This is a genomic window from Paractinoplanes pyxinae, from assembly GCF_026626335.1.
Classification (GTDB): domain Bacteria; phylum Actinomycetota; class Actinomycetes; order Mycobacteriales; family Micromonosporaceae; genus Actinoplanes; species Actinoplanes pyxinae.
The window spans coordinates 452,896-507,337 of sequence record NZ_JAPNTZ010000007.1; the positions used below are offsets into that span (position 1 = coordinate 452,896).

Sequence of the window (54,442 nt, forward strand, 5' to 3'; positions counted from 1 at the left end):
ACGTCGTCTGACAACGCACCGAGGGTACTGACCGTTGTCGACATGTCAACGCCGTCAGCGACGACATGATCACCTACGGTCAGGCGAGACGGGCGACGGCCGCGGCCACTCTTTCGTCGGTCGCGGTCAGGGCGATGCGGACGTGCTGTTCGGCGGCCGGGCCGTAGAAGGCGCCCGGAGCAGCCAGGATGCCGCGGTCGGCGAGCCAGTCGACGGTCTTCCAGCTGTCCTCGCCGCGGGTCGACCACAGATAGAGGCCGGCCTCGGAGTGGCTGATCTCGAAGCCGGCGCCGGTCAGTGCGGCCCGCAGTTGATCGCGCCGGGCCGAGTAACGCGCACGCTGGGCCGTCACGTGGTCTTCGTCGCCGAGCGCGGCGATCATCGCGGCCTGCACGGGCGCGGGCACGATCATGCCGGCGTGCTTGCGGACGGCCAGCAATTCCCGCACCAGGGCCGGGTCGCCGCCGACGAACCCCGCGCGGTAGCCGGCCAGGTTCGACCGCTTCGAGAGCGAGTGCACGGCCAGCACGCCGGTGTAGTCGCCGCCGGTGACCTCGTCGTCGAGCACCGAGACGGGCTGCTTCTCCCACCCCAGCGAGAGGTAGCACTCGTCGCTGACCACGATCACGCCACGCTCGCGGGCCCACGAGACCACCTTGCGCAGGTGCTCGACCGGGAGCACCTTGCCGGTGGGGTTCGACGGCGAGTTGATCCAGATCATGCGTACGCGGGAATCGGGACCCACGGCCGTCAGCGAATCCGACCGTACGGCCGTGGCCCCGGCCAGCCGCACCCCGACCTCATAGGTCGGGTAGCAGACCAGCGGGATCACAACTTTGTCGCCAGCACCGACGCCGAGCAGCGTGGGCAGCCAGGCCACCATCTCTTTGGAGCCGATGGTCGGCAGCACGCCCAGCTCACCCGTGGCGTTGCCGGCCCGGGCCATCCAGCCGGCGATTGCCGCCCGCAGCGCCGGCGTACCCGCGGTGAGCGGGTAGCCGGGCGCGTCGGAAGCGTCGGCCAGCGCCTGCCGGATCACCGGCGGCACCGGATCGACCGGGGTGCCGACCGAAAGGTCGACGATGCCGTCCGGGTGGGCGGCGGCCCGGGCCTTGGCCGGTTCCAGCAGGTCCCACGGGAAGTCCGGCAGAGCCGCGGAGAGCACGCTCAGCTCTCGCCCCGGGGCGGCTGGCCCGCGACGAACGGCGTGTCCTTGTCGATCTTGCCGACCTTGGCCGCGCCACCGGGCGAACCGAGATCTTCGAAGAACTCGTAGTTCGCGGTGGTGTAGTCCTTCCACTGGTCGGGGACGTCGTCCTCGTAGAAGATCGCCTCGACCGGGCACACCGGCTCGCACGCCCCGCAGTCGACGCACTCATCGGGGTGGATGTAGAGCATCCGGTTGCCTTCGTAGATGCAGTCGACGGGGCATTCCTCGATGCATGCCTTGTCGAGCACATCGACGCATGGCTCAGCGATGATGTAGGTCACGGGTCTTTCCCTCCAAAGCCACGCCTGCGGGGACCGCCGGCGACAATTGCAGAGCCTAGTATCTCCGCCGGAGGAGGTGACACGTGCTCCGTCGGCAGGATGTGGGACACCGGGTGGTGGTACGCCGAATTGTAGGCGTTTCCCAGAACCGGACGCTCTACACGGATGCGCTCGGTGAGCTGGTCGACCTCACCGAGACCGATCTCACCATCGCCACCACCAAGGGCACCGTACGGGTGCCGTTGACCGAGGTGCACCGGGCCAAGCGGGTGCCGCCCGCGCGCCGCCCGCCCGCGGCCGACGTGATCGCGCTCGAACTGGCCGCCAACGACGCCTGGCCCGCCCCGACCCAGGGCCGTCTGGGCAGCTGGATCCTGCGGGCCGCCGGGAACTGGACGGGACGGGCGAATTCGGCCCTGGCCGTCGGCGACCCCGACCGCCCGCTCGAGGCAGCCGTCGACGCCGTCGTGGAGTGGTATTCCGCACACGGTCAGCCGGCGCTGATCAACGCGCCCATGCCGTTGGCGGCCCCGGTCAACGCCGCCCTCGACGCGCGCGGCTGGGGCGCCCGGCCGCTCACGCTGGTGCAGACGGCCGCCGTGCCCGCGCTGCTGACCGCCGTACCGAAAAAAGATCTGCCGGCGGTCGAGCTGGCCGACGACCCCGGCGACGACTGGTATGCCATGGTCGCCGAGCACAAGGGCGCCCTGCCGGCCACCGCGATCGGCATTCTCACCGGCCCGGCCGAGGTCGCCTTCGCCCAGGTACGCGATGCCGGCGGCCGGCTGCTGGCGGTGGGCCGGGGCGCGGTGACCGGCCCGGATCGCTGGCTCGGCATCTCTCTGCTGCAGACGGCGCCGACGGCCCGCCGCCAGGGCCTGGCCCAGCACGTGCTGCGCGCGCTCGTGCAGTGGGGCGCCCAGCACGGCAGCAGCCGCGCCTATCTGCAGGTCGAGGAGCGCAACACCGGCGCGGTCGCGCTCTACGGCCGGGTGGGCTTCACGACCCACCACACCTATCTGACCCGCGAGGCCCCGGCGGGCTAGCGGCGCACGATCCTGCGTGGCTTGGCCTGCCGCTGCTGCGAGTACGCCTTCAGCGAGCGCGAACGGTAGTCGTGGGCCATGGCCACCGAGATCCAGTAGCCGACCAGGGTGCCGCCGCCGGCGAAGCCCAGGTACAGCGCGAGCTGGGCGAAGAAGCTGTCCGAGCCGTTGCCGAACGGCTGGTCGCCGCTGATGAACGGTCCCACCAGGAGGGTCAGCAGCATGGCGCCGCCCACGCCGAGCACCCAGTCCGGAACCAGCCACTCCGACGGGCGGCGGTTGTGCGAGGCGCGGAACGCGTACACGGCCAGCACCACGCCGATCACCGAGAACATGACGATCGTGGTGCGGGTCTCGGCCGCGTCGTCGTCGGGGAAGGCGAACCGGGTGATCAGCCGAGCCACCACGTTGACCAGGAACAGGCCGATCGCGAGGGCCGCGATCGGGAACCAGCGCTGTTGCCTCATGCGCCCTCCCCGGGGACAAGCGCGACGGGATCACTCACCGCCGCAGACGAACCTGGCTCGGGATCGTAACGCCAAGTGAGGCTTTACGGCAGCGTGCGCTTCAGGATCAGGCGATAGGAGAAGACCGCGAAGGCCAGGCTGCCGACCAGGATCGTGACCAGCGCGACCCAGTTCTCGCCGCCCAGCAGATAGTCGCCCTCGCTGGTGCGCACGCCCGCCGCGAACAGCATGAGCAGCGTCCACAGGGCCCACGGCGGGGCCAGCGACCAGCGCCGGCGGGTGGTGGTGACCGCGAACCAGGCGATGGCCCAGTTGCCCACCGCGGCCAGCGGCACGGCCAGCCAGAGCAGCGGGCCGCCGCCCGAGCCGATCGCGTCGCCGCCCCAGATCGACACCACGTCACCGGCCCGCAGCGTGCTCAGGATGATCTCGAGAAAGCCGGTGACCAGGGCGGCCACGATCGCGACGACGACGCCGGCGACCCGGATCAGCGGCTCCCAGCCGGCCCACGGCTGGCGCGCCTTCTCCTCGTACGTCTCGGGCTGCACGTCGACCGTCATCGCAGGGCCGCGTCGGATATCGCCGGTTCTTCCAGCTTCAGCCCGCCGAACAGGTCGCTCTCCCAGTTGTGCGGGCCCTCGCCCGGACCGCGCGAACCCTTGGCGATGGTGAAGTACTCGACGCCCATGAACTCGCCGCCGAAATCGCCCGCGATGCCGTAGAGCCACGAGTCGTCGGGGATCTGGGTGGCGTGCGCCTTCATGGCGGCCACCTTCTGCTGGTAGTGGTCGGTGCCGTCGATCCGGGCGGCGATCTCGTCGTCGGGGTGGCCGAAGGGCAGATCCTCGACCTTCTCGACGTCGGCGAACGGGTTGTCGGAGAGCTCGCGGAACGCCTCCATGCCGTCGCGCAGCACGCTCAGCGGCATCGCCGTCCAGTAGATCTTCTGCGGGCCCTCGTCGCCGGCCAGCTCGGCCGCGCGCATGGCCACCCGGTGGGCCTGGATGTGGTCGGGGTGGCCGTAGAAGCCGTTCGGGTCGTACGTGATCATGACCTGCGGGCGGACCTCGCGGATCACCTCGAGCAGGAGGGCCGCGGCCGCGTCGACGTCGGCCCGCCAGAAGGCGCGCTCGTGGTCGTTGGTGGGCAGGCCCATCATGCCGGAGTCGCGGAACCGGCCGGGGCCGCCGAGAAACCGGTGGTCGGTGACGCCCAGCGCGGCGCACGCGCGGGACAGCTCGACCAGGCGGTAGCCGCCGAGCTGGTCGGCCTGGGCCGCCTCGAGCTGGGCCAGCTCGGGGACGTGGATCTCGCCCTCCTCACCGAGCGTGCAGGTCACGAGCGTCACGTGGGCGCCCGAGGCGGCGTAGTGGGCCATGGTGGCCCCGGTGCCGGTGACCTCGTCGTCGGGGTGAGCGTGCACCAGCAGCAGCCGGCGGGCGGGCAAAGCGTCATTCACGCGGCAACTGTACGCGGGAGCCGGTTTGGGGCGCGGGAACCGGCCTTGATCAGCGATGCTGTCCGGGTGGACTTCCCTGGGCTCGTGGAACGCACAGGTCACTTCGGCCACGGCGCGCCGCACGCGGTGACGGTCGGGGCCGACGGCCGGCGTGTGGTGTTCCTGCGCTCGGCCGGCCCGGAGGACCCGGCCGCCTCGTTGTGGGTGCTCAACGTGGCCACGGCGACCGAGTCACTGGTCGCGGCGGGGCCCCTGGACTCGTACGCCGTCGACCGTGACGCCTGCGTGGCCGCCTTCACCCGCGACGGCCGGCTGTTCCGGGCCGACCTGCCCCGCAACACGGTGACCGAGGTGGCGACCGACGAGCCGGCCGAGGACCCGCGACCCGACCCGAACGGCGTGAACATCGGCTACGTGAGCCGGGTCGGTGGCTCGCCCTCGCTGCGGGTGGTCGGGCCGGACGGGGACAGGTTGCTGGCCGGCGAGTCGGGCAACGCGTGGCGCGAGCGCGGCGGCACGATCGGCTGGGGAATGGCCGACGAGTCGGCCCGCCGGTTCGGGCGCGACCGGGGCTGGTGGTGGGCGCCCGACGGCGGTCAGATCCTGGCCGCGCGTACGGCCTCGTCGACCAGCCTGCACCTGCTCGACCTGGACTTCGGGTGGGTCGACGTGCACTGGGACCGCGAGACGTATCCGCACGTGGTCGGCGTGCGCTGGGCCGACGGCGGCGGTCCGCTGATCACCGTGCTGCGCCGGATGCAGCAACACGGCCTCGTCCTGGCGGTCGATCCGCGTACGGGGGAAACGCAGGTGCACGCCGAACTGGCCGACGCCCGCTGGGTGGAACCGGTGGCCGGCACGCCGCGGCACCTGCCCGACGGGCGCGTGCTGGTCGGTGGCGAACTGGCCCACGACGGCTTCGACGCCCGCTGCCTGTTCGCCGACGGCAGCCTGCTGACACCGCCCAGCCTCTATGTGCGGCGCGTGGTCGGCACGGTTCCGCGGCCCGGCGGTCCCAGCGGCTCCCCCGACCTGATCGTGGAGGGCACCGACGACGACCCGGCCGGTCAGGACGTCTTCCGGGTACGCACGTCGCTGGGCGGTGGCGGCGCCGAAGCTCGCAAGATCACCGACACGCCGGGCTGGCACCGCGCCGTGGCCGGCGGCGACGTGCTGGTCGTCGACGGTGTGGTGTGGCGGGGTGAGGCCCGGGTGACCGCCCTGGGCAACCAGTCGGCGCCCCTGCCGTACGCGCCGAAGCCGGTCTTCGAACGGGTCACCGATCGGCGGTTGCCGGCGGCGGTGCTCTATCCGGACGGCTTCGTCGCGGGCGCGAAGCTGCCGGTGCTCGTGACGCTCGGCGACGGCCCGGGCAGTCAGCAGGTGGTGAACGACCGCGCCGCCTGGCAGGAGAGGCAGTGGTGGGCCGACGCCGGCTTCGCGGTCGTCTCGATCGACGGTCGCGGCACGCCCGGGGTGGCCCCCAGCTTCGAAAAGGTGGTGCACCGGCGCCTGGTCGATGTGGCCCTGTCGGATCAGGCCGACGCTTTGCAGGCCCTGGTCGGCAAGCACCCCGATCTGGATCTGACTGCGGTTTCCGTACGCGGAACAGGCGTCGGCGGCTGGCTGGCCGCGATGGCCGTCCTGCGCCGGCCCGACGTCTTCCACCGGGCCGTCGCCCGCCACCCCGTCGTCGACTGGCACGACGCCCCACCCGCCCTGGCCGAGCGCTATCTCGGCGACCCCCGCGACTCGGCCGACGTCTACACCCACCACAGCCTCCACGACGCCGACCCCACCGACGCGGTCCTGCTGGTCGGCGCCACCGTCCCGGGCCTCGGCTCGGTCGAGACGGCCACCCTGGACGAAGAGCTGGGCTTCCTCCGCGAACGCTGATCACGCGGTCAGCGGATTGTCGTACCCGTCGCCTAGGGTCGGGCCATGAGTCACTTCGATGAGGCCTCGGCGGCGGTGCAGGCGGCGCTCGAGGCCGGGGCGCGCTATGCCGACTGCCGCGTCATGATTCGGCGCAGCGAGTCGATGACCGCGCGCGACGGCGATGTCGAAGAGCTCGTCTCGGGCGAGAGCGCCGGGCTCGGGGTGCGGGCCCTGGTCGGGTCGAGCTGGGGCTTCTACGCGATTCCCGACCTCTCCGATGCGGCCGCCCGGGCGGCCGGCCGCCGGGCCGCTCAGATCGCCACGGCCAGCGCCACCGTGCCGGGGCCGCCGATCGAGCTGACGCCCAGCGCGGCCGTCGAGGCGAGCTGGGCCAGCGAGTGCGCGGTCGACCCGCTCGGCCTGTCCCAGTCGGTCAAGGGCGACCTGATCGTCGGGGCCACCGCCGCGGCCAAGGCGGCCGGGGCCGATCTGGCCGAGGGCATCTACCAGATCTGGGATACGACGAAGTGGTTCGTCTCGAGCGACGGCCACCGCATCGACCAGCACATCCGCGAGTGCGGCGCCGGCGTCACGGCCAGCGCGTACGGCGACGGCGAGATCCAGCGCCGGTCCTGGCCCTCGCACCGCGGGCAGTACGGCACCAGCGGCTGGGAACTGGTCGACAGCCTCGACCTGATCGAGCACGCGCCGCGCATGGCCGAAGAGGCGCGGGCCCTGCTCACCGCCCCGCTCTGCCCCACCGGCGAGACGACCCTGGTGCTCGGCGGCGAGCAGCTTGCCCTGCAGATCCACGAGTCGGTCGGCCACGCCATCGAGCTCGACCGCATTCTGGGGTGGGAGGCAGCTTTCGCCGGCACCAGCTGGCTCGACCTGAAACAGCTGGGCTCGCTGCGCTACGGCTCCGAGCTGATGAACATCACCATCGACCCCGGCCTGCCGGGCGCGCTGGGCAGCTTCGGCTTCGACGACGAGGGCACCCCGGCCACCAAGCGGGACGCGGTGCGCGACGGCATCTGGGTCGGCGTGCTGGCCGGGCGCGACTCGGCCGCCGTGGCCGGGCTCGACTACGCGGGCAGCGTGCGCTCCGACGGCTGGGCCCGGCTGCCGATGGTCCGCATGACCAATGTGGGCCTCGAACCCGGCCCGCACACGCTCGACGAGATCATCGCGGCCACCGACGACGGCGTGTTCATGGACGTCAACCGCTCCTGGTCGATCGACGACCGGCGGCTCAACTTCCAGTTCGGCTGCGAGATCGGCTACGAGATCAAGAACGGCAAGCTCGGCCGCATGCTGCGCAATCCCACCTACACCGGCATCGGCCCCAAGTTCTGGCAGTCGATGGACATGCTCTCGTCCGAGAGCATCGCCTGGGGCACGCCCAACTGCGGCAAGGGCCAGCCCGGCCAGGTGGGCCATACCGGGCATCCGGCCGCGCCGGCCCGGTTCACCGACGTACGCGTGGGGGTGCGGGGATGAGTGCCGAGAGCATCCGGGCCGGGGTCGAGCTCGAGCTGGCCGCCCGGGTCGTCGAGCTGGTGCGGCAGGCGGCCGGCCCGTCGGCCGAGGCCGAGGTCGTGGTGCGGCACGACGCCGAGGCGCTGACCCGGTTCGCCGTGTCGATGATCCACCAGAACGTGGCCGAGGCGGTGACGACGGTCGGCCTGCGGCTGCACCTCGACGGGCGTACGGCGTCGGGCGCCACCACGGTCGTCGGGGCCGACGGGCTGCGCGGGCTGGTCGAGCGTACGGTCGCGGCGGCCCGGCTGAGCCCGCCCGACACGACGTGGCCCGGCCTCGCGCCGCCCAGCCCGCTGCACCACTCGGCCGGCTACCACGGCTCGGGCGAGCATTCCCGGCTCGACTTCGGCTTCGACGAGGCGACCGCGCGGGCCACTCCGGCCGAGCGGGCCGAGCTCGTCCGCGATTTCGTCAGCGCCGCCGACGGCCTCGAGACGGCCGGCTTCTGCCGCACGGTCTACACGTCGGCCGCGTTCGTCAACAGCGCCGGCCAGTCCGTCGAGGGACGCACGGCCGAGGCGGCGATGGACGGCATCGCCCGCGCCGGCGGGGCCGACGGGGTGGCCCGGCTGGCCAGTGGCCGCCTGTCCGACCTCGATGGCGCGCTGCTCGGCGCTCGCGCGGCGGCCAAGGCGCGGGCGGCACGCAATCCGGTCGAGCTGCCGCCCGGGCGGTACGAGGTGGTGCTCGAACCCGAGGCGGTGTCCGACCTGCTGGCCAACCTCTCGGTCTTCGGGTTCAACGGCAAGTCGTACGCCCAGAAACAGTCGTTCGCCGAGCTCGAGGCCGATCAGTTCGACCCGTCGGTGACCCTGGTCGACGAGCCGCTGGGCAGCCGCGACGAGCACGCGCCGGGCCTGCCGTTCGACGACGAGGGCACGCCCCGCGAATCGCTGGTGCTGGTGCGTGAGGGCGTCACCAAGGCGGTGGCCCACGATCGTACGTCGGCCGCCGAGGCGGGCGCGGTGTCCACCGGCCACGCCTCCGGCATGTCCCGCACGTGGGGTCCTTTCCCCAATCACGTACGGCTGGAGGCCTCCCCCGCGGCCACGCTTCCGCCCGTCGACGAGTCGATCGGCGCCGTGGCCGCGTCGGCCCGCCCGCTGGTGGCCCGCATGGAGCGCGGCCTGCTGATCACCGACCTCTGGTACACGCGGGTGCTCGACCAGAAGACGCTGGTGATCACCGGCCTGACCCGCAACGGCGTCTGGCTCGTCGAGAACGGCGAGGTGACCGCCGCGGTCGGCAACATGCGCTTCACCCAGTCGTACCCGCAGGCTCTCGCCTCCGGCATGGTGCTGGGCATCGGCGGCGAGTCGGTGCTGCTGCCCGACCGCTGGTCCGGCACCCGCTACGCGGCTCCCGCCCTGCACCTGGCCAGCTGGAACCTCACCGGCAACGCCTCCGGCTGACCGCGCGGTTATCCACAGCCGCCACTTATCCACAGCAGACCAACCCGATCAAGCCCACTTCCTCGATAATGACCAGCGGGGGATCCCCCGGTGGAGGGTGGGCTCGACGCTGTGGGTGATCATGGCGCGTCCTGTCGCATTGACCGGCGTGCTTCACTGAGGCCGTGAGCGACACGCCGCGCGACCCTGACCAGGACGACGCCGCCACCACGCGCCTGCCCAGAACCGATCGCGGCGGCGCTCCCGTGTTCCAACCGGCCGGCACCTCCCCGCAGCCGGCCGACGCGCCGGCGAGCAGCGCGGACCCCGCCGACGCTCCGGCGAGCAGTGCGGACCCGGCCGGTGCGGAGTCGTTCGCGCCCGGACGCGCGACGTCGACCACAACCGGCAGCCCGTCCGCAGCCGGCAGCCCCTCCGCAGCCGGCGGCGGACCGGCGAGCGGCAGCGGACCGGCGAGCGGCAGCCGCTCCCGGGTGACGGTCCGGGCGCGGCCGGCGTGGTGGCGGCGGCTGGCCGGATCCGGCACCTCCGACCCTCGGCAGCGACGTCGCCGGCAGTGGTTCGTGGCGGGCATCTCGATCGGTGCGGCGCTGATTGTGATCGCCCTCTGCGCGGGCGCACTCGCCGTCGTCGACGCCGTCTCGGACGTGCGCGACTCGGCCTCCGACGCCCGCGAGAACCGGGCCCTGCGCGATCAGAACTGCCTCGAACTCGAGCGCCGCCTCAACCGCCTGATCCCGCCCGGCTCCACCTCGACCCCGGCCGGCCGGGCCACGACGATCCGCGACGAGAACTCGGCCGTCCGCATCTATGTCGACGAGATCAGCGACGCCCGCAGCCAGGACGCCTGGCGGCAGATCCTCGACGCCCGGGCCGTCTTTGCCGACGCCCTCGACCGGCAGGCCAAATCGCGGACGCCGGCCTTCTACGTGCCGCCCCGCAACGCCGGTGACGCGCCCCTGGCCGACGACCTCATCGAGTGGTCGCCCGCCGCCTGCGCCGGCCCCATCCGCCGCCTGGCCGTTCCGGACCTCTGACCGACGTCCGTTTTGGATCACTCACACCAAGATCCATTAGCGTGTGCGAGCGTATCGATGCGATGAGGGTCGACTTTTGTGATCCATAACCCATCCCTGAGCGCGAAACTGTCCGACCCCCGGCGTAACGTGTGCCCCACATCACGCAAGCATGGCGGCTGCCGGGCTCCCCCTCGCTCGCCGGCCGGGTCACTGGGACAGGCACGTCAGGAGATCGAATGACGACCACGGCAACGAGGCCGGGCGTGGGACCCAACGGTCCGCAACGGCCCCGCGCGGCGATCACAGCCAAGACGCTACGCACCGACCGGTGGTGGCTCGCCCCACTCATCACTTTCGTCGGGCTCGGGGCCTGGGTCGCCTACGCGACCGTCCGCGTCTTCATGCACAAGTGGTATTTCGTCGAGCAATACCACTACCTCACGCCGTTCTACTCGCCCTGTCTCACCGACCGGTGCGTCGAGGGTTCAGCACTGTTCGGCACTCCCCTGCCGAGCTGGTGGATCCTGCCCGAGGCCGCCTTCACGCTGCCGTTCCTGCTGCTTTTCCGGCTGACCTGCTACTACTACCGCAAGGCGTACTACCGGGCGTTCTGGCTCTCGCCGCCGGCCTGTGCGGTGCCCGACGGTCACGCGAAGTACACGGGTGAGACCCGGTTCCCGCTGATCTTCCAGAACGCCCACCGCTACGCGTTCTACGCCGCGATGATCATCTCGCTGATCAACACGTACGACGCGATCATCGCGTTCCGCAGCGGCGACTCATTCGGCTTCGGGCTGGGCAACATCATCCTGGTCGGCAACGTGGTCATGCTCTGGCTCTACACGTTGTCGTGCCACTCGTGCCGCCACATCACCGGCGGCCGGCTCAAGCACTTCTCGAAGCACCCGGTGCGCTACCGCGTGTGGACCTTCGTGTCCAAGCTGAACGTCCGCCACATGCAACTGGCCTGGATCACGCTGGGCACCCTGGCCCTGACCGACTTCTACGTCATGGCCGTGTCCGCCGGCTGGTTCTCCGATCTTCGGTTCGTCGGCTAGGGGGAGGCGCACACATGACCACTGCACGAATCGAACGACACCACTACGACGTCGTCGTGATCGGGGCCGGCGGCGCCGGTCTGCGCGCGGCCATCGAGGCCCGGCTGGCCGGCAAGCGTACGGCGATCATCTCGAAGTCCCTGTTCGGCAAGGCCCACACGGTGATGGCCGAGGGCGGCGCGGCCGCGGCCATGGGCAACGTCAACTCGCGTGACAACTGGATGGTCCACTTCCGCGACACGATGCGCGGCGGCAAGTTCCTGAACAACTTCCGCATGGCTGAGCTGCACGCCAAGGAAGCGCCGGAACGCATCTGGGAACTCGAGACGTACGGTGCGCTCTTCGACCGTACGAAGGACGGAAAGATCTCGCAGCGCAACTTCGGCGGGCACGAATACCCCCGGCTCGCGCACGTCGGCGACCGCACCGGCCTCGAGCTGATCCGCACCCTGCAGCAGAAGATCGTCTCGCTGCAGCAGGAGGATTTCGCCGAAACCGGCAACTACGACTCCCGCATCCGGGTCTTCTCCGAGACCACGATCACCGAACTGCTGCTCGACGGGAACAAGGTGGCCGGCGCCTTCGGCTACTACCGCGAATCGGGCGAATTCCTCCTGCTCGAGGCGCCGGCCGTGATCCTGGCGACCGGCGGCGTCGGCCGCAGCTACAAGGTCACCTCGAACAGCTGGGAGTACACGGGCGACGGCCACGCCCTGGCCCTGCGGGCGGGCGCGACGCTGATCAACATGGAGTTCCTGCAGTTCCATCCGACCGGCATGGTGTGGCCGCCCAGCGTCAAGGGCATCCTGGTCACCGAGTCGGTCCGGGGCGACGGCGGCGTGCTGCGCAACAGCGACGGCAAGCGCTTCATGTTCGACTACGTGCCCGACGTGTTCCGCAAGCAATACGCGGATACGGAAGAAGAGGCCGACCGCTGGTACAACGACCCCGACAACAACCGCCGCCCACCCGAGCTGCTGCCCCGCGACGAGGTCGCCCGGGCCATCAACTCCGAGGTCAAGGCGGGCCGGGGCACCAAGGCGGGCGGCGTCCTGCTCGACGTCTCGACCCGCATGCCGGCCGAGACGATCACCAAGCGCCTCCCGTCGATGTACCACCAGTTCAAAGAGCTGGCCGACGTCGACATCACGAAAGAGCCGATGGAGGTCGGCCCCACCTGCCACTACGTGATGGGCGGGGTCGAGGTCGAACCGGACAGCGCGGCCGCCATGGGCACGGTCGAGGGGCTGTTCGCCGCGGGCGAGGTGTCCGGCGGCATGCACGGCTCCAACCGCCTGGGCGGCAACTCGCTGTCCGACCTGCTGGTCTTCGGCAAGCGGGCCGGTGAGCACGCCGCGGCGTACACCGACTCGCTGGCCAAGCGGCCCAAGGTGGCCACGTCCGATGTGGAATCGGCGGTGGTCACCGCCCTCGCACCCCTGGAGAGGCAGGGCGGCGAGAACCCGTACACGCTGCAGCAAGATCTTCAAGCGGTGATGGGCGACCTGGTCGGCATCATCCGGCGGGCGGGGGAACTGACCGACGCGCTCAAGCGGATCCAGGAGCTCAAGCTGCGCGTGGCCCAGGTCGGCGCGGCCGGCGGCCGGCGCTACAACCCGGGCTGGCACCTCGCGCTCGACCTGCGCAACATGCTGATCGTCTCGGAGTGCACGGCCAAGGCGGCGCTCGAGCGTGAGGAGTCCCGCGGCGGTCACACCCGCGAGGACTTCCCGGCCATGAACCCGGACTGGCGCCTGGTCAACCTGGTCTGCTCGCTCGACAATTCGGGCGACGTGCACCTCGAGCGCAAGCCGCTGCCCCGCATGCGCGACGAGCTGATCCAGCTGTTCGAGCGCACCGAGCTGTCGAAATACCTGACCGAGGACGAACTGACCCAGTTCGACGCGATCGAGGGTCCCAAGGGCGACGCCCGCGTCCCCGGCGTGCGTACCGACCCCAGCAAGACGGAGGCGAAGTAATGGGCACCAAGCGTCACTTCCGCGTCTGGCGGGGCGATTCGGCCGGCGGCGACATCGAGGACTTCGACGTCGAGGTCAACGAGGGTGAGGTCGTGCTCGACATCATCCACCGGCTGCAGGCGACCCAGACGCCCGACCTGGCCTGCCGGTGGAACTGCAAGGCCGGCAAGTGCGGCTCGTGCTCGATGGAGATCAACGGCAAGCCGCGGCTGGGCTGCATGACCCGCATGTCGACGTTCGAAGAGGACGAGACGGTCACGATCACGCCGCTGCGCACCTTCCCGGTCATCCGCGACCTGGTCACCGACGTGTCCTTCAACTACGAGAAGGCGCGCGAGACCCCGGCCTTCGCGCCGCCGCCCGGGGTGGCTCCGGGCGACTACCGCATGCAGCAGGTCGACGTCGAGCGCAGCCAAGAGTTCCGCAAGTGCATCGAGTGCTTCCTCTGCCAGAACACGTGCCACGTCGTCCGCGACCACGAAGAGAACAAGGCCGCCTTCTCGGGGCCGCGTTACTTCATCCGGGCCGCCGAGCTCGACATGCACCCGCTCGACGACCGTGAGGACCGCAAGGAGTACGCCCAGGCCAACCAGGGCATGGGCTACTGCAACATCACCAAGTGCTGCACCGAGGTCTGCCCCGAGCACATCAAGATCACCGACAACGCGATCATCCCGATGAAGGAACGCGTGGTCGACCGCCGCTACGACCCGTTGGTCTGGCTCGGCCGCAAGATCTTCCGGCGAGACGAGCTCGACGGCTCCAACGGCTCGCGGGGCGAGAACATGGCGCCGAGCACCTCGGTCGGTGTCACCGACCTGGCCCAGGGTGGGGCGTTCCCGACCCACCGCGGTCCCGAGGGTCCCGAGGTGCGTGAGGACGGCAAGATGGACGTCACCGAGGTCACGCTGCCCACCCAGGGTGGTCCGTCACCGTTCGGCGACCAGCAGTTCCCGTTGCCGTCCGACCGGGTGTCCTATCAGCAGCCCGCACAGCCGCCGGACAACGACCACTGATCAGCCGCGCCGGTCGTCGATGTCACCGTCGGCGGCCGGCGCGCCGTCGTTCCGCAACCACATCTCCAGCCCGTCGAGCAGGCGTTCCAGGCCGAAGGCGTACGTCTCCTCGAGCACCTGGTCCGGGTCGTTGCGCATGGGCCCGGTCTCTTTGCGCCACTTCTCGTAGTTCGGGTTGTCGGGCGCGAGCCGTTCCAGATAGGGCTCGACGTCCTCGGCCACCTCTTCCCACGTCTTGCCCGTCCGCTTCATGGCCGACTTGATCGCCGCCTCGGACGTCGCCGAACCGATCGCGTGCGCATTCAGCAACGCGGTGGCGTGCGACAACGGCATCCCGCTGAAGCCCGCCGCAGTGAACAGCGTGACGAGCCGCTCGCCCATACGCATCGCGTTGGGCCCCAGCGTCGGATGCAGGCCGAGCAGGCCGATCACCCAGGGGTGCCGCAGCAGCGCCGACCGCATGCCGTTGGCGCTAATCGAGGCGCCCATCCGCCAGGTCGTGTCGCCCGGCTCGGGCACGTAGACCTCGCCCAGCACCTCGTCGACGGCCAGCTCGAGCAGCTCGTCCTTGTTCGCCACGTGCCAGTAGAGCGACGTCGCGCCCGACCCGAGCTTGGTGCCCAGCCGCCGCATGCTGAGCCCGGCCGGCCCTTCGGCGTCGAGCAGGTCGATCGCCGCGCGGACGATCTGCTCACGGCTCAGCGAGGGCTGACCGGTCTGGGCCCGGGGCGGCTTCAGCCACACGGAGCCCGTGAAGCTGTCGGAGCTGGATGACATACGCCCATCCTAAAGTGGCTCGCACAGTGTTCGAGGCTACTGGTACGGTGTGCGAGCCAATCGAACACCGTACGAGAGAGGCCGTCATGACGGAGCGCAACCCTCGGCGCTGGCTGATCCTCGGCGTGCTGTGCCTGAGCCTGCTGGTGGTCGTCGTCGACAACATGGTGCTCAACATCGCGATCCCGTCGCTGATCCGCGACCTGGGCGCGAGCACCGCCGAAATCCAGTGGATCATCGACGCGTACATCCTGGTCTTCGCCGGCCTTCTGCTCACCGCGGGCAGCCTGTCGGACCGCCACGGCCGCCGCCGCGGCCTGGTGATCGGCCTGATCGTCTTCGGCGGCGCCTCGGTGCTGGCCACGCTCTGCCGGACGCCGGAACAACTGATCGCCGTACGCGGCCTGATGGGTGTCGGCGCCGCGTTCCTCATGCCGGGCACGCTCTCGATCCTCACCACGGTCTTCGCCGAGGACGAGCGCAAGAAGGCCATCGCCATCTGGAGCTCGGTGCTCATGCTGGGCGCCCTGGGCGGGCCCAGCCTGGGCGGCCTGCTGCTCGAGCACTTCTGGTGGGGATCGATCTTCCTGCTCAACGTGCCGATCGCGATCCTCGGCATCGTGGCCGCGCTGGCCGTCATCCCCGAGTCGCGCGGGCACGCCAACCGGCCCGACCTGCTGGGCGCGCTGCTCTCGATGATCGGCATGACGGCCCTGGTGTGGGGCGTCATCAACTCGGCCCAGGGCGGCTGGGGCTCGGGCTCCACCATCGGCGGCTTCGTGGTCGCGGCCGTGGCGCTGACCGCCTTCGCCCTGTGGGAACGCAGGGTCGCCGAGCCGATGCTGCCACTCACGCTGTTCCGCAACCGCAACTTCGCCGGGGCCAGCCTGTCGATCGTCCTGCTCTCCTTCTCGGCCGGCGGCGTGCTGCTCGCCCTGACGCAATACCTGCAGTTCGTGCTGGGCTACGAGCCCCTCAAGGCCGGCACCGCCTTCATCCCGATGATCGTCACCGCCATGATCTTCAACGGAGTTGGCGTCGTCGTCGACAAGAAGTTCGGCACCCGCACCGCCCTGGCCGGCGGCCTGCTGCTCATGGCGGGCGGCTTCGGCATCCTCGCCTCGCTTTCCCCGGGCGACGGCTACCTCAAGCTGGCCTTCGCGCTGGTCGTGATGGGCATGGGCAGCGGCACGGCCGGGCCCGCCGCCTACGGCACGCTGATGGGCGCGCTGCCGCCCGAGCGGGTCGGCGTCGGCTCCGCGGTGAACGACACCGTGCAGCAGGTGGGGACGGCGTTGAGCGTCGCGGTGCTCGGCAGCGTGCTTACCGCCACCTATCGCGCCGCCATGCCGGCCGACGTGGTGGGCCAGGCCCGCGACTCGATCGGCGACGCCCTGCGCATCGCGTCCGCCACGGGAGACGCCGGCCTGGCCCGGGTCGCGCAGGATTCGTTCGTCTCGGCCATCGCCTCCACCTCCCTCATCGGTGTCATCGGCGGCGTCGTGGCGGCCGTCGTGGCCATCGCCGTCCTGCGGCCGAAGCCGCCCGCGGACCCCGCTGCAGATGCCGCGCCGGAACCGGAGTCGCAACTGGCCGCCTGAGACCGCCGATCTTCGAACAGCCGTACTAACATGGCGGCATGACCAGCACCTACCAGCCATCGATGTTCGACCTGAGCGGCGACGCCGGGGGCGCGAGTGCCCCCGGCGCCGGCGATCTCGCGGGTCACATCCAGCGCCACCAGCTGACCGCCGGCGCGTGGGTCGATGTGCTGCCCGGCTGGCTGCACGGGTCCGACGCGGTCTTCGAGGCCCTGCTCGGCATCGACTGGCGGGCCGACCGCCGGCAGATGTACGACAACGTCGTCGACGTCCCCCGCCTGCTGCGCTGGTTCGGCGGCGACGAAGAGCTGCCTCACCCCGCTTTGACCGAGGCGAAGGCCAAGCTCAATACCCACTACGCCGCCGAGCTGGGCGAAGAGTTCATCACCGCCGGCATGTGCCTGTATCGCGACGGCCGCGACAGCGTGGCCTGGCACGGCGACACCATCGGCCGCTCGGCCCGCCACGACACGATGGTCGCCATCGTCTCGCTGGGCTCCCCGCGCCATCTCTCGCTGCGCCCGCGGGCCGGCGGGCACGACACGCTCCGCTTCCCGCTCGGTCACGGCGACCTGATCGTCATGGGCGGCTCCTGCCAGCGCACGTGGGAACACGCGATCCTCAAGACGGCCAAACCCGTCGGCCCGCGCATCAGCGTCCAGTTCCGCCCGGCCGGCGTCGCCTGAGTCTGGTTCCGCGCCCCTAGCAAAGGGTCGGGCCGGAGCGCCCGAATCACTCGTCGGCGTGCGATAAACGTCGATGGAAACAACTTGGAAACAGGCGGTTGACGTGCACGCCGAGAAAGTTACACTGCCAGTGTAAATAGTTGACCAACCTGCTCCACAGAGGACGAACGGTGTCTTCGTTCGCCCTGGCCATCCCGCCGCCCCCGAGCCGAGGTGACCATGTCAACGGAACCGCCAGACGACACCGATCAGGGCCTGGCCCTGCACCACATCACCGTCCGCTTCGGAGGGTTGCTCGCCCTCGACGACGTCTCCCTGCAGGTCGCCCCCGGGCGCGTCGTCGGGATCATCGGGCCCAACGGCGCCGGCAAGACCACCCTCTTCAACGTCATCTGCGGGTTCGTCGGCCCGCAGTCCGGCTCGCTCACGCTCGACGGCAAGCCGTTCCGCCCGCGCCCGCACCACCTGACCCGTCGCGGCATCGCCCGCACCCTGCAGGGGGTGGGCCAGTTCGGCGGCATGACAGTTCTCGAGAACGTGCTGGTCGGGGCCCGATCCCGCAAGGCCGAGGCGGACGCCTGGGCCGCCCTGGAGCGCTGCGGCGTCGCCGAGCACGCCCGGGCGCTGCCGGGTTCGCTGCCGTACGCGAAACGCAAACGCGTCGAACTGGCCCGGGCCCTGGCCTCCAAGCCACGCATCCTCATGCTCGACGAGCCGGCCGGTGGCCTCGACACCGAAGAAATCCGCTGGCTGGCCGAGCTGATCCAGGGAGCGCAGACCACCGTGCTGCTGGTCGAGCACCACATGGAGCTGGTCATGTCGGTCTGCGACGAGATCCTGGTTCTCGACTTCGGCAAGCCCATCGCGCTGGGCACCCCGGGCGAGATCCGCACCAACGAAAAGGTCGCCGAGGCCTACCTGGGGGCGGCCGCATGAGCGCGCTGCTCGAGGTCGAGGGCCTTACCGCCGGCTACGGCGCCGCGCCCGTGCTGCACGACGTCAGCCTGACCGTCCAACCGGGAGAGATTGTCGCCGTTCTCGGGGCCAACGGCGCCGGCAAGTCGACCCTTCTGCGTACGCTGTCCGGCCTCCTGCCTGCCTCGAGCGGCCGCATCACGTTCGACGGCCAGGATCTGCGCGGCATCCGGGTCGAGCGCATGGTCCACCATGGCCTCGCTCACGTGCCCGAGGGCCGCGGCGTCGTCACCGAGCTCACGGTCGACGAGAACCTGCGCCTCGGCGGACTCTGGCGGAAGCCGCAACCGTCGCTGGAGCCGATCTACGAGCTGTTCCCCCGCCTGGCCGAACGTCGCAGCCACCTCGGCCATCAGCTCTCCGGGGGCGAACGCCAGATGCTCGCGATCGGCCGGGCCCTGGCCGCGCAGCCCCGGCTGCTGCTGCTCGACGAGCCCTCGCTGGGCCTGGCCCCCAAGATCACCGCTCAGATCATGGCCCTGCTGCGCGATCTGCGTGACCGCACCGGCCTGGCCGTCCTGCTGGTCGAGCAGAACGTCCGCAGCGCGCTCTCGATCGCCGATCAGGGAGTCGTGCTGTCACTGGGCCGCATCGTCACCCGGCACGACGCCGCGACGCTCGTCGACGACGCCGACCTCCGGCACGCCTACCTGGGGTTCTGACATGGACCGTTTCCTGTTCCTGACCTTCGACGGCCTCAGCCGGGGCGCCGTCTACGCGGCGTTCGCGCTGGCCCTGGTGCTGATCTGGCGGGCCACCCGGATAGTCAACTTCGCCCAGGGCGCGATGGCGGTGGCCACGGCGTACGTGGCCTATTCGGTGTCCGACGCGACCGGCTCGTACTGGCTCGGCTTCATCGTCGCGCTGGTCGCCGGACTACTTCTGGGCGCAGGCGTCGAGCGGGTCGTGATGCGCTTCGTCGACCACTCCTCGCCGCTCAACGGCGTGGTCGTCGCCCTCGGGCTCGTGCTGATCATCCAGGGCGTGCTCGGCATGATCTACGGCAACGAGTTCCGGCCGGCCACCGCCCCGTTCAGCCGGGACGCGTTCGAGATCGGCGGCGTCGCCCTGCTCTCGCGGTACGACCTGTTCGTCTTCGCCGCGGTGGGCGCGGTGGTCGTGCTTCTCACCCTTCTTTTCACCCGTACGCCGACCGGCCTGCGCATGCGGGCGGCGGCCTTCGCTCCCGACGTCTCGCGCCTGCTGGGGGTGCCGGTCGGCGGCATGCTCACGCTCGGCTGGGCCCTCGCCGCCGCGGTCGGCTCGCTGGCCGGGATGCTGGTCATCCCCACCGAACTGGGGCTGCACCCGACCGCCATGGACATCGTCTTCATCTCCGCGTTCACGGCGGCCGTGGTCGGCGGCCTCGACAGCCCGATCGGCTCGGTGCTCGGCGGCCTGATGGTGGGCCTGCTGCTCTCGTACATCAGCGGCTACCTCGGCGCCACGGTCGCTCCGATGGCCGTGCTGGCCCTGCTCGTGGTGGTTCTGCTGAGCCGTCCCGACGGCCTCTTCTCCCGACGAGCGAAAGCGAGGACAGCATGACGGTCGTCCGGGATCGGGTCACCACCAGGATCGCCTCGCCGCCGATGCGCCGGCGCCTCAGCCCGCTGCTGGTCGTCGTGGCCGGCGCCGCGATCGTCGTCGCCCTGACGTACACGCTGCCGCCGTTCCGTACCTACCAGCTGGCGACCGTCGGGGCGTACCTCTGCGTCACCGCCGGCCTCACCGTGCTCACCGGCCTCAATGGACAGCTGTCTCTGGGGCACGGCGCCTTGATGGCCACCGGCGCGTACACGCTGGCGCTCTGGCAGAACAAGTTCAACCTGCTCGCCGTCGGCATCGTCGTGGCCGTCCTGGTGACCACGGCCGTCGGCGCCGTCATCGGCCTGGCCGCCGCCCGGCTGCGCGGGCCCTATCTGGCCGGCCTCACCCTGGCCGTGGCGGTGGTCGTGCCCTCGATCACCAGCACGTTCGACGAGACGTTCAACAGCGACCAGGGCCTGTCGGTGATCCTCAACCCGCCGCCCGAGTCGCTGACCGTCGAGCAGTGGCAGGCCTGGCTCTGCTGGGGCGCCGCCCTGGTCACGGTGTTCGTGCTGGCCCTGCTCACCCGGGGCCGGTTCGGGCGCGACATGCGGGCCGTGCGTGACGACGAGACAGCAGCCCGTCTCGCCGGCATCAGCATCGCCCGCACCCAGGTCGCCGCGTTCGTGGTCTCGGCGGCCTGCGCCGGCCTCGGCGGCGCCCTGTTCGCGGTGATGGCCCAAAGCGTCTCGCCCGGCGCGTTCCCGCTCACCCTGTCGCTGTTCCTGCTGATGGCGATCGTCATCGGCGGCCTGGGCCGGCTCTCGGGCGCCCTGATCGGCGCGGTGCTGCTGGTGGCGCTGCCGGCGGTGGCCCACGAGATCGGCGAGGCGGCCGGCTCGCAGCGGCTCGAGGGCAACCTCGCGCTCACCTTCTTCGGCGTCGTTCTCGTCGTCGTCATGCTCGCCGCGCCGGGTGGGCTCGCTTCCCTGCGCCCCTTCAAGAAGAAAGGCCACCGATGAAACGCACCGCGACCGCTCTCACCGCCGCAGTGCTGCTGGCCGTCTCCGGCTGCAGCAACTCCGACGGCGGCGGCAGCAATAGCAGCGCCGACACCCCGGGCGTGACCGACACCGAGATCGTCGTCGGCACGCACATGCCCCTCACCGGCCCGGCCGCCGCCGGCTACTCCAAGATCGCCCCGGCCACCAAGGCCTACTTCGACTACGTGAACGCGAACGGCGGCGTGCACGGCCGCAAGATCACGTACAAGATCATGGACGACGGCTACAACCCGGCCAACACCCAGCAGGTCGTGCGTCAGCTGGTGCTGCAGGACAAGGTCTTCGCCATCCTCAACGGCCTGGGCACGCCCACGCACAGCGGCGTGCTCGACTTCCTCAAGACCAACCGGGTGCCCGACCTGTTCGTGGCCAGCGGCAGCCGCAGCTGGAACCAGCCCGACAAGTATCCGGGCACGTTCGGCTTCAACCCGGACTACACGGTCGAGGGCAAGATCCTGGCCACCCACGTGAAGACCGAGCACGCCGGCAAGAAGGTGTGCTTCCTGGGTCAGGACGACGACTTCGGGCGCGACAGCCTGGCCGGCATCGAGAAGGTGCTCGGCCCGGTGGCGGCCAAGCAGTCGTACGTGACCAGCAACCCGAACGTCGGCCCGCAGATGGGCGCGCTCAAGGCGGCCGGCTGCCAGGTGGTCATGCTCGCGACCGTGCCCGGGTTCACCGCGCTGTCGATCGGCACGGCAGCCAAGATCGGGTTCAAGCCGCAGTTCGTGGTGAGCAACGTCGGATCCGACCCGGCCACCCTGGCCAAGACGCTGGGAGCGGCCGCGCCGCTGCTGGAGGGGGTCGTGGCGGCCAACTACCTGCCGCTGGTCAACGACACCGCGAACCCGTGGATCCAGCTGTACACCAAGGTCAACAAGGAGTACAACGCCGGCGCCGAGATGGACAACAACGTGGTGTACGGAATGTCCGTGGCCTACCTGTTCGTCCAGTCGCTGCAGTCCGCGGGCAAGGACCTGACCCGCGACGGCATCATCGAGGCGGTCAAGAAGGGCGGCTTCACCGGGCCCGGCCTGGTGCCCGTCCGCTACTCGGCGACCGACCACTCCGGCTACGGCGGCGAGCAGCTCACCACCATCGAGGGCGGCCAGGCCAAGTGGCTCGGCAAGCCGTTCCGCACCGACGACGGCGACGGCGCGGTCGAGGTTTACGAGCAGGCGGCGGTGGCCCCGCCAGCGAACGGCATCCCCGCTGCCTAAGGTGGGCTGCGGGACTTGATTGATCGAATCTGACGAGGGAGCGGCGATGGCGGACCAAGTGGCGATCGTGACGGGAGCCAGCAGAGGGATCGGGTTCGCCATCGCGCAACGCTTCGTGGCCGACGGGTACAAGGTCTGCATCACCGGCCGGGACGCGGCCGCGCTCGACTCGGCCGCCAAGGACCTGGGCGGCGCCGACGTGGCGATCGGGGTGGCCGGCAAGGGCGACGACCCCGACCACCGGGCCGCGGTGGTCGACACCGTGCTCGGCCAGTTCGGCCCGGTCACCGCGCTGGTCAACAACATCGGCATCAACCCGGTCTACGGCCCGCTGGGCTCGATCGACCTGGGCGCGGCCCGCAAGATCTTCGAGGTGAACGTCCTCGGCACGCTCGGCTGGGTGCAGGAGGCCCTGCGCGGCGGGCTGGCCGAGGGCGGCGGCTCGATCGTCAACATCTCGTCGGTCTCGGGGGTGCGCCCGGCCCCCGGCATCGGCTTCTACGGCGTCACCAAAGCCGCTCTGATCCACCTCACCGAGGAACTGGCCGTCGAGCTGGCGCCCAAGGTGCGGGTCAACGCGGTCGCGCCGGCCGTGGTCAAGACGAAGTTCGCGTCCGCGCTGTTCGAGGGGCGCGAGGAACAGGTGTCGTCCGGCTATCCACTGGCCCGGCTCGGCGTCCCCGAGGACGTGGCGGGCGCGGTCGCGTTCCTGAGCTCGGCCGACGCGGGCTGGATCACCGGCCAGACCCTCGTCATCGACGGCGGCGTCACCCTGACCGGGAAGATGCAGTGAAGCGGGTCGTCGTCACCGGCGCCGGCGGCGGGATCGGCGCGGCGCTGGCCCGCCGGTTCGCGTCCGAGGGGGCCGAGGTCGTCGTCAATGACGTGAATCCGGCTGCGGCCGAGGCGGTGGCCAGCGAGATCGGCGGGCTGCCGGTGCCGGGCGACGCCGCCGACGAGGAAGACACGCGCCGCCTGATCGACACGGCCTGGGCCGAGCTGGGCGGCATCGACCTGTTCTGCGCCAACGCCGGCACTCTCACGGCGGGCGACGAGAGCACGCCCGACGACGTGTGGACGCGGGACTGGAACGTCAACGTGATGTCCCACGTCTACGTCACCCGCGCGCTGCTCCCCCGGTGGCTCGATTCCCACGAGCCCAAGCGCCTGGTCATGACGGTCAGCGCGGCCGGCCTGCTCACCCTGCTGGGCAGCGCGCCCTACGCGGTGACCAAGCATGCCGCCCTCGCGTACGCGGAATGGCTGCGCGCCACGTACCACCACCGCGGCATCACCGTCCAGGCGTTGTGCCCCCAGGGCGTACGCACCGACATGCTCACCCGGGGCAGCGCCCGCGGAAGCGCCAGCGCCGCCCTGCTGGCCGAGAGCGCACTCGAGCCCGACGTCGTCGCGGCCAAGGTGGGCGAGGCCCTGCAGGGCGACAGCTTCCTGATCCTGCCGCACGCCGAGGTGGCCGAGTTCTATCAGCTGCGGGCGGCCGAGACCGATCGCTGGCTCGGCGGCATGAACAAGATGCAGCGCGCGTTCGAGGGCGGCGCCCGGTGAAGGGCCTCGACCTCGAGCGCCTGCAGGCCTACCTGAAGAGCCCGCGCGAGCTGACCGGGCAGATGTTCGCCGGCGGTCGCTCGAATTTGACGTACGCCGTAACCGACGGCGAGCAACGCTGGGTGCTACGCCGTCCGCCGCTCGGCCACGTGCTGCCCACCGCCCACGACATGACCCGCGAGCACCGGGTGCTCGAAGCCCTGGCGAAAGCCGGCTTCCCCGCGCCGCGGCCGGTGCTGCTGTGCACCGACACCGAGGTCATCGGCGCGCCGTTCTATCTGATGGAACACGTCGACGGCACCATCTACCGCGACATCGCCAAGCTGCAGGCGCTCGGGCCCGACGCCATGCGCAGGCTCGCGCTGTCGCTCGTGGACACTCTGGCCGATCTGCACGCGCTCGACCCGGCGGCGATCGGGCTGGCCGGCTTCGGCCGTCCCGAGGGCTTCAACCAGCGCCAGGTCAACCGGTGGAAGAAGCAGCTCGACGCGTCGCGCAGCCGCGAGGTGGCCGGCATCGACGAGCTGCACGCCCGGCTCGCGGTCGACATCCCGGACGGCGGCCCGGGCACGGTGGTGCACGGCGACTTCCGCCTCGACAACGTGCTGATCGGCGAACAACTGCAGGTCAACGCCGTACTGGATTGGGAGATGTCGACGCTGGGCGACCCGCTCAGCGACGTCGCGCTGATGTTCATCTACGCCGATCTGCCGCTCAACGTCGGCGCCGACGGCAAGCTCACCGCGCCGCTGCGGGTGCCCGGGCACCCGAGCCTGGCCGAACTGGGCGCGCGCTACGCCGAGCGCAGCCGGCGCGACGTCAGCGATCTGCACTGGTACGTGGGATTCGCCGCATTCAAGCTCGCCGTCATTCTCGAGGGCGTGCACTACCGATACGTTCAGGGCCAGACCGTCGGCGAGGGTTTCGAGTCGATCGGGAAGATGGTCGGCCCACTGGTCATGCGCGGCCACGAGGCGCTGGAGGGACACTGATGGACTTCGGCTTCGACGATCGGACCGAGGACTACCGCAAGCGGCTTCTCGCCTTCATGGACGAGCACGTCTACCCGGCCGAGGCCTCGTTCCACAGCGATTCGTGGTCACCGCCGCCGCTGCTCGAGGATCTGAAGGCGGCCGCGAAGAGCGCCGGGCTGTGGAACCTGTTCCTGCCCGGTGAGCACGGCGCCGGCCTGACCAACCTGCAGTACGCGCCGCTGGCCGAGATCACCGGCCGCAGCCCGCACATCGCGCCGCCCGCCCTCAACTGCGCCGCGCCCGACACGGGCAACATGGAGGTGCTGGCCGAGTTCGGCAGCGACGAGCAGAAACGCGAGTGGCTGCAGCCGCTGCTGGACGGCACGATCCGCTCGGCCTTCGCGATGACCGAGCCGCAGGTCGCCTCGTCCGACGCGACGAACATCGGCACGCTGATCGAGCGCGACGGCGACGAGTACGTCATCACCGGCCGCAAGTTCTACATCACCGGCGCCATGAACCCGAACTGCCGCATCTTCATCGTGATGGGCAAGACCGACCCGTCGGCGGCGCGGCACGTCCAGCAGAGCATGGTGCTGGTCCCGCGAGAGACGCCGGGTGTGACGGTCAAGCGGGGCATGACGGTCTTCGGCTACACCGACGGCGACCACGGCGGCCACGCCGAAGTGCTTTTCGAGGGGGTACGCGTACCGGCCACGAATTTGATCGGTGAACAGGGCGGCGGCTTCGCCATCTCGCAGGCGCGCCTGGGCCCGGGCCGGATCCACCACTGCATGCGGCTGATCGGGATGGCCGAGCGCGCGCTCGAGCTCATGTGCACGCGGGCGCTGAGCCGCACGCCGTTCGGCAAGCCCCTGGCCGAGCAGGGCGTCGTGCAGGACTGGATCGCCGAGTCTCGCGTGCGCATCGAGCAGGCCCGGCTGCTCGTGCTGAAGGCGGCCTGGCTGATGGACACGGTCGGCAACAAGGGCGCCCACACCGAGATCCAGGCCATCAAGATCATCGTGCCCGCGACGGTCGAGTGGATCGTCGACAAGGCCATCCAGACCCACGGCGCCGCCGGCGTCGGGCAGGACACTCCCCTTGCGGCGTTGTGGGCGGCGGCCCGTACGCTGCGGCTGGCCGACGGACCGGACGAGGTGCACAAGCGCTCGCTGGCCCGGCGGGAGTTGAACCGTTACCGGAGTGCCTCGTGAGCCCAGCTCAGCAGCGCGTCGACGGGCGTACGGCCCGGTCCGAGCGCACCCGCAACGCCATCGTGGACGCCCAGCTGCAGCTGATCGGCGAGGGCGACCTGCGCCCGACGGCCGACCGCATCGCCAAGACGGCAGGCGTGTCGCTGCGCGCGTTGTGGAGCCACTTCGCCGACATGGAGGCGCTGTTCACCGCGAGCGGCAAGCGGGTCCTCGAGCTGCGCGACGCCTCGCACCGGCCGATCTCGCCCGAGCTGCCGCTGCCCGAGCGCATCGACGCCTACTGCCGCCAGCGGGCCCGCCTGCTCGAACAGATCGGCCCGACGGCCAAGGCGGCGGCCATCAAAGAGCCGTTCAGCGAGACGCTGCGCCGCTACCGCCGCATGCACGTCCAACGCGTACGGGACGAGCTGGCCACCCTGTTCGCGGCCGAGATCAACGGCAACGACGAGCTGCTGGACGCCCTCACCGCCGTGAGCATGTGGCCCACCTGGGCGACGTGGCGCGAAAACATGGACCTGTCGGTGACCGCAGCCCGGGCGACGCTTTCCCGGACCATCACCGCGCTGCTGGCCTCGGCTTAGCGTTGCGCAGGCGGATGCCGCTGAAGCCGAGAGTGCTCTCGACAACCTGATCCCAGAAGGGCCACAGGTTGTCGAGCACGCGCAGCTGGATGCCGGCCGCCTCGTGACAAGCCAACAGGTCGCCGACCTCTTCGGCCGGACCCAGCGGCTCGACCGGCTCGGTGGCGACCATCGCGTGCGGCTGCGAATCCGGCGAGGCGATCGGCCGGAACGGGGCCGCCGGGAGCCGGTAGGCGTACAGCCGGGCCGTCCGCAGCGCCTCCAGCCACCCGTACTCGATGGCATGCACCCGCACCCCGCTGCCCGCCCCGACGATGCGGTCGCGATCCACATCGGACGTGCGCCCGGTCACCCACGCCATCGCCCGCGGGCACTGCCGCGGAAACCAGTAGTCGGGCGCCCGGTCGCCATCGACGGCCCACACGTACGCCTCAGCCTCCCGCGACGTCGGCGCGACGTGCGGCACGAACCGGGCGATCGTCGGATCCTCACTGAAGTGCAGCACTTCGCCGGGCCGGGGACGCATCCCTCCGTTCTACCCGACTCAGCCGAACCGGGTCCGCTGCTCGGTGACAACCTCCCGGCTGACGTTGGCCACCACGCCTCACGTGAGCGGAACACCCTCCTCGATCATCCCGCCATTGCATCACCGCATGACCATGGCGGGTTTCCTACTCGTTTGACACACTTGGGTCATGGGTTACAGCATCGGGGAAGGGCCGGCGACACGGGTGAGCTTGTCGCTGCCGGAGGGAACCGCGGCGGCGATCCGGTCGCGGGTGGGCAAGCGGGAGTTCTCCGCCTTCATCGCCGAGTCCGTCGAGCGTGAGCTGCGCGGCCAGATCCTCGACGAATACCTGGCCGACTACGAGAGCCGGAAGGGGCCGGTCTCCGAGCAGGCCCGTCAGCAGGCACGGCAAGTTTTCGACGAGGTGTTCGCCGAGGAGGGCGAATGGCCCGCCGCCGGCTGAGCCACGAGGGAACCGTGGTCCTCGACTGCGAAGGCCTCTCGAAGTTGCTTGCCGACGACGAGCGGGTGGTGGCGCTGGTGGCCGAGGCACGCTCGCGCGGCATGGAGGTCGTGATCAGTGCTCTCACGATCATCGAGGCCGTCTACGCCCGCACGAACGAGTCTCGCCTGAACCGGGTGCTCTCCGGACTGCGCGTGATCCCGGTGGGCGACGAGGAGGCGCGGGCATCGTCGCGACTTCTGAGGGGCGCCCACCTGCACGGGCACAAGTACGCGATCGACGCGGCGGTGGCCGAGGCAGCGCTCCGGCAGCGCCGCCCTGTGGTCATGCTGACCAGCGACATCGACGACATGGCCAAGCTGTGTGGCGATCGCGTCCGGCTGGTGGCGGTGTGAACGGGCTAGAGCGTCCGCTCGTAGCAGAGCGAGATCTCTGAACCCACGTACGGGCCGTAGAGGGGGATCTGGCGGTAGCCCTCGCGCTCGTAGAAGCGGATGGCCTCGGGCTGGGCGGTTCCGGTTTCGAGGCGCAGGGTCGTCCAGCCGCGGGTCACGGCGGCCGACTCCAGGGCGCGCAGGATCGCCGTGGCGGCGCCGGTTCCGCGGGCGGCGGGGATCGCGTACATGCGCTTGATCTCGGCGCTGGTGGGGGTCAGGCGGCGGAGGGCGCCGCACGCCAGGGGTGTGCCGTCGGGGGCCGAGGCGATCAGGAACAGGTCGACGTCGGCGGCCGAGGGGGGCGGGCCGGGCTCGTGGTCGTCGCTGCCGTAGCGGGCGTCCAGTTCGGCTCGCTGGGCGGCGCGCAGGGCGACGCCGGCCGGGTCGTCCCACGCGCGTACCTCGATGGTCGTCATCGCAGGTCCGCGTCGGTGGCCATTTTGTTCAGGGCAGCGGCCAGGTCTTCGAGGTCGAGGGCGCCCAGGTGGTCGAAGATGTGGCGGCGGACGCTGGCCAGGTGAGTGGGCCAGGCCTCGCGCAGGCGGGCCAGGCCGCTCTCGGTCAGCACGGCGTTCCAGCCGCGGGCATCCTCGTCGCATTTGACGCGGTTCAGGTAGCCGAGGGACTCCAGTTTGGCGGCCAGCCGGGTCATGCCGCTGAGTGACATGTCACAGGATTGAGCAAGTTCGCTCATGCGCATGCGGCCGTGCGCAGACTCGGAGAGGTGCCGCAGAACGTTGTACTCGCTGGCCGTCATGCGTTGTTCGGCTTCCAGGTCAGCGTTCATCGCCCGGGGCAGCACGAGCAGGATCCGGCCGAGCGCCCGCATGACCGCCTCCTCCTGAGGGGAGAGCGGGACAGGCCCCGGATCGGGTGATGTGGCGGACATGACGTTGATCGTAGGCCCGCCCGGCAGGAATAGTTGCTTGACGTAGCAAGTTAGAGCGCGAGGACACACCGCAGCGCGAACTAAGGAAGAAAAACGATGACCAAGATCGGAATTATCCTCGGCAGCACCCGCCCCGGCCGCAACGGCGAAGCCGTGGCCAAGTGGGTCTTCGATGTCGCGTCCAAGCGCACCGACGCCGAGTTCGAGCTCGTCGACCTTCTCGACTACAACCTGCCCCACCTCGACGAGGCGATCCCGCCGTCGATGGGCCAGTACAGCCAGCCGCACACCATCGAGTGGGCCAAGAAGATCGACTCGTTCGACGGCTTCATCTTCGTGACCCCGGAGTACAACCACTCCACCTCGGGCGCGCTCAAGAACGCGATCGACTTCCTCTTCAAGGAGTGGAACAACAAGGCCGCCGGCTTCGTCGGCTACGGCTCGGTCGGTGGCGCCCGCGCCGTCGAGCACCTGCGCCTGATCGCCGGCGAGCTCATGCTGGCCGACGTGCGCGCCCAGGTGCTGCTGTCGCTCGCGACCGACTTCGAGAACTACAGCAAGTTCCTCCCCAGCGAGCGGCAGGAGCAGGCCCTTCACGCCGTGCTCGACCAGACCGTGACCTGGAGCAAGGCGCTCGAGACGGTCCGCCAGGCCGCCTGACAAGTTTCACGCGTACTTCAGACACGAGGCCTCGGATGCTTGCGTCCGGGGCCTCGCGCCGCACAATTCATGGGTGCAAAACCAGACAACTAGTGACTTAATGCAGCAACTGCTTGAGATGCCACGAAAGTCTTGGTGGGCCCGGCTGCCGTTCAGCGTACGGATCACGGCCGGCACCAGTGCGGTGCTCCTCGTGCTGGCCGCGGCCGTGGCCGGCATCGCCACGCTGACCAGGGACCGCCCGGCTGCCCCGCGCATCGTCACGGCGATCGGGCAGGCCGCTCCCCAGGCCGGCGACGAGATCCCGGCGCCGCCCCCGCTCGTTCCGGCGACACCCGGCCTCGACCCGGCGACCGGATTTTCCCGTACGACCGACCAGGCCGACCGGACGGGCGGGCGCCAGCCACGGCCCCCGGCCGGGGCGCCGGCCCAGGCCCACGCTCAGCCCGCGGTTCCGGGCCAGGCTCAGCATCCGGTTCCGGGGCAGGCCAAGCCCCCGGTACCGGGCCATGCCCCTCCCGTTCCGGCCAAGGCCCAGGCTCCGCACCGGGCCGCCACGACCACGACCGGGAAGGCTCCGACCAGAACGCCGGCGAAGCCCCCGGCGGCCCCGGACTCCCGGACCCCCGTGGCCGCGGGCCCGGTGATCACCACCCGCACCGACGTGGAGACCCGCGAGGTGCCCTTCCAGACGCGTTTCGTGCGCGACCCGTTCCTGCCGCGCGGCGCCCGCAAGATCACGGCGGCCGGCGTGCCCGGCGAGCAGACCCTGCGCTACCTCGTGACGCTGACCGACGGCCGGGAGACCGGCCGCAAGCTGCTGGGCACCACCGTCACCCGCGACCCGCAGCAACGTGTGATCACTTTCGGCACCGCCCGCGACTTCGACGACGACTTGGACGACGACGGCGGACACCGCGACCGGTGTGGCCACAGGCTCCGCTTCTGCGTGCCGATGGGGCGCCAGACGCGGTCTTACTGCCCGGACGACCGCGACGAGCTGACCATCGACCTGCCCGGCCTCGACGTGCTGGACGGCAACCTGACGCGAGACGTGCTGCGTGGCGAGCTGCCGCAAGACGTGCTGGACGGCGAGCTGCCGCTGACCGGGCAGGGGGACGACGAGCTGCCGTTGGCCGGGCGGGGAGACGACGAGCTGCCGCTGGCCGGGCGGGTGGACGGCGAGCTGCCGCAAATGGATTGCGCCGCGGAGCCGGAGATCTCCAAACTGCGGCGGTGAAGGACTTCGACGCTCTGCTCGACGAGGCGGCCGCCGTCCCGCTCGAGGGCTGGGATTTCGCGTGGTTCGCGGGCCGCGCCACCGAGCAGCGGCCCTCGTGGGGATACGCCGGCCTGGTGGCCGATCGGCTCACCCGCTCCGAGGCCGCGCTCGACCTGCAGACCGGCGGCGGTGAGGTCTACGCGTACGCGATAGCGAGATCCGCCGCCAACGGGCAGCACGTCGCCACGGAGGCCTGGCCGCCGAACGTCCCGGTGGCCAAGGCCAATGTCGGGCAGGTGGTCGCCACCGACGGCCTGCCGTTCCGGGACGGCGCCTTCGACCTGGTGGTGAGCCGCCACCCGGTCACCACCGACTGGCCCGAAATCGCCCGGGTGCTCAGGCAGGGAGGGGTCTTCCTGTCCCAGCAGATCGGCGCCGGCAGCAATCGCGAGCTGTCCGAGGCCATGCTGGGCCCGCTCCCCGCGCCGACCCGGCAGCATCCGGAGCAGATCGCGGCGGCGGCCGAGGCGGCCGGCTTCGAGGTCCTTCAGGTACGCGGGGAACGCCTGCGAGCCGAGTTCTACGACATCGCCGCGGTGGCGCACTTCCTGCGCAAGGTGGTCTGGACGGTCCCGGAGTTCACCATCGAGAAGTACCGGGAGCAGTTGCGAGCCGTCCACGACCGGATCAACGTGGAGGGCATGTTCGTCTCGCACGCCACCCGGGTCCTGATCGAGGCGCGGCGATGACCCTGAGCGACGCCCGGCCGACCGAAGACGAGGCACGGCGATGACGTTGAGCGACGCCCGGCCGGCCGAAGAGGGGGCGCGGCGATGACGCTGAGCGACGCCCGGCTGGCCGGGATCGCCGCCGAGGTCGTGCGGGTGCCCGGGGTCGTCGGCGTCGTGCTGGGCGGCAGCCGGGCTCGCGGCACGCACACGCCCGAGTCGGACACCGACCTCGGCATCTACTACCGCGCTCCCCTCGACGTCGACCGCCTCGGGGCGGTGGCCCGTTCCCTGAGCGGCCCCACGGCGCAGGTCACCGAGCCCGGCGGCTGGGGGCCGTGGGTCGACGGCGGGGGGTGGCTCAAGGTGGACGGCGGGGCGCTCGACTTCATCTATCGAGACCTCGATCGCGTACGCACGGTGTGCACCGACGTCGGGCAGGGCCGCTACGAGTTCCACCAGCAGGGCGGCCACCCACTCGGGTTCGCCGATCACGCGTACGCGGGGGAATTGGCTGTGGGAAAGATTTTGAGCGACCCCACCGGCGAGCTGGCCCGCCTGCGGAGCAGCCTGCAGCCCTACCCGCCGGCGCTGTCCCAGGCCTTGATCGCGGGACTGTGGGAGGCCGACTTCCTGGTCGCGATCGCGCGCAAGGGGCTGCCCCGGGCCGACACCGCCTTTGTCGCCGGCTGCCTGTTCCGGCTGGTCGGCGTGTGCGCGCACGCCCTGCACGGCGCGGCCGGACGGTGGCTGATCAACGAGAAGGGCGCCGTGGCCGCGACCGCCGCCCTGCCCGGCGCCCCGGAACGTTTCGCCGAGCGGGTCGACCAGGCCTTCGCCGCGCTGGAGGGCGATCCGCTGCGCCTGCGCCTGGCCATCGACATCGCGGCCGACCTCGCGCTCGACACCACCGACGCGTGCACCATGATGGTGCGGTGACCGCCGACGAGCCCACCATCCTGGCCACCAGCGCGTTCTTCGAGGTCGGCCGGTTCGGCGATTTCGCCTGGCGCCCGGGCCGCATCCACCGGTTCGCGGCCGAACTGGCCCAGGCCACCCGGCCCCGCATCTGCTTCCTGACCCAGGCCAGCGGCGACCCGGCCGCCACCATCGGCGCGCACTACGCCGCGTTCGCCGGCACCGAGTTCGTGGCCTCGCACCTGCAGCTGTTCCCGATGCCGAACGTGGCCGACATCCGCGCCCATCTGCTCGACCAGGACATCATCTGGGTGCACGGGGGCAGCGTGGCCAACCTGTGCGCGGTGTGGCGGGTGCACGGCGTCGACGAGATTCTGCACGAGGCCTGGCAGTCGGGGATCGTGCTGGGCGGCGTCTCGGCCGGTTCGATCTGCTGGCACCAGGGCGGCAGCACCGACAGCTTCGGGCCCGAGCTGCGCGGCTTCACCGACGGTCTGGGCTGGCTGCCGTACTCGAACGGCGTGCACTACGACGCCGAGGAGCAGCGGCGGCCCAAGATGCACGAGCTGATCGCCGACGGCACGCTGGGCGACGGCTACGCCACCGACGACGGCGCCGGGCTGGTCTATCGCGGCACCACGCTGAGCGAGGTGGTGGCCGACCGGCCCGGCCCGCTGGGCTACGAGCTCAACCGGGCCGCGGACGGCTCGGTGACCGAGACGCCGCTGCCCACCAGGGTGCTCTAGCTGGCGTAGTGCAGGATCACGTTGTGCACGTGGTGGGTCTTCTCGGAGCCGCGGAACTCGACCTCGTAGATGTGCTGGCCGACGGTGATCGCGATGGTGCCGGTGGAGAAGAACTGACCGGCCCAGCTCTTGTTGCTCACGACGCTGACGCTGCTGACCTTCGAGTACGGGATGCTCGTGATCGCGACGCGCTTCCCGACGAACGACTTGTCCTGGATGATGATGCGCCGGTTGGTCAGCCCGATGAAGCCGGTGCCGGCCCCCACCGCGTCGTACACGGCGATGATCTGCTCACCGTCCAGCAGGCCGCTCTCGATCTGCTGGAGCTGGCCCTTGCTGTCGTAAATCACTTCGCTCATGTCGCGAGGGTAGCGATCAAGGGCTATGCGGAGCGGTGACCGTGCGGTAGAAATCCTCGATCCGGGCCGCGAGGGCGACCTCACCGTCGGTGAGCGTCTCGCCGTCGCGATCGCCCAGACAGATCTGAGTGTGACCGTCGGTTCGCCGAATGCTGGGGCGTATGCGCAGAGTGTCCGCCGCCACCTTGATTCGTTCGGTCAATGCGGCATGCTGACTGTCGTCGCATGCCAGCTCACGCTTGAGCTGGACGCCGTCCTGCGTCCAACCGCTCAGCAGCGTCAGAGCATCGCTGAGGTAGTCGGAGCGCACCCGTTGTTTTCTGACCCGCATCGCCGCACCCCCTAGGCGTCGTTGCCGGCTTGTGGCCAAACTGTCGCCGTGTCGTCATGGTCGGTGCCACAAGTGTTGCCTCCCGCGACAATCATGTCCACGCCCACATATCCGTGTTTGCGTGACGATCAGGACGCCTCGGGCAACCTGAACGGTAAACTGTTGTGGGAAGCTCTTGTTTCATGCCGCCGAAACAGCACGTCAGGGACACGAAGTCACGCAAAGTAATCGTTGCCGCAGTGATCATCACTGATGGGCGCGTTCTGGCGTGCGAGCGGTCCGCACCGGCCGAGGTCGCCGGCCGATGGGAGTTTCCCGGCGGAAAGGTCGAACCAGGCGAAACCGACGAAGAGGCGTTAGCCCGCGAGTGCGCCGAGGAACTGGGCGTACGCGTCGAGGTCGGCGACCGGGTCGGGCCGGACGTCTCACTGGCGCACGGCCGGGCTGTGCTGCGGGTCTTCGCCGTACGCCTGCTGGAGGGCGACGTGCCGCGGGCGCTGGAGCACTCGTCCATGCGCTGGCTCGCCAAGGACGAGCTGGACAGCGTGCACTGGCTGCCCGCGGACAAACCGATCGTCGCCGAGCTCCCGGCCCTGCTGGGCTGACTTAAGACCCGTACGTCTTGCGCAGTTCCCGCTTGAGCACCTTGAAGCTCGGCCCGAGCGGGAGCTGCTCGGCGAACCGGATCTGCCGCGGATATTTGTGCTTGCCGAGCTTCTCGCGCGACCACTCGATCAGTTCCTCGGCCGTGATGCCGCCCGGGTCGGCCACCACCACCGCGCAGATCTCCTCGCCGTGCACCGGGTCGGGCACGCCGATCACCGCCACCTGCTGCACGGCCGGGTGACGGGCCAGCGCTTCCTCCACCTCACGCGGATAGACATTGAAGCCACCCCGGATGACCAGGTCTTTCTTCCGGTCGACGATCGTGATGAAGCCCGCCTCGTCCTTGGTGCCCAGGTCACCCGTACGGAACCAGCCGTCGACCACCGCCTCGGCCGTCGCCGACGGATTGTTCAGGTAGCCGGCGAAGACGTTGTGGCCGCGGATGACGATCTCCCCCAGCTCACCGGTCTCCATCAGCTCGATCCGCTCGTCGATCTCGGGCCGGGCGATCTCGACCTCGACACCCCAGATCGGGTGGCCGATGGTGCCCGGCTTCGTGCCGAACGCGGGCTGGTTGGTGGTCGCCGTGGGCGACGTCTCCGAGAGGCCGTAGCCCTCGTAGATCGTCGCGTGGAAGACCTCGTTGAACTTCTCTAGCACGGCCACCGGCAGCGACGCCCCGCCGGAGACGCAGAGCCGCAGGTCGGGCAGCTTGTCGGCCTTGCCCGCGGCCTCGAGCAGGCCGATGTACATGGTCGGCACGCCGTGGAAAATGGTGACGTTTTCGCGGACCATGAGCTGGATCGCGGCCTCGCCGGTGAAGCGGGCCATCAGCACGATCGTTCCGCCCAGCCGGAACGTGCCGTTCATGCCCACGGTCTGGCCGAACGTGTGGAACAGCGGCAGGCAGCCCATCACGATGTCGTCGTCGTTCAGGTCGTGGATGTCGAAGACGTTGACCATCGTGTTCATCACGAGGTTGAGGTGGGTGAGCAGCGCGCCCTTGGGTTTGCCGGTGGTGCCGCTCGTATAGAAGACGACGGCCACGTCCTCGGCTTCGCGGCTTTCGTACGTTCGTAGTGGCTTGCCCTCTGCCTCCTCCAGCCGCGCGACTCCGGGGACGGCCGGGCCGACCGAGACGACCGGGATGTCGGCCACCTTGGCCGCAGCCACGGCGTTCTCGAGCTGACTGGAGTGGGCGACGAGCAGCTTCGCGCCGCTGTCCTTCAGGACGTACGCGTTCTCCTCGGGCGTGAGGAGGAGGTGCATCGGCACGATCGTGGCGCCGGCCGCGAGTACGGCGTAATAGACCCGGGGGAAGTCGGCCAGGTTGGGGATCTGGACGGCGACCACGTCACCCGGTCCGATGCCTTGGGCTTTGAGGCCCCCGGCGTACGCAAGCGTTTGTTGCCACAGGTCTTTGTAGGTGATGCGCTCGGTGGTGAGGCTGTCGATCACGGCGATCTTGTCGGGATACTTGCGAGCCGACTCGGCCAGAACGGTGGCGAGCGACAACTGCGTCATGCCAGGTGACCTCCGATCTTGGTGTACCCGCGGAGCAGGTCGCGGGAGATGATCAGACGCTGCATCTCATCGGTACCTTCATAGATACGCATGAGTCGCACCTGGCGGTACCACCGTTCGATCGGAAGCTCGCGGGTGTAGCCCATTCCGCCGTGAATCTGCATGACCCGGTCGACCACGTTGTTGACCATCTGGGCGCCGTACAGCTTGGCCATCGACGACGCGTGCCGCGGGTCCTCGCCCTGGTCGACGGTCCAGGCCGCGCGCAGGATGAGCCAGCGGGCCGCCTCGAGCTCGACCTCGGAATCGGCGATCATCCACTGGATGGCCTGGTTCTCACCGATCTTCCGGCCGAATGTCTCGCGCGTGTTGGCGTACTCGATGGCCATGCCCAAGGACCGCTCGGCGATGCCCAGGGCGTTGGACGGGATGAGGTAACGGCCCTTGCCGATCCACTTCATGCCCAGCTCGAAGCCTTGGCCGATCTCGCCCAGGATGTTGCGCGCGGGAACTCGTACGTCGTCGAAAATGAGCGACGCCGGGCCGCCCTCGCCCATGGTCTGGATGAACTCGGAGCGCCAGCCCATCTCGCGGTCGACCAGGAAGGCCGTGGTGCCGCCGCCGCGCACGCCCTTCTCCTTGTCGGTCACCGCGACCACGATCACGAAGTCGGCGTCGTTGCCGTTCGTGATGAAGGTCTTCTCGCCGTTGAGGATCCAGTCGTCGCCGTCCTGGCGGGCGCTGAGCTTGATGTTCGCCGCGTCGGAGCCGGCGCCGGGCTCGGTGATCGCGAAGCACGAGATCCGGTCGCCCTCGATGGTGGGGATCAGGAACTCCTGCTTCTGCTGCTCATTGGCGTAGTACAGGATGTTGTCGGCCTCGCCGCCGAACTTGAACTGCACGAAGGTGCGGCCCACCTCGGTCCAGATCAGCGACTGCAGCACGGCCGGCAGGTCCATGCCGCCGTACTCCTCCGGTGTGGACAGACCCCAGAAGCCGAACTTCTTGGCCTTCTGTTGCAGCTCGCGCAGTTCGCTGCGATCCAGGCCGGGCTCGTGGCGGCGCTCGCGCAGCAGCGCCTCTTGTTCGAGCGGCATGACCTCGCGAGTGATGAACTGGCGGGCGGTGTCGCGAATCGCGCGTTCCTCGTCGGTGAGCGAGAAGTCCATGTCTCGTAAACTAGCGGTGTAAGTTTTAGCGCGTCCAGTGCAGATTTTTCCGGGGGGTTATCGATGGCGCGGCCTCGGCAGGTTCTGCTGACCAGGGAGAAGATCGTCGAAGTGGCGTCTGCCCTGGTCGATGCCGAAGGGCTGGACGCGCTCTCGGTGCGGCGGCTGGCCACGGAACTGGGCGTCCAGGGGCCTTCGCTCTACAACCACTTCCCCACTAAAGCCGACATTTTGGACGCGGTGGCCGACTCGGTGATCGCGCATGTCGATTTGTCGGCCTTCGGCAGTGCGCCGTGGGACGAGGCGCTGCGGCGATGGGCCCACTCCTACCGACGGGTCCTCAGCGAACACCCGAACGTCGTCCCCGTACTGGCTCAGGGGCCCGGCCGGCGGCCGGCGTCGCTGGCGATGGCCGAGGCCGTGTACGGCGCGCTGGTGGACGCCGGATTCTCGTACGCCCGCGCCACCCATGTCGGCGCGCTGATGCGCTACCTGGTCACGGGCTCGTCGCTCGGGTCGTTCGCGCTCGGCTTCGACGTCGATCCCGATCTCTACGAACGTTATCCACACCTTCGGCACGCACCCCGTCTGGCGGAGCATCATGAAGCCGTGGACGAGGGCGCGTTCGAACTCGGACTGGACCTGCTGATCACCGGCCTGACGGCCCGATACGAGATGGGGACCCGCTGATGACATCGTTCGACCGGCCGCACCTCTACATCGGCGGGGAGTGGGTTCCGCCCGCCTCCACCGAGACCATCGCGGTGGAAAATCCCGCCACCGAAGAGGTGCTGGGCCACGTGCCGGCGGGCACCGCGGCCGACGTCGATCGCGCGGTCGCCGCGGCCCGGGCCGCCTTCCCGGGCTGGGCTGCCTCTTCCTCCCGGGCCGAAGTGCTCGATCGGCTGCACGCCTCCCTTTCCTCGCGTGCCGCCAAGATCGCCGAGACGGTCGGGCTCGAACTGGGCGCGCCCCTGAAGATCGCCAAGGCGGTCCAGGCCGGTCTGCCGCTTGCGGTCCTTCGTTCGTACGCCGATCTGGCCGCTCGACCGGTGTCGGAGCGCACCATCGGCAACTCCCTGATCGAACACGAGCCGATCGGCGTCGTCGGGGCGATCACCCCGTGGAACTACCCGCTGCATCAGGTGGTGGCCAAGGTCGCGGCCGCCCTTGCCGCGGGCTGCACGGTCGTGCTCAAGCCGAGCGAGCTCACCCCGCTCGTCGCGTTCCTGCTGGTCGACGCGGCCGACGAGGCCGGCGTCCCGGCCGGCGTGCTCAACGTGGTGACCGGCACCGGCCCGGTGGTCGGGGCCGCGATCGCCGGGCACCCCGACGTCGACATGGTCTCGTTCACCGGCTCGACGGCCACCGGCCGGGCCATCACCCACGCCGCGGCCGACCGCATCGCCAAGGTCGCGCTCGAGCTGGGCGGCAAGTCGGCCAACATCATCCTCGAGGACGCCGACGTGACCCGGGCCGTGAAGGTGGGCGTGGGCAACGCGTTCCTCAACTCGGGCCAGACGTGCACCGCCTGGACTCGTATGTTGGTGCACCGCAGCCACTACGACGAGGCGGTCGCACTGGCCGCCAAGACGGCCGACGGCTACACGGTCGGCGATCCTTTCGACGAGAACACCCGGCTCGGCCCGCTGGTCTCGAAGGCTCAGCGTGACCGCGTGCTCGGCTTCGTCGAGCGGGCCACCGCCCGGCGGGTGACCGGCGATCCCTCGCTTCCGGCGAAGGGACACTTCGTGGCGCCGACCGTGTTCGCCGACGTCGACCCGGCCAGCGAACTCGCCCAGGAAGAGATCTTCGGGCCGGTGCTGTCGATCATCCCGTTCGCGTCCGACGACGAGGCGGTCGCGATCGCCAACAACTCGAAGTACGGCCTGGCCGGCGGCGTCTGGGGGTCCGACGAGCGGGCGCTCGCGGTGGCCCGGCGGCTGCGCACGGGCCAGGTCGACGTCAACGGCGGCTCGTTCAACCCGGTCGCGCCGTTCGGCGGCTACAAGCAGTCCGGTGTGGGCCGCGAACTGGGCGAGTTCGGCCTGTCCGAGTTCCAGCAAGTGAAGGCGATCCAGCGATGACGGCCTACTACAACGGTTTGGTGCTCCAGTCGGCCGGCGCCCGGCCCTCAGTCGCCGAGCTCCGCCGGCCCGAGGTGGGGCCGGGCCAGGTACGGGTCGCGGTGCGCGCGGCCGGGGTGTGCCACTCCGATCTGTCCATGGTGAACGGCACCATCCGCCCGTCGTACCCGCTGGTGCTGGGTCACGAGGCGGCCGGCGAGGTGGTCGAGGTCGGCGCCAACGTGACCCGGGCCGCCGTGGGCGATCGCGTGGTGCTCAACTGGCAGCCGGCCTGCCGCACCTGCTGGTTCTGCGAGAACGGCGAACCGTGGCTGTGCTCGACGTCGTCCGGCGTGGCCTCGCTCGAGAACGGCGTGACCCTCGACGACGAGCCGGTGCACGTGGCGCTCGGCCTGGGCGCCTTCGCCGAGCAGGTGGTCGCGCCCGAGAACGCCGTGATCAAGGTGCCGTCGGCCCTCGAGTTCGAGGTGGCGGCCCTGCTCAGCTGCGGCGTGCTGACCGGGGCGGGCGCCGTGCGCAACACGGCCCGGGTCCGCTCCGGCGAGTCGGTCGTGGTGATCGGCCTGGGCGGCGTCGGCCTGTCCGTGGTCGCGGCAGCCCGGGCCGCCGGCGCGTCGGACGTGATCGCAGTCGACGTCTCCGAGGCCAAGAAGGGCCTGGCCGAGGCGGCCGGCGCCACCGACTTCGTGGTCTCGTCGGACGCGCTGTCGAAAGAGATCCGCACCCGCACCTCGGGCCGCGGCGCCGACCACGCCTTCGAGTGCGTCGGCCGCGCCGCCACCATCCGAGCCGCCTGGCGAGCCACCCGCCGCGGCGGCCAGGTCACGGTCGTCGGCATGGGCTCGAACGACGACCTGGTGCAACTGTCCGCCCTGGACATCTTCTCGTCCGCACGAACCCTGCGTTCCTCGGTCTACGGCTCAGCCGACCCCGACCTGGAGATCCCCCGCCTGGCCGAAGACGTCCTCACGGGCCGCCTGTCCCTGAACCACCTCATCACCAACCGCATCACCCTGGCCGAAGTCCCCGACGCCTTCGACCAGATGTCCCGAGGCGAGGGCGCCCGCTCCGTCGTCACGATCGGTCAGGCGTTGCTACCGTGACAGCTATGACCGCGGTGCCCGAGTGGATGCATCCGCCCCGCCCGGAGGGCTGGTTCGCCGACGATCTCGACCACCTGCCCGAAGCGCCACGTCATACCGAATTGATCGATGGAGCGCTCGTCTTCATGATGTCCCCCCAGCGCTCCTGGCATGCCCGGATCGTCACGGCCTTGGTGGTTGCCCTCGCCGAGCAAGCGCCGCCCGGTATCGAGATCGAGCGCGAGATGACCATCAGGCTCGACAATCGGAACCGTCCGGAATCCGATCTTCTGGCGACGACGGCGCTTTACGAGCCGGATCGAACCTTTTTCACGCCCGACCAGGTGCTGCTAGTTGTCGAGGTCGTCTCGCCGGAGTCAGCCCACCGCGACCGCACAGTCAAGCTGCGCAAATACGCGGAAGCCGGTATCCCGAGCTACTGGCGCGTCGAGGATGAGGACGAGGTGCCAGTCGTTCACGCATACGAACTCGACGAACCAACCCGTTCGTACGCGCCGACCGGCATCCACCGGAACGGGCTAAGCACCGGTGTGCCGTTCCCGATCGAACTTGACCTCAGAAAGTTGGTGCCCGGCCGCAATGGCTGAGCTGGGCCCCGACGCGGTCAGACGTTGAAGCGGAACTCGACGACGTCGCCGTCTTTCATGATGTAGTCCTTGCCCTCCATGCGGACCTTGCCGGCGGCCTTGGCCGCCGCCATGGAGCCGGCGGTCATCAGGTCGTCGAAGCTGACGATCTCGGCCTTGATGAAGCCGCGCTGGAAGTCGCTGTGGATGACGCCGGCCGCCTCGGGGGCCGTCGCGCCGACCGGGATGACCCAGGCCCGTGCTTCCTTGGGGCCGGCCGTCAGGTAGGTCTGCAGGCCCAGCGTGTTGAAGCCGACCCGGATCAGCTGGTCGAGGCCGGGCTCGGTCTGGCCGGTGGACTCGAGCAGTTCCTGCGCCTCGTCCGGCGGCAGGTCGATCAGCTCGGACTCGATCTTCGCGTCCATGAACACGGCCTCGGCCGGGGCGACCAGGGCGCGCAGCTCGTCGAGGAACGCGGCGTTGTTCAGCTCGGCCTCGTCGACGTTGAAGACGTACAGGAAAGGTTTGGTCGTCAGCAGGTGCAGCTCGCCCAGCAGGTCGACGTCGATGCCCGCCGCCTTGGCCCCGGAGTGCAGCGTGACGCCGTCGTTGAGCAGCTTGAACGCGGCCTCGGCGGCCGCCACCGCGGGGGCGCGGTCCTTCTTGAGCTTGGCCTCTTTCTGCAGGCGGGGCAGCGCCTTCTCGACCGTCTGCAGGTCGGCCAGGATGAGCTCGGTGTTGATCGTCTCGATGTCGTCGGCCGGTGAGACCTTGCCGTCGACGTGCAGCACGTTGGGGTCGCTGAAGGCGCGGACGACCTGGCAGATGGCCGAGGCGTCGCGGATGTTGGCGAGGAACGCGTTGCCGCGGCCCTGACCCTTGGACGCGCCGCGGACCAGGCCGGCGATGTCGACGAAGCTCACCGGAGCCGGAATGATCTTCTCGCTGTTGAACAGCGAGGCGAGTGCGGTCAGCCGCTCGTCGGGCAGCCCGACCACGCCGACGTTGGGCTCGATCGTCGCGAACGGGTAGTTCGCGGCGAGCACGTCGTTCTTGGTCAGGGCGTTGAACAGGGTGCTCTTGCCGACGTTGGGCAGGCCGACGATTCCGATGGTGAGGCTCACGGAACGCCAGTCTACGCAAGCCTCACCGGAAGAACTTCCGCAGTTCCGCCGCGACGAGTTCCGGCTTGCCCCGGTTGTCCGCCGCGAGATGTCCCACGCCGCTCAGCGTCACCCGCCGCACGTGCGGCAGCACGGGTTCCAGGCCGTTCAAGACCTTTTTCAGGTACGCCGGGGAGCGCTCGCCACCCAGCAGGAGCGTCTCGGCTTCGACCGCGCAGAACCGGGTCAGCGGCCCCGCCGATTCCTCGACCACCGTCGCGTCCTGGCGCATGGTCGGCACCAGCCGCCCGAACGGCGTGTAGTCGGCCGGCCGGTTTTCGCGCGCGTCGAGCCGCATGCCGAGCCGCACCAGCGGGGTGAGCACCGCGCGCGGCGCGAAGCGCAGGTCGCCAGTGCCCTTCAGGGTGGTCACGAAGGCGGCCGCCGTACGCCCCGCGGCCAGTTCTTTCTCGAAGCGGGGCCGCCACGCGACCGGATTCGTCCCGTCGTGCGGAACGGGCGGCTCGTAGAGCGCCAGCCGGCGGATGGCCGCCAGCTCGAGGGCGGCCTGCAACGCGATCACGGCGCCGGAGCTGAGCCCGAAGACGTTGCCCGCGCCGGTTTCGTCGAGGACGGCTGCGAGGTCGTCGATCTCGGTGCGCAGGCCGTAGCCGTCGCCGGCCGGGCCGCTGTAGCCGCGTCCGCGCCGATCGGGCACGTAGACCGTGAACGTGGTGGCCAGCTCGCCGGCCAGCCGGGTGAAGTTGCGGGACGTCTGCATGCCGCCGTGCAGCAGAACGATCTTGGGGCCGCCGGAGCCGTAGGTGCGGTAGCGGATGTCGGTTGCCGTCTTCGTCTTCATGTGTCAACCGTAGTTGACGACTCGACCGTCGTCAACCGAAGTTGACATGGCATGGCGATGTCCGAATCCCGCCAGCCAGGGCACCCGTCCGGAGAGCAGACTTCTTCCCATGGAACTGGACTTCGAGCGGTGCTACCGCGCCGTGGACAGCCGGGACCAGCGCTTCGACGGCTGGTTCTGCACCGCGGTGACCAGCACCGGCATCTACTGCCGGCCGTCCTGCCCGGCGATGACCCCGAAGCGCGAGAACGTGCGCTTCTTTCCGAGCGCGGCCGCCGCCCAGCGGGCCGGCTTCCGCGCCTGCAAGCGGTGCCGGCCCGACGCCGCACCCGGCTCCCCGGAGTGGGACGTGCGGGCCGACCTGGTCGGGCGGGCGATGCGGCTGATCGGCGACGGCGTCGTCGACCGGGACGGCGTACCGGGCCTGGCCAGTCGCCTCGGCTACACCGAACGACACCTCAACCGGCTGCTCACCGCGGAGCTGGGCGCCGGCCCGCTCGCCCTGGCCCGGGCGCAGCGCGCGCAGACCGCCCGCATCCTCATCGAGACCACCGACCTGGGCCAGGCCGAGATCGCGTTCGCCGCCGGTTTCGGCAGCGTGCGGCAGTTCAACGACACGATCCTCGAGGTCTATGCGCAGGCGCCGAGCACGCTGCGCGAGCGCCGGAAGGTCACGGTTAGCGAGCCGGGCACAATCAACCTGCGGCTCGCCTACCGGTCGCCGCTGCACGCTCCGGCGCTGCTCGACTTCCTCGAGACGCGGGCGCTCCCCGGCATCGAGGCGCGCGACGGAAACACGTACCGCCGGGGTCTGACCCTGCCGCACGGGAGCGCGACCGTCTCGCTCAGCCCGGCCGACCGCTGGGTCTCGGCCACGCTGCGACTCAGCGACGTGCGCGACCTGGCGCCGGCCGTGGCCCGTTGCCGGCGGCTCTTCGACCTGGACGCGGACCCCGAGGCGGTCGACGCCACCCTGGGCGCCGACCCCGCGCTGGCGGCGAGCGTGCGGGCGGAACCGGGCGTCCGGGTGCCGCGCGCGGTGGACGGCTTCGAGATGGCCGTGCGCGCGATCATCGGGCAGCAGGTGAGCGTCACGGGGGCGCGCACCACGCTGAGCCGCCTGATCCGGCCGTTCCGTGCGGCCGACGGTCTTGTCGGCTTTCCCGCGGCGGCCCAGGTGGCCGACCTGCCGGACAGCGCGTTCGGGATGCCCGCGGCCCGGCGCGAGACCATCAGGCAACTGGCGAACGCGGTGGCCGACGGGAAGCTCGATCTGAACCCCGGCGCCGATCGCGAAGAGACAGTAGCGCGCCTGACCGACATTCCTGGGATAGGCCTGTGGACAGCCGGCTACGTCGCCATGCGGGCGATCGGCGACCCCGACGTCTTCCTCGCCACCGACCTGGCCGCCCGCCGCGGTGCCCGTGCTCTCGGGCTGCCCGACCAGGTCAAAACCCTTTCCGCGTACGCCGGGAAGTGGCGCCCGTGGCGGAGTTACGCCCTTGTCCGGCTCTGGCGGGCCGCGTAGTTATCCACAGCCCAGCAAGATCTTTCCCACGGCCGCCCGCGACGGGCCAGGCTGTGTCGCAACCCCCTGGAGGAAGCGATGTTGAAGCACCGAACCGTCGACACCAAGGCCGGCCCGCTCACCGTGGTCGTCACCGGCACCGGCGCCGTCCGCGCCGCCGGCTTCACGCCCGAGGTGTCCGAGCTCGTCGACCTGATCCACCCCCGCCTGCGCGAGCCGATCGAGTCCGCCGACGACGTCGGCCCGGTCATCGGCCACGTGAAGTCCTACTTCGACGGTGACCGCAGTGCCCTCGACGCCGTGGTGGTCGAGCAGTACAGCGGCGGCGAATACCTGCGCCACGCGTGGCAGGTCATGCGCGAGATCAAGCCGGGCGCTCCGGTCACCTATTCGGAGTTCGCACGGCTCAGCGGGCGCCCGGCGGCCATCCGGGCCGCGGCCACGGCTTGCTCGCGCAACCCGGTCGCGCTGTTCACCCCGTGTCACCGGGTGCTGCGGCTCGACGGGTCGCTCGGCGGCTACCGCTGGGGGCTGCCGGTCAAGCGCCTGCTGCTCGACCACGAAGCCGCGGCGTGACCGCGGGGCCGCGGGCACGCGGCGTGACCTATATCGGTCGGCCGTCGCCCGGTCGCCGCCGTAGCATTCAGCCATGACTGATACGGGAACGACCGGGCGCGCCGGTCTCCCCGAGCGGCCGTCGCTGGACGGCCTCGAGGACAAGTGGGCGCGCACCTGGCAGGAGGAGGGCACGTATGCGTTCGACCGCTCGAAGGAGCGGGCGGATGTATACGCGATCGACACGCCTCCGCCGACCGTATCGGGCGAGCTGCACATGGGGCACGTCTTCTCGTACACGCACACCGACACCGTCGCGCGGTTCCAGCGCATGCGCGGCAAGAGCGTTTTCTACCCGATGGGGTGGGACGACAACGGCCTGCCGACCGAGCGGCGGGTCCAGGTCGTGTACGGGGTCCGTTGCGACCCGGCACTCCCCTACGACCCGCAGTGGGAGCCACCGGCCGCCGCGCCCAAGCAGCCACTGTCGGTCAGCCGGCGTAACTTCGTCGAGCTGTGCGGCCGGCTGACGGCCGAGGACGAGAAGGCGTTCGAGGCGCTGTGGCGGCACCTCGGGCTCTCGGTCGACTGGGCCCTGCAGTACACGACGATCGGGCGGCGGTCCCAGGCCGTCTCGCAGCGGGCCTTCCTCAACAATCTGGCCCGAGGCGAGGCGTACACGGCCGAGGCGCCGACGCTGTGGGATGTCGGCTTCCGCACCGCGGTCGCCCAGGCCGAGCTGGAAGACCGGGAACGCCCCGGCGCCTACCACCGGCTGCGGTTCCACGGCTCGGACGGTCCGGTCGAGGTCGATACCACGCGGCCCGAGCTGCTGCCGGCTTGTGTCGCGCTGGTCTACCACCCGGGCGACGAGCGCTACGAGGGCCTGAGCACGGTCCGCACGCCGTACTTCGACGTCGAGGTCCCCGTCTTCGCCCATCCGCTGGCCGCGAAGGACAAGGGCACCGGCATCGCGATGGTCTGCACGTTCGGCGACCTGACCGACGTCATCTGGTGGCGCGACCTGCAACTCGAGACCAGGGTCGTGCTGGGGCGCGACGGCCGGTTCCTGCCCGACCGCCCGGACGGGGTCTCCGACGCGGCCTACCGCGACTTCGCCGGCCTGACCGTCAACGCGGCCCGGCGCGAGATCGTCCGGATCCTCACCGAGACCGGTGACCTGCTGGGCGAGCCAAAGCCGATCACCCACCCGGTCAAGTTCTACGAGAAGGGCGACTCGCCGCTCGAGATCGTCACGAGCCGGCAGTGGTTCTTCCGCAACGGCGGCCGGGACGAGCGCATCCGCGAAAAGATGATCGAGCGCGGCCGGGAGCTGCGCTGGTTCCCCGAGCACATGCGGCACCGCTACGAGCACTGGGTCAACGGCCTGACCGGCGACTGGCTGGTCAGCCGGCAGCGGTTCTTCGGCGTGCCCATCCCGATCTGGTACCGGCTCGACGACGCTGGCGAACCGGACTACGACAAGCTTCTCATACCGGATGAATCGTCACTGCCGGTCGACCCCTCCTCGGAGTGCCCGCCCGGCTTCGACGAGTCCCAGCGCGACGTCCCGGGCGGCTTCACGGCCGACCCCGACGTCATGGACACCTGGGCCACGTCGTCGCTGACCCCGCAGATCGTCGGCGGGTGGCACGACGACGAGGATCTGTTCCGCCGCGTCTTCCCGATGGATCACCGGCCGCAGGCTCACGAGATCATCCGCACCTGGCTGTTCTCCACGGTCCTGCGAGCCGACCTCGAGAACGGCGTCCTGCCGTGGCGCTCGGCGGTCCTGTCGGGCTGGATCCTCGACCCCGACCGCAAGAAGATGGCGAAGTCCAAGGGCAACGTCGTCACGCCGATGGCCCTGCTCGAGCAGAACGGCTCGGACGCCGTCCGCTACTGGGCGGCCAACGGGCGGCCCGGCGCCGACCTGGCCTTCGACCCGGCCCAGATCAAGGTCGGCCGCCGGCTGGCCACCAAGATCCTGAACGCGTCGAAGTTCGCGCTCGCGCTGGGCGCGGCCGAGGCGCTGCGGCAGCCGGTCACCGAACCGCTCGACCGGGCGATGCTGGCCCGGCTGGCGACCGTCGTGACCACGGCGACCGAGGCGTTCGACCGCTACGACCACACCGACGCGCTGCAGGCGACCGAGGCGTTCTTCTGGACGTTCTGCGACGACTACATCGAGCTGGTCAAGGAGCGGGCGTACGCGACCGGTCCGGCGGCCGACTCGGCCCGGGCGGCGCTGGCGGCCGGGCTGTCGGTGCTGCTGCGGCTGTTCGCGCCGTTCCTGCCGTACGTCACGGAAGAGGTCTGGTCGTGGTGGCGGTACGGCTCGGTGCACAAGTCGACCTGGCCCACGCCGTACGAGCTGACCCGGGTGGCCGGCGAGGGTGACGCAACCCTTCTCGACCTGGCCGGTGACGCGCTGCGGCAGGTCCGGCGGGCCAAGTCCGACCGCAAGCTGTCGATGAAGGCCGAGGTGCCGCTGGCCGAGGCGCTGGGGCCGGTCGAGGTGCTGGAAAGGCTGGCCCTGGTCGAGGACGACCTCAAAGCGGCCGGCAAGATCGCCAAGCTCGACACCCTGCCGGGCCGCACGCCCGAATTGGTGATCGCCAGCGCGTTCTGACCCGACGCCGCGCTCGGCCCGTCCGCGGGCCGGGCGCGGCAGAGGAGTGGCAACCGGCTCGGGCTGGGCGCGGCGGACGAGGCAAGGCGGCTCGGCTCTGGCGAAATCGCCGGAGCCGGGGCTTCCGGCAGGGCAGCATGAAGGCATGTCGATCGCGCCCGAGCAGGTCGAGGCGCCCGCCCGCGACGCCGTGCTGTTCAAGTCGTCGCCGGTGCGGACGTTCCTCGCGCTCTTTCTGCTGTTGATGGTGTCGTTCGCCCTGGTGGCGCCGCTCGTCGCGCTGCTGGGCGAGGGCGGGGCGGGCAATCGCTGGTGGCAGACTGCGGCGCAGGCGGCGGTGGTCGCGGCGCTCGCGGCCGGCGCCTACGCCTATTCGACGCGGGGCTCACTGCGCACGTGGGTGCGGATCTCGTCGGCCGGGCTGGAACTGGCGGCCCAGGAGAGCGACCCGATCATGCTGGCCTGGGCCGACATCAAGCACGTGACCGTACGCCGGCAGGGTTTCAAAAACCTGCTGGAGGTGACGCCGGTCGACTTGGACAGCGTGCACCCGGTGCAGGGTGAGGAAGCAGGCCCGCCGGCCATGGCCGAGACCCCGGACGGGCAGTCGTTCACGGCTGACCTCAGCGAGGTGTGGCCCAGCCCGCGCCGGCTGCGCCGCGAGCTGGCCAAACACCTACCGTCCGACGACGCCGCGAGCTGATCACCCGCGGCGCGGCGGATCAGAAGTCGAAGTCGCCGCCGCCGTCCCAGCCGCCACCCATGTCGCCGCCGAAGTCGCTGCCGCCCATGTCGCCACCGCCGAAGTCCTGCGCGGCGTCGGCGTAGCCGTCGGAGAAGCCGTCGCCGTAGCCCATGTCGCCGAAGCCGGGCGAGAGCAGCGCGTCGAAGATCAGCATGCCGCCGAGCACACCGGCGCCGGCGCCGAGCGCCGTCTTCCAGACCGGGGTCGAATACCAGCCGGCGGGCACCGGGCGGCCCTGGACGCGGCCGCCGGGGTAGTAGTACGGCGTGTCGGCACCGGGCTGCGGACCCGCCTTGTAGCTGTGGCCCTGCACGTTGACCTCGCGCTCCTTGGTCAGCTGGCCCACACCCTGGGCCGAGGCCAGCGCGGGCAGCTCGGGGCCGGGGTCGATGCCCATGGCGGTGCGCGCCGCCCGTACGTACTGCAGGCCCTCGAGCGCCGACTCGCGAGCCAGCTCGAACTGGCGCACGGTGTTGGCCTGCTGCAACTGGCCGCCGGCGGCGTTGTAGCGCTCGCCCGCGTCGGAGAGCGCCTGCCGGGCCGCGTCGTCGTTGCCGTGCAGGTTCATCAGCTGACCGCCCAGCCGCTCGTACCACCGCTGAGCCTCGGCGCGCGCGTCCTCCAGCCGGGTCTGCTGCGAGGCGGCGCCGTTGCGACGGGCCAGGACGATCACGAGAAGGACGACGATGACGATGCCCAGAATCAGCAACACGCTCATGTTTCAACGGTACCCTCGCGATGCGCGAAACCCCGGTCTGGCAATCTCCGGTATGTGACTGTTTCGACGCTGGTCGTAGTGCTTGTCTGCCTGGCCGCCGGGGCCGCTCTCGGCTGGCTCACAGCCCGGTTGCGGGCGGCGGCCGACATCGCCCGGCTCGAGGCGACCGTGCAGGCCCGCGCGGACGGCGAGGAGAGGCTCGAGCAGTCGCTGCGCTCTTTGTCGTACGAGGCCACGGCTCAATCGCAAGAGGCGGTGGCCCGGGCCGTCGCGCCCCTGCACGAGACCCTGCGCCGCTACGAGGAAAGGGTCGCTGAGCTGGAGCGGGAGCGGGTCGACGCCTACGCCGAACTGCGCGAGCAGGTACGAGCCATGAGCGCCGTCTCGGGCGAGCTCCGCACCGAGACCAAGCAGCTGGTGGCGGCCCTGCGGACACCGCAGACGCGGGGCCGCTGGGGCGAGCACCAGCTGCGCCGCATCGTCGAAGCGGCCGGCCTGCTGGAACACTGTGACTTTGCTGAGCAGGTCACGGCGGTAACCGACAATTCCGGCGTACGCCCCGATTTGATCGTTCGTCTGCACGGCGGCCGGACCGTGGTGGTCGACGCCAAGGCGCCTCTGGAGGCCTACCTGTCGGCCCTGGAGGCCCGCGACGAGCGCAGTCGCGACGGCTACCTCGACCAGCACGCCCGCCACCTGCGCGCACACATCGACGCGCTGGCGGCCAAGCAGTACTGGACGGCGTTCGAGTCGGCGCCCGACTTCGTGGTGCTCTTCGTGCCGGCCGACCCGTTCCTCGACGTGGCCCTGCGGCACGACGCGACGCTGATGGAGCACGCCTTCCGCCGCAACATCGTGCTGGCCACCCCGGCCACGCTCATCGCGCTGCTGCGCACGGTGGCCTTCTCGTGGCGCCAGGAGGAGCTGGCGCGCAACGCGGTCGAGGTGCACAGCGTGGCTCGCGAGCTCTATGCGCGGCTCTCCACGCTCGGCGACCACGTGGGCAAGCTGGGCGCCTCGCTCGGCGGGGCCGTCACCGCGTACAACAAAGCAGTTGGCTCTTTGGAGGCTCGCGTGCTGGTCAGCGCCCGGCGGCTGGCCGAAATGGGCGTCTCGGACGACGAGATCCCCACCCCGGCCCAGCTCGAAGTAGCCCCCCGCCAGCCGCAAGCCCCGGAACTGCTTGAGCCGCGTTAGGCCTTCGCAGCCTCAGCAGCCTTCATGTCGCGGCGGAGTTCCTGCGGGAGCGAGAAGGTCAGGCGTTCCTCGGTGGTGGTGTACTCGGTGACCTCGCCGAAGCCGCGCGTGGCCAGGTGGCCCAGAACCTCCATGACCAGGTCTTCGGGGACGCTGGCGCCCGACGAGACGCCGACCGTGGTGGCGCCCTCGAGCCACTCGTCCTGGATCTCGGAGGCGTAGTCGACCAGGTGCCCGGCGCGGGCGCCGGCGTTGAGCGCGACCTCGACCAGGCGTACGGAATTGGAGGAGTTGGCCGAGCCGACGACGATCACGACGTCGCACTCGGGTGCGATCTCTTTGACCACGTGCTGGCGGTTCGAGGTGGCGTAGCAGATGTCGTCGCTCGGAGGCGACTGCAGCAGCGGCAGCCGGGTCTTGAGGCGGGCCACGGTCTCCATCGTCTCGTCGACCGAGAGCGTGGTCTGCGACAGCCAGACGACCTTGGACGGGTCGCGCACGACGACGCTGTCGACCGAGTCGGGGCCGTCGACGAGCTGGATGTGCGCCGGAGCCTCGCCGGAGGTGCCGATGACCTCTTCGTGGCCCTCGTGACCGATGAGCAGGATGTCGTAGTCGTCCTTGGCGAAGCGCTTGGCCTCGTGGTGCACCTTGGTCACCAGCGGGCAGGTGGCGTCGATCGCCTTGAGGTTGCGGGCCTTGGCCTGCTCGTGCACCTCGGGCGCGACGCCGTGGGCCGAGAACACGACAGTCGAGCCCTCGGGCACCTCTTCGTTCTCTTCCACGAAGATCGCGCCGCGGGCCTCGAGCGTGCTGACCACGTGTTTGTTGTGCACGATCTGCTTGCGCACATAGACCGGGGCGCCGTAGAGCTTCAACGCCTCTTCGACCGTCTGGACCGCACGGTCGACGCCCGCGCAGTAGCCGCGCGGCTTGGCCAGCAGGACACGCTTCCGTGGATCGCTCACCCGGCCATGGTACGTGCCACCGGCCCCCAGTCGCCCGGCTGCGATCTGTGCCACAGAGCGTTGTCCACAGGCCACGCACAGGGGCTCGACCGGACGGCGGCCGGTCGGGATACTCGTCGGATGCCTGACGCGCAGCAAAGGGACAAGACGGTCGAATTGGCGCCCTGGTGGGTGGTCACCGGGCGGGCGCTGCGGTTCATCCTGGGCGCGTTGTCGCTGGTCGGCGGCCTGACCTGGATCCTGCTCAACCTGCACGTGTCGACGGCGGCGCTCGACGCCGGGGTCGGCACGGTGCTCGCGGCGGGCGGCCTGGTGCTGCTCATGCCGCACCGCATCCGGCTGCCGCGCCGGGTCACGGCGGTCGTGATGAGCGGGTTCGCCTTGGCCGGCACGGCAGCCGGGCTGGCCGTCGAGAGCTCCCGCCAGTGCTGCGAGTTCGCGTACATCACCGAACGCGGCTGGCCCTTCCACTGGGCGAGCCGGGGCGGCCTGGCCGACGATCCCGAGACGGCGTTCCGCGTGGCCCAGTCCTCCAGTTGGTCGGCCGACCTGGCCTCGCTCGCGGCCGACCTGCTGCTCTTCTCGTACGTGGGTCTGCTGCTGGTGGTGGCCGGGGTGCTGGTCGGCCGGGCCCGATCCGTCCGGGCGAAGAAAGCGAATCGCCGGTGGGGTGACGGTCCCCGGCTGGATACTCGGTCCCATGCCTGAGGTTGCGGAGGACGACGAGCCCGGCTTCATCGCCTCGGCCGGGGCCACCCTGCGGCTGATCGCAGGGTGGGCCTGCGTGGCCCTGGGCGTGCTCGACCTGGCCATGGGCCTCACCGACGTCTCGTACATCGCATTTCACGTCATGCTGCTGCTCACCGGGCTGCTTCTGCTGGGCGCGGGCCGCCGCGTCGGCCGGCCGACCCGCCTCGCCGGGCTGGCCGGTGGCCTGGTCGCCGGGCTGGGGCTGGTGGTCAGCGCGCTCCCGGCGCTGAGCGTGGCCTGCTGTTCGCGCGGGTACGCCGTACGGCACGGGTTTCCGTTCACGATGCTGGCCCGCGACCCCGGCGGCTGGCGGTTCGACCTGGCCCGCTCGGTGGCCGACCTGCTCTTCTGGCTGTGCGCCGGATTCATCGTGATGGTCGCGGTCACCCGGCTCCGGCCCGGTCGCCACGCGGCGGCACCGCCCCGGCCGCAGGCGCCGCAGACGGTCGCTCCGGGCCACGCCGAGGCGCGGAACACCACCGACCGCAGCGCCGAGGAGCGCAATGTCCCGGGCTGAGGCGCGGCGGCGGGCAGCGCGGGAAATGTCGTAGGGCTTCCGTAGTCTGGCCGGGTGAGTCAGCCCGAGCCGAGCGCGGCCCCCAAGAGCTCCCCCGAGGAGCCCTGGCCCGTCCGCGTCGTCAGTCAGAAGGTCGGCGCCTGGATCGCCAAGCTGGGCTGGGTCTGGGTCGACGGCCAGGTCGCCCAGATCAGCCGGCGGCCCGGCTCCACGGTGGTCTTCCTGACCCTGCGCGACCCTTCGGCCGACCTCAGCCTCACCGTCACCGCCCACCGTGACGTGCTCGACGCGGGCGCGCCCGGGCTGGCCGAGGGCGCCCGGGTCACCCTGCACGCCAAGCCCGAGTTCTATCCGGCCCGGGGCTCGCTCAGCCTGCGGGCCGACGAGATCCGCCAGGTCGGCCTGGGCGAGCTGCTGGCCCGCCTCGAAAGGCTGAAAAAGCTGCTCGCCGCCGAGGGCCTGTTCGCCCGCGAGCGCAAGCGCCGGCTGCCCTTCCTGCCTCAGCGCATCGGCCTGATCACCGGCCGGGCCAGCGCCGCCGAGCGGGACGTGCTGATGAACACCCGCCGCCGCTGGCCGTCGGTCGACTTCCGGGTGATCAACGTGCCGGTCCAGGGCCCCACCGCGGTGCCTCAGATCCTCGACGCGCTCAAGGTGCTCGACAACGACGAGTCGGTCGACGTCATCGTCATCGCCCGCGGCGGCGGCAGCGTCGAAGACCTGCTGCCCTTCTCCGACGAGGCGCTGTGCCGGGCCGTGTTCGGCGCCCGCACACCCGTGGTCAGCGCCATCGGCCACGAGACGGACGCGCCACTGCTCGACTACGTGGCCGACGTGCGCGCCTCCACCCCGACCGACGCGGCCAAGCGCCTCGTGCCCGACCTGGGCGAAGAGACGCAGCTCATCGACGTGGCCCGCCGCCGCCTGGAACGGGCGGTGCTCACCCTGGTCGAACGCGAGAGCCACCGCATCGAGTCGTGGCGGTCGCGCCCCTCGCTGGCCCGGCCCGAGCTGATGGTCGACCAGCGCGCGGCCGAGGTGACCGCCCTGCGCGACCGGGCCGTGCGCAGCCTCGACCACCGCCTGCGCCGCGCCGACGACGAGCTGCGTCACACGGTCGCCCGGCTGCGCGCGCTCTCCCCCGCGGCCACGCTGCAGCGCGGCTACGCGATCGTGCAGCGCGCCGACGGCCATGTCGTGCGGGCCGCGAGCGAAGTGAAGGTCGACGACGTCCTCCGCCTGCGGCTGGCCGAGGGTGAGCTGCGGGCCGCCGTCCAGAAAGAGGAGAAGCAGTGAGCGACGAGAAGTTGAGTTACGAGCAGGCGCGCACCGAACTGGCCGGCGTCGTCGAACGGCTGGAACAGGGCGGCAGCTCGCTGGAGGAGTCGCTGGCCCTGTGGGAGCGGGGCGAGAAGCTGGCCGACGTCTGCCAGCGCTGGCTCGACGGCGCCCGCGAGCGGATCGAGGCGGCCCGCGCCGCCCGCGCCGACGGCTAGCGCAGGCTGCCGGCCAGCGATTCCAGGTTCTCGGCGTCCGTCTTGCCGACGATGACCACCGTGCGGGCCGGGTCGGCCAGCACCAGCGCCTGCTCGCCCGGGCGGGCGTCGTAGAGGCGCCACACGCCGGTCTGGGCGCGGAACGTGCCGATCGGCTTGGCGTCCTGGCTCAGCTCCTGCGGCAGCAGAGTGTCGGTCGGCACGCTGCTCTGCACCAGCTGGATCGGGTCTTTGTCGGGGTCGACGTAGCCGATCCGCAGGGTGGCGCCGTTCTCGGCCCGCTTGAAGGTGGCGCTGACCGTGTGCCAGTCGTCGCTCAGCCCCTGGGGCGCCAGCACCGGGAACAACTTCGCCTGCTGCGCCTGCTGGATGGTCGGCGCCGGGTCGACCGCGACCGGCTTGTCGCCGTCGAGCACGAGGCGGTAGAAGGTCAGCAGCAGCGCGATCGGGATCAGCAGAACGGCCAGCGACATCACCATGTCCTTGGGCGAACGCTCCGA

General features: G+C 70.5%; 58 protein-coding genes and 1 pseudogene (1 of these 59 cut by a window edge). 41 read left to right on the forward strand and 18 right to left on the reverse strand.

The genetic code is table 11. From position 1 onward, the window contains the following. Positions 1-79 precede the first annotated feature (79 nt). Together dapC and fdxA are read right to left on the reverse strand one after the other, a co-directional pair. Positions 80-1,171, reverse strand: coding sequence for a succinyldiaminopimelate transaminase (gene dapC / locus OWR29_RS22135; RefSeq protein WP_267565132.1), 1,092 nt, complete (start codon positions 1,169-1,171; stop codon positions 80-82). Continuing rightward, positions 1,168-1,491, reverse strand: a complete 324-nt coding sequence (gene fdxA / locus OWR29_RS22140) for a ferredoxin (RefSeq protein ID WP_267564971.1) — start codon at positions 1,489-1,491, stop codon at positions 1,168-1,170. Before fdxA ends, dapC begins: the two co-directional genes overlap by 4 nt. Positions 1,492-1,574: 83 nt before the next feature. Here fdxA and OWR29_RS22145 point away from each other — a divergent pair, with 83 nt between their 5' ends. Then, complete coding sequence (locus tag OWR29_RS22145) at positions 1,575-2,537, forward strand: GNAT family N-acetyltransferase (RefSeq protein WP_267564972.1); 963 nt, start codon at positions 1,575-1,577, stop codon at positions 2,535-2,537. Here the strand turns inward: OWR29_RS22145 and OWR29_RS22150 are convergent. From OWR29_RS22150 to mshB, 3 genes are all read right to left on the reverse strand, one after another. Next, positions 2,534-3,004, reverse strand: a complete 471-nt coding sequence (locus tag OWR29_RS22150) for a hypothetical protein (protein WP_267564973.1) — start codon at positions 3,002-3,004, stop codon at positions 2,534-2,536. The two genes, OWR29_RS22145 and OWR29_RS22150, sit on opposite strands and share 4 nt — an antisense overlap. An 83-nt stretch (positions 3,005-3,087) precedes the next feature. After that, positions 3,088-3,564, reverse strand: a complete 477-nt coding sequence (locus OWR29_RS22155; protein ID WP_267564974.1) for a hypothetical protein — start codon at positions 3,562-3,564, stop codon at positions 3,088-3,090. Next, positions 3,561-4,463 (reverse strand): N-acetyl-1-D-myo-inositol-2-amino-2-deoxy-alpha-D-glucopyranoside deacetylase, encoded by a 903-nt coding sequence (mshB, locus tag OWR29_RS22160; RefSeq protein WP_267564975.1) that lies wholly within the window; start codon positions 4,461-4,463, stop codon positions 3,561-3,563. The genes OWR29_RS22155 and mshB overlap by 4 nt, the downstream gene beginning before the upstream one ends. Positions 4,464-4,547: 84 nt before the next feature. Here mshB and OWR29_RS22165 point away from each other — a divergent pair, with 84 nt between their 5' ends. From OWR29_RS22165 to OWR29_RS22195, 7 genes are all read left to right on the forward strand, one after another. Beyond that, positions 4,548-6,359 (forward strand): alpha/beta hydrolase family protein, encoded by a 1,812-nt coding sequence (locus OWR29_RS22165; RefSeq protein WP_438872637.1) that lies wholly within the window; start codon positions 4,548-4,550, stop codon positions 6,357-6,359. 45 nt (positions 6,360-6,404) lie between these two features. Continuing rightward, a complete protein-coding gene (locus OWR29_RS22170; protein WP_267564977.1) occupies positions 6,405-7,841 on the forward strand; it encodes a TldD/PmbA family protein in 1,437 nt (478 codons plus the stop codon). Beyond that, the gene (locus OWR29_RS22175) at positions 7,838-9,295 is read left to right on the forward strand and encodes a TldD/PmbA family protein (RefSeq protein ID WP_267564978.1); all 1,458 of its coding nucleotides are present in this window, start codon (positions 7,838-7,840) and stop codon (positions 9,293-9,295) included. The genes OWR29_RS22170 and OWR29_RS22175 overlap by 4 nt, the downstream gene beginning before the upstream one ends. Before the next feature lie 164 nt (positions 9,296-9,459). Beyond that, the gene (locus OWR29_RS22180; protein WP_267564979.1) at positions 9,460-10,332 is read left to right on the forward strand and encodes a hypothetical protein; all 873 of its coding nucleotides are present in this window, start codon (positions 9,460-9,462) and stop codon (positions 10,330-10,332) included. 218 nt (positions 10,333-10,550) lie between these two features. Next, positions 10,551-11,372, forward strand: coding sequence for a succinate dehydrogenase subunit SdhC (gene sdhC / locus OWR29_RS22185; RefSeq protein ID WP_267564981.1), 822 nt, complete (start codon positions 10,551-10,553; stop codon positions 11,370-11,372). A gap of 14 nt (positions 11,373-11,386) precedes the next feature. After that, positions 11,387-13,351 (forward strand): fumarate reductase/succinate dehydrogenase flavoprotein subunit, encoded by a 1,965-nt coding sequence (locus tag OWR29_RS22190; protein ID WP_267564982.1) that lies wholly within the window; start codon positions 11,387-11,389, stop codon positions 13,349-13,351. Next, positions 13,351-14,367: a succinate dehydrogenase/fumarate reductase iron-sulfur subunit gene (locus OWR29_RS22195; RefSeq protein ID WP_267564983.1), complete on the forward strand. Its 1,017-nt coding sequence runs from the start codon at positions 13,351-13,353 to the stop codon at positions 14,365-14,367. The genes OWR29_RS22190 and OWR29_RS22195 overlap by 1 nt, the downstream gene beginning before the upstream one ends. Here OWR29_RS22195 and OWR29_RS22200 read toward each other — a convergent pair whose 3' ends face one another. Then, positions 14,368-15,144 (reverse strand): TetR/AcrR family transcriptional regulator C-terminal domain-containing protein, encoded by a 777-nt coding sequence (locus OWR29_RS22200; RefSeq protein WP_267564984.1) that lies wholly within the window; start codon positions 15,142-15,144, stop codon positions 14,368-14,370. An 86-nt stretch (positions 15,145-15,230) separates the two neighbouring features. Between OWR29_RS22200 and OWR29_RS22205 the strand changes: the two genes are divergently transcribed. The 12 genes and pseudogenes from OWR29_RS22205 (at position 15,231) to OWR29_RS22260 (ending at position 26,555) form a co-directional block, all read left to right on the forward strand. Beyond that, positions 15,231-16,745, forward strand: coding sequence for an MFS transporter (locus OWR29_RS22205; protein WP_267564985.1), 1,515 nt, complete (start codon positions 15,231-15,233; stop codon positions 16,743-16,745). 38 nt (positions 16,746-16,783) lie between these two features. Then, complete coding sequence (locus OWR29_RS22210) at positions 16,784-17,431, forward strand: alpha-ketoglutarate-dependent dioxygenase AlkB (RefSeq protein ID WP_267564986.1); 648 nt, start codon at positions 16,784-16,786, stop codon at positions 17,429-17,431. Positions 17,432-17,650: 219 nt separating this feature from the next. Next, positions 17,651-18,367 carry an ABC transporter ATP-binding protein gene (locus OWR29_RS22215; RefSeq protein WP_267564987.1) on the forward strand — a complete coding sequence of 239 codons (717 nt, stop codon included), beginning with the start codon at positions 17,651-17,653 and terminating at the stop codon, positions 18,365-18,367. Between the two features lie 65 nt (positions 18,368-18,432). Next, positions 18,433-19,068: pseudogene (locus OWR29_RS22220) on the forward strand (ABC transporter ATP-binding protein); the annotation flags it as partial. Position 19,069: 1 nt separating this feature from the next. Continuing rightward, positions 19,070-19,951, forward strand: a complete 882-nt coding sequence (locus OWR29_RS22225; protein WP_267564989.1) for a branched-chain amino acid ABC transporter permease — start codon at positions 19,070-19,072, stop codon at positions 19,949-19,951. Then, positions 19,948-20,955, forward strand: a complete 1,008-nt coding sequence (locus OWR29_RS22230; RefSeq protein ID WP_267564990.1) for a branched-chain amino acid ABC transporter permease — start codon at positions 19,948-19,950, stop codon at positions 20,953-20,955. The genes OWR29_RS22225 and OWR29_RS22230 overlap by 4 nt, the downstream gene beginning before the upstream one ends. Next, positions 20,952-22,217 carry an ABC transporter substrate-binding protein gene (locus OWR29_RS22235; protein ID WP_267564991.1) on the forward strand — a complete coding sequence of 422 codons (1,266 nt, stop codon included), beginning with the start codon at positions 20,952-20,954 and terminating at the stop codon, positions 22,215-22,217. Before OWR29_RS22230 ends, OWR29_RS22235 begins: the two co-directional genes overlap by 4 nt. Positions 22,218-22,263: 46 nt before the next feature. After that, positions 22,264-23,010: an SDR family oxidoreductase gene (locus tag OWR29_RS22240; RefSeq protein WP_267564992.1), complete on the forward strand. Its 747-nt coding sequence runs from the start codon at positions 22,264-22,266 to the stop codon at positions 23,008-23,010. Further along, positions 23,007-23,783, forward strand: a complete 777-nt coding sequence (locus OWR29_RS22245; protein WP_267564993.1) for an SDR family oxidoreductase — start codon at positions 23,007-23,009, stop codon at positions 23,781-23,783. The genes OWR29_RS22240 and OWR29_RS22245 overlap by 4 nt, the downstream gene beginning before the upstream one ends. Continuing rightward, complete coding sequence (locus OWR29_RS22250) at positions 23,780-24,775, forward strand: phosphotransferase family protein (RefSeq protein ID WP_267564994.1); 996 nt, start codon at positions 23,780-23,782, stop codon at positions 24,773-24,775. The genes OWR29_RS22245 and OWR29_RS22250 overlap by 4 nt, the downstream gene beginning before the upstream one ends. Then, complete coding sequence (locus OWR29_RS22255) at positions 24,775-25,974, forward strand: acyl-CoA dehydrogenase family protein (protein WP_267564995.1); 1,200 nt, start codon at positions 24,775-24,777, stop codon at positions 25,972-25,974. Before OWR29_RS22250 ends, OWR29_RS22255 begins: the two co-directional genes overlap by 1 nt. Then, positions 25,971-26,555 (forward strand): TetR/AcrR family transcriptional regulator, encoded by a 585-nt coding sequence (locus OWR29_RS22260; protein WP_267564997.1) that lies wholly within the window; start codon positions 25,971-25,973, stop codon positions 26,553-26,555. The genes OWR29_RS22255 and OWR29_RS22260 overlap by 4 nt, the downstream gene beginning before the upstream one ends. Here OWR29_RS22260 and OWR29_RS22265 read toward each other — a convergent pair. Further along, positions 26,530-27,081 carry a DUF6886 family protein gene (locus tag OWR29_RS22265; protein ID WP_267564998.1) on the reverse strand — a complete coding sequence of 184 codons (552 nt, stop codon included), beginning with the start codon at positions 27,079-27,081 and terminating at the stop codon, positions 26,530-26,532. The two genes, OWR29_RS22260 and OWR29_RS22265, sit on opposite strands and share 26 nt — an antisense overlap. A gap of 169 nt (positions 27,082-27,250) precedes the next feature. Here OWR29_RS22265 and OWR29_RS22270 point away from each other — a divergent pair, with 169 nt between their 5' ends. Beyond that, entirely contained in the window at positions 27,251-27,526 is a 276-nt protein-coding gene (locus OWR29_RS22270) for a hypothetical protein (protein WP_267564999.1), read from the forward strand. Next, the gene (locus tag OWR29_RS22275) at positions 27,508-27,921 is read left to right on the forward strand and encodes a PIN domain-containing protein (RefSeq protein WP_267565000.1); all 414 of its coding nucleotides are present in this window, start codon (positions 27,508-27,510) and stop codon (positions 27,919-27,921) included. The genes OWR29_RS22270 and OWR29_RS22275 overlap by 19 nt, the downstream gene beginning before the upstream one ends. A 5-nt stretch (positions 27,922-27,926) precedes the next feature. On the opposite strand, the gene OWR29_RS22280 is transcribed toward OWR29_RS22275, so the two are convergent. Together OWR29_RS22280 and OWR29_RS22285 are read right to left on the reverse strand one after the other, a co-directional pair. Beyond that, positions 27,927-28,379 (reverse strand): GNAT family N-acetyltransferase, encoded by a 453-nt coding sequence (locus OWR29_RS22280; RefSeq protein WP_267565001.1) that lies wholly within the window; start codon positions 28,377-28,379, stop codon positions 27,927-27,929. Continuing rightward, entirely contained in the window at positions 28,376-28,852 is a 477-nt protein-coding gene (locus tag OWR29_RS22285) for a MarR family winged helix-turn-helix transcriptional regulator (RefSeq protein ID WP_267565003.1), read from the reverse strand. The genes OWR29_RS22280 and OWR29_RS22285 overlap by 4 nt, the downstream gene beginning before the upstream one ends. Positions 28,853-28,948: 96 nt before the next feature. Between OWR29_RS22285 and OWR29_RS22290 the strand changes: the two genes are divergently transcribed. The 5 genes from OWR29_RS22290 to OWR29_RS22310 all read left to right on the forward strand — a co-directional run bounded on the left by OWR29_RS22290 (position 28,949) and on the right by OWR29_RS22310 (position 33,126). Further along, positions 28,949-29,512, forward strand: a complete 564-nt coding sequence (locus OWR29_RS22290; protein WP_267565004.1) for an NADPH-dependent FMN reductase — start codon at positions 28,949-28,951, stop codon at positions 29,510-29,512. Positions 29,513-29,630: 118 nt separating this feature from the next. Further along, entirely contained in the window at positions 29,631-30,752 is a 1,122-nt protein-coding gene (locus OWR29_RS22295) for a G5 domain-containing protein (protein ID WP_267565005.1), read from the forward strand. Continuing rightward, on the forward strand, positions 30,749-31,483 hold the full coding sequence (locus OWR29_RS22300) for a methyltransferase domain-containing protein (RefSeq protein WP_267565006.1): 735 nt from the start codon (positions 30,749-30,751) through the stop codon (positions 31,481-31,483). Before OWR29_RS22295 ends, OWR29_RS22300 begins: the two co-directional genes overlap by 4 nt. Before the next feature lie 84 nt (positions 31,484-31,567). Beyond that, complete coding sequence (locus OWR29_RS22305) at positions 31,568-32,401, forward strand: nucleotidyltransferase domain-containing protein (protein WP_267565007.1); 834 nt, start codon at positions 31,568-31,570, stop codon at positions 32,399-32,401. Next, positions 32,398-33,126 (forward strand): Type 1 glutamine amidotransferase-like domain-containing protein, encoded by a 729-nt coding sequence (locus OWR29_RS22310; protein ID WP_267565008.1) that lies wholly within the window; start codon positions 32,398-32,400, stop codon positions 33,124-33,126. Before OWR29_RS22305 ends, OWR29_RS22310 begins: the two co-directional genes overlap by 4 nt. Here the strand turns inward: OWR29_RS22310 and OWR29_RS22315 are convergent. Next, on the reverse strand, positions 33,123-33,485 hold the full coding sequence (locus OWR29_RS22315; RefSeq protein ID WP_267565009.1) for a PH domain-containing protein: 363 nt from the start codon (positions 33,483-33,485) through the stop codon (positions 33,123-33,125). The genes OWR29_RS22310 and OWR29_RS22315 overlap by 4 nt on opposite strands. Positions 33,486-33,501: 16 nt before the next feature. After that, positions 33,502-33,816 carry a 4a-hydroxytetrahydrobiopterin dehydratase gene (locus OWR29_RS22320; protein ID WP_267565010.1) on the reverse strand — a complete coding sequence of 105 codons (315 nt, stop codon included), beginning with the start codon at positions 33,814-33,816 and terminating at the stop codon, positions 33,502-33,504. Between the two features lie 182 nt (positions 33,817-33,998). On the opposite strand from OWR29_RS22320, the gene OWR29_RS22325 reads away from it, so the two are divergent. Then, positions 33,999-34,421 carry a (deoxy)nucleoside triphosphate pyrophosphohydrolase gene (locus OWR29_RS22325; protein ID WP_267565011.1) on the forward strand — a complete coding sequence of 141 codons (423 nt, stop codon included), beginning with the start codon at positions 33,999-34,001 and terminating at the stop codon, positions 34,419-34,421. A gap of 1 nt (position 34,422) precedes the next feature. Here OWR29_RS22325 and OWR29_RS22330 read toward each other — a convergent pair whose 3' ends face one another. Beyond that, positions 34,423-35,946, reverse strand: a complete 1,524-nt coding sequence (locus tag OWR29_RS22330; protein ID WP_267565012.1) for a long-chain-fatty-acid--CoA ligase — start codon at positions 35,944-35,946, stop codon at positions 34,423-34,425. Beyond that, positions 35,943-37,115, reverse strand: coding sequence for an acyl-CoA dehydrogenase family protein (locus tag OWR29_RS22335; RefSeq protein WP_267565013.1), 1,173 nt, complete (start codon positions 37,113-37,115; stop codon positions 35,943-35,945). The genes OWR29_RS22330 and OWR29_RS22335 overlap by 4 nt, the downstream gene beginning before the upstream one ends. Before the next feature lie 63 nt (positions 37,116-37,178). Here OWR29_RS22335 and OWR29_RS22340 point away from each other — a divergent pair, with 63 nt between their 5' ends. Genes OWR29_RS22340 through OWR29_RS22355 form a run of 4 tightly spaced genes read left to right on the forward strand, consistent with a single transcriptional unit; the run spans position 37,179 to position 40,892 of the window. Further along, positions 37,179-37,805, forward strand: coding sequence for a TetR/AcrR family transcriptional regulator C-terminal domain-containing protein (locus tag OWR29_RS22340; protein WP_267565014.1), 627 nt, complete (start codon positions 37,179-37,181; stop codon positions 37,803-37,805). Continuing rightward, on the forward strand, positions 37,805-39,202 hold the full coding sequence (locus OWR29_RS22345) for an aldehyde dehydrogenase family protein (protein WP_267565015.1): 1,398 nt from the start codon (positions 37,805-37,807) through the stop codon (positions 39,200-39,202). Before OWR29_RS22340 ends, OWR29_RS22345 begins: the two co-directional genes overlap by 1 nt. Then, a complete protein-coding gene (locus OWR29_RS22350) occupies positions 39,199-40,305 on the forward strand; it encodes an alcohol dehydrogenase catalytic domain-containing protein (protein ID WP_267565016.1) in 1,107 nt (368 codons plus the stop codon). Before OWR29_RS22345 ends, OWR29_RS22350 begins: the two co-directional genes overlap by 4 nt. A gap of 5 nt (positions 40,306-40,310) precedes the next feature. Then, positions 40,311-40,892 carry a Uma2 family endonuclease gene (locus tag OWR29_RS22355; RefSeq protein WP_267565017.1) on the forward strand — a complete coding sequence of 194 codons (582 nt, stop codon included), beginning with the start codon at positions 40,311-40,313 and terminating at the stop codon, positions 40,890-40,892. A gap of 17 nt (positions 40,893-40,909) precedes the next feature. Here the strand turns inward: OWR29_RS22355 and ychF are convergent, their stop codons facing one another. Together ychF and OWR29_RS22365 are read right to left on the reverse strand one after the other, a co-directional pair. Beyond that, entirely contained in the window at positions 40,910-41,995 is a 1,086-nt protein-coding gene (ychF, locus tag OWR29_RS22360; protein ID WP_267565018.1) for a redox-regulated ATPase YchF, read from the reverse strand. Between the two features lie 22 nt (positions 41,996-42,017). Next, on the reverse strand, positions 42,018-42,836 hold the full coding sequence (locus OWR29_RS22365) for an alpha/beta fold hydrolase (RefSeq protein ID WP_267565019.1): 819 nt from the start codon (positions 42,834-42,836) through the stop codon (positions 42,018-42,020). A 109-nt stretch (positions 42,837-42,945) separates the two neighbouring features. On the opposite strand from OWR29_RS22365, the gene OWR29_RS22370 reads away from it, so the two are divergent. The 4 genes from OWR29_RS22370 to OWR29_RS22385 all read left to right on the forward strand — a co-directional run bounded on the left by OWR29_RS22370 (position 42,946) and on the right by OWR29_RS22385 (position 48,254). Beyond that, positions 42,946-44,364, forward strand: a complete 1,419-nt coding sequence (locus OWR29_RS22370; RefSeq protein WP_267565020.1) for a DNA-3-methyladenine glycosylase 2 family protein — start codon at positions 42,946-42,948, stop codon at positions 44,362-44,364. A gap of 78 nt (positions 44,365-44,442) precedes the next feature. Beyond that, the gene (locus OWR29_RS22375) at positions 44,443-44,940 is read left to right on the forward strand and encodes a methylated-DNA--[protein]-cysteine S-methyltransferase (protein ID WP_267565022.1); all 498 of its coding nucleotides are present in this window, start codon (positions 44,443-44,445) and stop codon (positions 44,938-44,940) included. A gap of 73 nt (positions 44,941-45,013) precedes the next feature. Further along, positions 45,014-47,551: a valine--tRNA ligase gene (valS, locus tag OWR29_RS22380; protein WP_267565023.1), complete on the forward strand. Its 2,538-nt coding sequence runs from the start codon at positions 45,014-45,016 to the stop codon at positions 47,549-47,551. A gap of 145 nt (positions 47,552-47,696) precedes the next feature. Continuing rightward, complete coding sequence (locus tag OWR29_RS22385) at positions 47,697-48,254, forward strand: hypothetical protein (protein ID WP_267565024.1); 558 nt, start codon at positions 47,697-47,699, stop codon at positions 48,252-48,254. A gap of 19 nt (positions 48,255-48,273) precedes the next feature. On the opposite strand, the gene OWR29_RS22390 is transcribed toward OWR29_RS22385, so the two are convergent. After that, entirely contained in the window at positions 48,274-49,014 is a 741-nt protein-coding gene (locus OWR29_RS22390) for a hypothetical protein (protein WP_267565025.1), read from the reverse strand. Between the two features lie 54 nt (positions 49,015-49,068). Here OWR29_RS22390 and OWR29_RS22395 point away from each other — a divergent pair, with 54 nt between their 5' ends. Then, on the forward strand, positions 49,069-50,211 hold the full coding sequence (locus OWR29_RS22395) for a DNA recombination protein RmuC (RefSeq protein ID WP_267565026.1): 1,143 nt from the start codon (positions 49,069-49,071) through the stop codon (positions 50,209-50,211). On the opposite strand, the gene OWR29_RS22400 is transcribed toward OWR29_RS22395, so the two are convergent. Beyond that, complete coding sequence (locus OWR29_RS22400; protein WP_267565133.1) at positions 50,208-51,209, reverse strand: 4-hydroxy-3-methylbut-2-enyl diphosphate reductase; 1,002 nt, start codon at positions 51,207-51,209, stop codon at positions 50,208-50,210. The genes OWR29_RS22395 and OWR29_RS22400 overlap by 4 nt on opposite strands. 90 nt (positions 51,210-51,299) lie before the next feature. On the opposite strand from OWR29_RS22400, the gene OWR29_RS22405 reads away from it, so the two are divergent. The 4 genes from OWR29_RS22405 to OWR29_RS22420 are packed head-to-tail and all read left to right on the forward strand — an operon-like array spanning position 51,300 to position 53,942. Further along, positions 51,300-51,887, forward strand: a complete 588-nt coding sequence (locus OWR29_RS22405) for a hypothetical protein (RefSeq protein ID WP_267565027.1) — start codon at positions 51,300-51,302, stop codon at positions 51,885-51,887. After that, complete coding sequence (locus tag OWR29_RS22410; RefSeq protein WP_267565028.1) at positions 51,880-52,446, forward strand: hypothetical protein; 567 nt, start codon at positions 51,880-51,882, stop codon at positions 52,444-52,446. Before OWR29_RS22405 ends, OWR29_RS22410 begins: the two co-directional genes overlap by 8 nt. 54 nt (positions 52,447-52,500) lie before the next feature. Further along, entirely contained in the window at positions 52,501-53,742 is a 1,242-nt protein-coding gene (xseA, locus tag OWR29_RS22415; protein ID WP_267565029.1) for an exodeoxyribonuclease VII large subunit, read from the forward strand. Then, positions 53,739-53,942: an exodeoxyribonuclease VII small subunit gene (locus tag OWR29_RS22420; RefSeq protein ID WP_267565030.1), complete on the forward strand. Its 204-nt coding sequence runs from the start codon at positions 53,739-53,741 to the stop codon at positions 53,940-53,942. The genes xseA and OWR29_RS22420 overlap by 4 nt, the downstream gene beginning before the upstream one ends. Here the strand turns inward: OWR29_RS22420 and OWR29_RS22425 are convergent. Further along, a protein-coding gene (locus OWR29_RS22425; RefSeq protein ID WP_267565032.1) for a DUF4245 domain-containing protein crosses the window boundary here: on the reverse strand, positions 53,939-54,442 show its 3' portion. Its footprint extends 75 nt past the window's final position; only the last 504 of its 579 coding nucleotides appear in the window; its start codon lies off the right edge, out of view; it ends in the stop codon at positions 53,939-53,941. The two genes, OWR29_RS22420 and OWR29_RS22425, sit on opposite strands and share 4 nt — an antisense overlap.

Excerpts from the sequence above, each read along its gene's own strand:
- OWR29_RS22340 (WP_267565014.1), top strand. The coding sequence starts at position 37,179 with ATGGCGCGGCCTCGGCAGGTTCTGCTGACCAGGGAGAAGATCGTCGAA.
- OWR29_RS22335 (WP_267565013.1), bottom strand. The coding sequence starts at position 37,115 with ATGGACTTCTCGCTCACCGACGAGGAACGCGCGATTCGCGACACCGCC.
- OWR29_RS22315 (WP_267565009.1), bottom strand. The coding sequence starts at position 33,485 with ATGAGCGAAGTGATTTACGACAGCAAGGGCCAGCTCCAGCAGATCGAG.
- OWR29_RS22210 (WP_267564986.1), top strand. The coding sequence starts at position 16,784 with ATGACCAGCACCTACCAGCCATCGATGTTCGACCTGAGCGGCGACGCC.
- OWR29_RS22280 (WP_267565001.1), bottom strand. The coding sequence starts at position 28,379 with ATGACGACCATCGAGGTACGCGCGTGGGACGACCCGGCCGGCGTCGCC.
- OWR29_RS22370 (WP_267565020.1), top strand. The coding sequence starts at position 42,946 with ATGGAACTGGACTTCGAGCGGTGCTACCGCGCCGTGGACAGCCGGGAC.
- OWR29_RS22235 (WP_267564991.1), top strand. The coding sequence starts at position 20,952 with ATGAAACGCACCGCGACCGCTCTCACCGCCGCAGTGCTGCTGGCCGTC.
- OWR29_RS22325 (WP_267565011.1), top strand. The coding sequence starts at position 33,999 with ATGCCGCCGAAACAGCACGTCAGGGACACGAAGTCACGCAAAGTAATC.
- OWR29_RS22305 (WP_267565007.1), top strand. The coding sequence starts at position 31,568 with ATGACGCTGAGCGACGCCCGGCTGGCCGGGATCGCCGCCGAGGTCGTG.
- OWR29_RS22345 (WP_267565015.1), top strand. The coding sequence starts at position 37,805 with ATGACATCGTTCGACCGGCCGCACCTCTACATCGGCGGGGAGTGGGTT.
- OWR29_RS22190 (WP_267564982.1), top strand. The coding sequence starts at position 11,387 with ATGACCACTGCACGAATCGAACGACACCACTACGACGTCGTCGTGATC.
- OWR29_RS22410 (WP_267565028.1), top strand. The coding sequence starts at position 51,880 with ATGCCTGAGGTTGCGGAGGACGACGAGCCCGGCTTCATCGCCTCGGCC.
- OWR29_RS22275 (WP_267565000.1), top strand. The coding sequence starts at position 27,508 with ATGGCCCGCCGCCGGCTGAGCCACGAGGGAACCGTGGTCCTCGACTGC.
- valS (WP_267565023.1), top strand. The coding sequence starts at position 45,014 with ATGACTGATACGGGAACGACCGGGCGCGCCGGTCTCCCCGAGCGGCCG.
- OWR29_RS22195 (WP_267564983.1), top strand. The coding sequence starts at position 13,351 with ATGGGCACCAAGCGTCACTTCCGCGTCTGGCGGGGCGATTCGGCCGGC.
- OWR29_RS22170 (WP_267564977.1), top strand. The coding sequence starts at position 6,405 with ATGAGTCACTTCGATGAGGCCTCGGCGGCGGTGCAGGCGGCGCTCGAG.
- OWR29_RS22200 (WP_267564984.1), bottom strand. The coding sequence starts at position 15,144 with ATGTCATCCAGCTCCGACAGCTTCACGGGCTCCGTGTGGCTGAAGCCG.
- OWR29_RS22155 (WP_267564974.1), bottom strand. The coding sequence starts at position 3,564 with ATGACGGTCGACGTGCAGCCCGAGACGTACGAGGAGAAGGCGCGCCAG.
- OWR29_RS22205 (WP_267564985.1), top strand. The coding sequence starts at position 15,231 with ATGACGGAGCGCAACCCTCGGCGCTGGCTGATCCTCGGCGTGCTGTGC.
- OWR29_RS22285 (WP_267565003.1), bottom strand. The coding sequence starts at position 28,852 with ATGTCCGCCACATCACCCGATCCGGGGCCTGTCCCGCTCTCCCCTCAG.
- OWR29_RS22150 (WP_267564973.1), bottom strand. The coding sequence starts at position 3,004 with ATGAGGCAACAGCGCTGGTTCCCGATCGCGGCCCTCGCGATCGGCCTG.
- OWR29_RS22350 (WP_267565016.1), top strand. The coding sequence starts at position 39,199 with ATGACGGCCTACTACAACGGTTTGGTGCTCCAGTCGGCCGGCGCCCGG.
- OWR29_RS22375 (WP_267565022.1), top strand. The coding sequence starts at position 44,443 with ATGTTGAAGCACCGAACCGTCGACACCAAGGCCGGCCCGCTCACCGTG.
- OWR29_RS22295 (WP_267565005.1), top strand. The coding sequence starts at position 29,631 with ATGCCACGAAAGTCTTGGTGGGCCCGGCTGCCGTTCAGCGTACGGATC.
- OWR29_RS22390 (WP_267565025.1), bottom strand. The coding sequence starts at position 49,014 with ATGAGCGTGTTGCTGATTCTGGGCATCGTCATCGTCGTCCTTCTCGTG.
- OWR29_RS22255 (WP_267564995.1), top strand. The coding sequence starts at position 24,775 with ATGGACTTCGGCTTCGACGATCGGACCGAGGACTACCGCAAGCGGCTT.
- sdhC (WP_267564981.1), top strand. The coding sequence starts at position 10,551 with ATGACGACCACGGCAACGAGGCCGGGCGTGGGACCCAACGGTCCGCAA.
- OWR29_RS22215 (WP_267564987.1), top strand. The coding sequence starts at position 17,651 with ATGTCAACGGAACCGCCAGACGACACCGATCAGGGCCTGGCCCTGCAC.
- OWR29_RS22240 (WP_267564992.1), top strand. The coding sequence starts at position 22,264 with ATGGCGGACCAAGTGGCGATCGTGACGGGAGCCAGCAGAGGGATCGGG.
- OWR29_RS22175 (WP_267564978.1), top strand. The coding sequence starts at position 7,838 with ATGAGTGCCGAGAGCATCCGGGCCGGGGTCGAGCTCGAGCTGGCCGCC.
- OWR29_RS22320 (WP_267565010.1), bottom strand. The coding sequence starts at position 33,816 with ATGCGGGTCAGAAAACAACGGGTGCGCTCCGACTACCTCAGCGATGCT.
- OWR29_RS22330 (WP_267565012.1), bottom strand. The coding sequence starts at position 35,946 with ATGACGCAGTTGTCGCTCGCCACCGTTCTGGCCGAGTCGGCTCGCAAG.
- OWR29_RS22270 (WP_267564999.1), top strand. The coding sequence starts at position 27,251 with ATGGGTTACAGCATCGGGGAAGGGCCGGCGACACGGGTGAGCTTGTCG.
- OWR29_RS22290 (WP_267565004.1), top strand. The coding sequence starts at position 28,949 with ATGACCAAGATCGGAATTATCCTCGGCAGCACCCGCCCCGGCCGCAAC.
- OWR29_RS22230 (WP_267564990.1), top strand. The coding sequence starts at position 19,948 with ATGACGGTCGTCCGGGATCGGGTCACCACCAGGATCGCCTCGCCGCCG.
- OWR29_RS22265 (WP_267564998.1), bottom strand. The coding sequence starts at position 27,081 with ATGCGTCCCCGGCCCGGCGAAGTGCTGCACTTCAGTGAGGATCCGACG.
- OWR29_RS22355 (WP_267565017.1), top strand. The coding sequence starts at position 40,311 with ATGACCGCGGTGCCCGAGTGGATGCATCCGCCCCGCCCGGAGGGCTGG.
- OWR29_RS22225 (WP_267564989.1), top strand. The coding sequence starts at position 19,070 with ATGGACCGTTTCCTGTTCCTGACCTTCGACGGCCTCAGCCGGGGCGCC.
- OWR29_RS22405 (WP_267565027.1), top strand. The coding sequence starts at position 51,300 with ATGCCTGACGCGCAGCAAAGGGACAAGACGGTCGAATTGGCGCCCTGG.
- OWR29_RS22365 (WP_267565019.1), bottom strand. The coding sequence starts at position 42,836 with ATGAAGACGAAGACGGCAACCGACATCCGCTACCGCACCTACGGCTCC.
- OWR29_RS22385 (WP_267565024.1), top strand. The coding sequence starts at position 47,697 with ATGTCGATCGCGCCCGAGCAGGTCGAGGCGCCCGCCCGCGACGCCGTG.